The following is a 57,671-nucleotide window of genomic DNA, read 5'->3' as shown; positions in this document are numbered from 1 at the left end:
GCGTCAGGCGCTGCGCTCGCCAGGGGTCGGGAATGCTGTTGCCTGGCAGAACGGCGCGACCGGCCGCAGCGGACAGGTGCGTCCGGGGCCGATTTATCAGGTCAATGACACAACCTGCCGCGAGTTCGTTCACGAAATGAACTTGTCCAGCCGTCATCTTGTGTCGCGTGGAACGGCTTGCCGCCAGGACGATGGCTCCTGGAAAACCCTGGGCTAACCCCCGTCCGGAAACAGCCTTCATTTGAGCAATCGTCAGCACGGCAGGGTTTCTGCGGCCCTATTTCGATGCGTTCTTTTCCCGAAACGGGCGCGCTGACAGGCGGAGAGTGCCGGAGCAACAAGTAAGCTCTTGCGCCCAAAAGGTTTTCCGGCCCCTTTTCTGAAAGAGGAACTGTTTTCCTCAACCAATGCTTAAATATTGACGCCTTACAGTTCCGAATTGGCACGCCCTTGGAACGTTTACAGGCAATGACGAACCCTGAATTGGTTTCGAATAAAATCAGGAGCTATCTGCAAGACCTTAGCCCCAAGGCCGTGGAGGGGCTTGTCCGCAGTCTTGAGCGTGCTCGCGCCGAAGGGGCAACCGACCCTCACTATGAACTGATCCTCACAGTCTCGGCACAAATGCTCCGCCAGGTTCAGCCGGACGATCTGGGCAACCGGATATGGCGTGTCCGCCAAAGCCAGGTGCAGCGCAAGTTTTTCCAGCCTCTTGAAGAATTTCTGATCACGGAATTCCTGCCGACCAAGCAGGAGGGGCGGATCCACCGCGACATGCTCGACCGGGTCTGGACCTGGCTGGGCCGTGATCTGCTGCCTTCGGACGTGAAGAAGGTTCTGGATCTCGCCTTGCGCCCGAAGGTCAGCGACGACAAGCTAGACATGCTGGTCGCCAACCTGCGCAAGACAGCGCTGGACGCCATGAGCGATGCGCTGCATCAGATCGAGCGTTCGGACAAGGAGCGCCGGCGCCTCAGCATCGAGGTAGGTGGCGAGCGTGGTATCGCGGATCTCAAGGACATCAACAAGATCTTCGGGGCGGAAGACTGGCTGATGCCCTTGCTTCAGGTTGTGCCGGAAACCTTGAACGACAAGAAATTCAGAGCCGACACCAGCATCCTGCGGATCGTTCAAAGGTGTTCCGAACGGTTCCCTGACCATGTTCCCGTTGTGGCGGTTGCCCTTATGGAACGGGCGGATTCCCCTTCAGATCTCGCTTGTCTTGCAGGACGGCTGGCCAACTCCAACGACGCGAAGGTGATCAGCGCCTCCCGCTTTGCGCCCTTTGTCGACGTGGTGCTGAGCGAGGCGGAGCGGCTGAATGTGCTTGCGCAGGATCACCGCAAGTACAATCCGGATCCCGTCGCCTTTTCCATGGCTCTGTCCGATTACCACACGCTGGTGAAAGGCCTGGAGCAGGACCTGGAACTGTCGCACAGCAGCACCTGGCACAAGCGGCTTTCAGAGACCAAGAGAGAGATTTCCGCAGCGGTGACCGGTGAGCTGCAGAACGCCATGGGCGCCGTGCGCCGTTCGCTTCAGGTGCCGAAAGCCGATTCGGAAGGTGTTTTGCAAATCGACAATGCCTCGATTGATGAGGCTGTCCGTGCGCTCAGAACGGCAGTGATGGTCAAGAATGCCTCCGAGACCTTCGCGGTCAATGACATTGGCAAACGGACCCGGCAGGTTATCGAGCAGACGCTTGAAATCGTGACCCGTTCGCTGATTTCCGATCTGGGCAACCAGCCGGACCAGAGTCTGAAGGCCCATCTTTCCGCCGTCGACACAGCGATCATGCTGTCTGAAATCTACTTCGGCGGAGACTATGCCGCGCAACTCAGACGCAGCCGTCAGACCGCAATCGAGAAGCAGCGGACATTGCCGAAGAAGCAGGAGCACTCCTTGACGCCAGCGGCACTTCACGCTTCAGCCGGGGAATAGGTTGACCGCAAGGCTCTTTCGCCGAGGTTCTGCCGTAAATGTTCTGGACCTCTCGCGAATGTGACCGGAAAACCGTCACGCGCTTAGGGACTGAACCTTAGGGTGTGGACCCATAAATTTGCAGGTAATGGCGCGTCAACTGGCACCGAAAGGCAAGGCGAGTGGCGAAAAGCGGGCTTTATGCCCGGTTGAGACGCTCAACGCCGCCTTTCACAGCCAGTTGCGCGTCCTGTAAGGATTTGGCGAATTCGTCCGGCTACAGCGTTGCAAGACTTTGAAAGCCATAAGGCTTCCTGCAGTCTTGCGCCTTGTAGCCAAACAAATTCGCTCAAACCATTGCCTTCAAATTTATGAGTCCACACCCTAGGAAAAACCCTGCCGCGACCGCTCGTCACAGACAGCATGGCTTGCCTTCTCGCGGGGGGCAGGGTCTATATGCTTCCATGATATTCTGGATCCTGATTGCGGCCCTCACGGCTGTTGCTGCGCTTTCTGTTCTTGTGCCTTTCGCGCGTGCCAATGCCGGGCGCGCGGGGGCGTCTCTGACCGGTGCTGCTGCGGACGCGGCCGTCTACCGTCAGCAGCTGAGCGAGGTCGACAAGGATCTCGAACGGGGCATGATCGATGCGGAAGCGGCAAAGGCCGCACGCACAGAAATCGCCCGGCGCCTGCTGTCGGCTGCCGATGCCGAGACTGCGGAGCAGGGGGGCGGTTCTCTTTCAAACTGGCCCCGCAAGCTCGTGTTTGTGGTTGCGGCAGTGCTTATTCCGGCGGCAGCACTCGGCATCTACGGCCTGATCGGGCAGCCCGACCTTCCGGACCAGCCGCTTGTTGCCCGTTTGTCGGCACCCGCTGAAACTCAGTCCGTCGCGACACTGGTCGCGCGTGTGGAGCGTCACCTGGCCGACAATCCCGAGGACGGGCAGGGGTGGGAAGTGCTTGCGCCTGTTTATCTTCGCCTCGGCAATGCCCAGTCTGCCGCACAGGCGTATTTCAATACGATCCGTCTTCTCGGCCCGACGTCCAAGCGGCAGGCTGACTACGGTGAAGCCTTGACCATGGCCAACAGCGGTATTGTCAGCGCGGATGCCCGCGCTTCGTTCGAGAAAGCGGTTGAACTGGACCCGAAGAACGCGAAGGCACGCTTCTTCCTCGCTCTTGCTCTGGGACAGGAAGGGAAGACCGGCGCGGCTGTGGTTGCCTGGACATCCCTGCTGGAGGGCGCTGATCCGAAGGAGCCCTGGGTTCCGGCCGCGCGGATGCAACTTGCCGAACTGAAGGGCGAACCCGTTCCAGGTCAAGCCGGTGCTCCGGTGTCTGGCGCGCAGCTGCCGGGTCCTTCGGCAGCCGATGTATCCGCAGCCCAATCCATGAGCGCGGATGACCGCACGGCCATGATCCGGGGTATGGTGGAGAACCTCGCCGGGCGGCTCGCCGATGGCGGGGGAACGGTTGACGAATGGCTTCGCCTGATCCGGGCCTATATGGTTCTGGGTGAGAAGGGCAAAGCGGAGGAGGCGCTGACAACAGCGCGGCAAAACCTGGCTGACAACGCTGAGGCGCTGAGCCAGATCAATGCATTTGCCAGGGACGCAGGACTTTAAGGTTCCAGAGGGGCCGGAGCCTTAAAGTCGAAATATGGACGCGAGACAATGACACGTAAACAACGGCGCCTGACTATGATTGGCGCTGCCGGAGTGGTTCTGGCAGCGGCTGTCGGTCTTATTCTCTATGCGCTGAATGACCAGATCGTCTTTTTCCAAAGCCCTACGGATGTGGTGGAAAAGGGGATCGGGCCGGGACAGCGGATCCGCCTTGGCGGCCTTGTGGAGGAAGGCTCAGTCGTGCGGGCGGATGATGCGCATGTGACCTTCAGCGTGACAGATACCAGCAACAGCGTGAAGGTGACCTACACCGGAATCCTGCCGGATCTTTTCCGGGAAGGGCAGGGTGTGGTCACCGAAGGCACAGTTGGCCCGGATGGCGTATTTGTTGCCGACAACGTGCTGGCCAAGCATGATGAGAAATATATTCCGAAGGAAGTCGCCGAAGCGCTGAAGAAGCAAGGCGTCTGGAAGGGTGATAACTGACGGCAGCTGCCAAAGGTCAGGTGCGTTTCCTGCCCATCCGGCAAGCTGCCCAACAGACCTGAAAACCGGCCGGACGAGCCGGACAGCAGGAAGGCGGGAGAGCCAATGATCGTTGAACTCGGACATTTCGCGCTGGTGCTGGCCCTGGTGCTATCGCTTGTCCAGTCTGTTCTGCCGGTAACTGGCGCCCTGAAAGGCGACGCCCGGCTGATGGCCGTCGCCCCGCCGGTTTCGGTCATGCTGTTCCTGCTGGTCGGGCTGTCCTTCGTGGCCCTGACCGTGTCCTATGTGACCTCGGATTTTTCGGTGCTCAACGTCGTTGAGAACTCCCATTCCACCAAGCCGCTGATCTACAAGATCTCCGGCGTTTGGGGCAATCACGAGGGGTCCGTGCTGCTCTGGGTGCTGATCCTGGTGTTCTTTGGCGCTCTGGTGGGCACCTTCGGCAGCAACATTCCGGCGCCCCTGCGCTCTGCAACCCTCAGCGTTCAATCCTGGATCACAGCCGGTTTCCTGCTGTTCATTCTGGCGACAAGCAATCCCTTCACCCGCCTTGCCCGGCCGCCGATCGAGGGCAATGACCTCAATCCGATCCTTCAGGACATCGGTCTGGCGATCCATCCGCCGCTGCTCTATGTCGGTTATGTCGGGTTCTCGATCACATTTTCCTTCGCCGTGGCAGCCCTTCTGCTGGGCCGGATCGATGCAGCCTGGGCCCGCTGGGTCCGTCCCTGGACGCTGCTCGCCTGGGTGTTCCTGACCCTGGGCATCTCCATGGGCTCCTATTGGGCCTATTATGAGCTTGGCTGGGGCGGCTGGTGGTTCTGGGATCCGGTCGAAAACGCCTCCCTGATGCCCTGGCTCGCGGGAACGGCTCTGCTGCATTCCGCTCTGGTGATGGAAAAGCGTGAGGCCTTGAAGGTCTGGACGATCCTGCTTGCGATCTTCACCTTCTCCCTGTCGCTGCTGGGCACGTTCCTGGTCCGCTCCGGCGTTCTGACCTCCGTGCATGCCTTTGCGACAGATCCCGCCCGCGGCATCTTCATTCTCGTGCTCTTGTGCCTCTTCATTGGCGGGTCGTTGACCCTTTATGCCTGGCGTGCGCCCATGCTGAAGCAGGGCGGATTGTTCGCTCCGATCAGCCGGGAAGGCTCGCTGGTTCTGAACAACCTGTTCCTGACCGCCGCGACGGTGGCTGTGTTCGTGGGAACGCTCTATCCGCTGGCTCTGGACATTGTCACCGGTGAGAAGATTTCCGTCGGTGCGCCTTTCTTCAATCTGACCTTCGGCCCGATTCTGGTGCCGCTGCTGATCGCCATTCCCTTCGGTCCGGTTCTGGCCTGGAAGCGCGGCGACCTTCTGGCTGCCAGCCAGAGACTTTATGCCGCCTTCGGCATTTCCCTTCTGGCCTGTCTCTTCTGCTTCTGGCTCTGGGGCATGCAACGGGTTCTGGCGCCGCTCGGCGTTGGTCTTGCCGTTTGGGTGATGATCGGGGCGTCTGCCGAGATCCTGGGCCGTATCCGGGTGCGTGAAGTGGGCGCAGCCCGGGCGTTCTCCCGCTTGACCGGACTGCCGGGCTCCACCTGGGGAACGGCCATCGCGCATTTCGGCGTCGGTGTAACCCTGCTGGGGATCGTGACGGCATCGGCTTTCCAGACCGAGCAGATCCGCACGATGAAGCCGAAAGACCTTGTTTCGCTCGCCGGTTTTGAATTGACCTTCGAGGGCGCTGTCCCGCGCAAGGGACCGAATTACACCGAGGAAGTCGCCCATTTCACCGTCCGGCAAGGCGGTGTTGAGATTGCCCGGCTGGATCCGTCCAAGCGCGTCTACACAGCGCGGCAGATGCCGACCACCGAAGCGGCGATCCTGACGCTGGGTGTCTCCCAGCTCTATCTTTCTCTCGGCGAAAGCCGCGGTGACGGGGCGGTGGACGTGCGGGTTTACTACAAGCCGCTCATCACCCTGATCTGGATCGGCTGCGTGATCATGGCCTTTGGCGGCCTGGTGTCGATCGCCGACCGGCGTTTGCGGGTTGGCGCTCCCAAGCCTGCCCGCAAGTCCAAGGCAGTTGCCGCTGCCCAGCCCGCGGAGTGATCGCCATGCGTCGCCTGAGAACCCTTGCTGCTGCTTTCGGGATGTTGCTGGCCAGTCTCGCGCCCGCGCTCGCCGTTGCGCCGGATGAGGTCCTGAAAGATCCTGTGCTTGAGGCGCGCGCGCGGGATCTGTCGGCCCATCTGCGCTGCATGGTCTGCCAGAACCAGTCGATTGATGACAGCGATGCGCCTCTGGCGAAGGATCTGCGCATTCTTGTCCGCGAGCGGCTGGTCGCTGGGGACAGCGATGAAGAGGTCGTGGACTATCTCGTCTCGCGCTATGGCGAATTCGTCCTGCTCAAGCCGCGTTTTGCCTGGCATACGGCGATCTTGTGGTTCGCGCCTCTGGTGGCGCTCCTGGGCGGTCTGGCTGGGCTGTTTCTGGCGATCCGCAAGCGCTCCACCAGGTCTGGGGACGCCGTTCGTGAAGTGCCCTTGACCGAGGAAGAGGAAGCCCGGCTGATCGAGCTTCTGGACAAGGGCAAGTCTTAAGGTCTCAGCGCGGTTCTTTCCCCGTACCGCTGATCATCTGGCCAAGACCCTACCGGTCAGGCCGCCTTGAGGGCGCCCGTGAAGCGGAGCTTTGCCTTGAGCAGGGAGGTCATGCGCCTTGCATCATCCGTCGAGAGCACGTGATAGTTTGTCAGCCACTTGTTTCCTGTCGAGGCCGGGAACTTCAGATGCGCACAGCGGGCCTTGCAAATGGCCGCGTATTCACTGTCGGGAATGCCAACGGCGCGGCACAGGACAGAGGTTCCCGTTGCGTCATATCGCATCATGTAATGCGCGACTTGCTGCTGGGTCATGCCGAGCACGGCTGCGAGCAGGTGGCTGATATCAAGCAGGTTCTTTTCAAAAGCCAGCTGGGAAACCGCCTTGACCAGGGAAACATGACCTTCACGGATACCTGCGATCCACTGGGCCGGTTCCATCCGGCGCGGGCGCTTGGGCAGCGGGTCGCCAACCATGGCCTCGGAAGGATCGCGATAGAGCTCCTTCACCAGATCGTCGGTGGACTTGCGCAGGTGCCTGATCTTGTCGCCCATCTTTTGAGGCAGTTCAGCGATGATGCGTTCCAGATCTTCAGGGGAAAGCTCAGCGCCGATGTTCATGGCAACCGTGCCTTTGACATCGCGGCTGCCGCGTTCAACGAGCTTCTTCGTCAGCCGGGCGCTGAGATAGTTGCGCTTTGCCAGAGCCTGGAGGTGCCCCTGATCCATCGTCGAGGCGACTTCGAGAAGGTGGGGCTCCTTGAGCGCGTAAGACTTCTCCAGGATCGGGCGGGCGATTTCCAGATCATCCATCGCCAGTTTCATGGCAAGGCCGGGGGAGGTGCTGTCGATGGAAGACAGCCGCTCGGAAATGGTCTTCCGGTCTTCAACGCTCAGACGGTCATAAACGCCTTCAAGCAGGCCGTTGTAGACGGTCAGCTCTTCTTCGCGCTGTGTGTGAGCGCGGGACGAGTAAAGGTCCGTGACGTGATCAACCAGTTGATGCCGCTTGGCATCGGAACTGTCTCTCGCGAGCTCAACCAAAGAATCCAGCATGCAGGCACTTCCAATTAGAGACCAAAATCTTAACGCAGAAAGTCTTCACAATTGGATAAAGCCATCAGTCGATTTCCATTCATTTTGGTGTCTGGCAGCGGGAAGTGGCGGGTCATCCACAGGCTTGGACCTGTCTCCGGCGCTTGACGGTCTGCCGGGAATGGCGGACACGGAAGGGATGTCAGATCTTCCCGTTCTTTACTCCTTCCGGCGCTGTCCCTATGCGATGCGTGCCCGGCTCGCGATCCGCTCTTCAGCCACGTGTGTGGAAATTCGCGAGATCCTCCTGCGCGACAAGGCGCCCGAGTTCCTGAAGACCTCGCCGAGCGGCACGGTGCCCTGTCTGATCACACCGCAGGGGGCGGTGATCGATGAGAGTCTTGATGTGATGCTCTGGGCTCTTCGCGGGAATGATCCTGAGGGCTGGCTGTCGCCTGAAACAGGCGGGATCGAGGATATGCTGGAGCTGATTGGCCTGATTGACGGGGACTTCAAGCGGCATCTCGACCGGTACAAATATGATACCCGGTTTCCCGATGCGGACAGGGCACAGGAGCGCTCTGCCTGCGCAGCGTTTCTGATGGAGCTTGACGGGCGTCTTACAAGGTCCGCCTGGCTTTACGGGGAACAGGCATGCCTTGCGGATTTTGCGATCCTGCCCTTTGTGCGGCAGTTCGCGAACGTGGACCGGGACTGGTTTGATGCCCAGCCTTGGGGCGCACTGGCGCGGTGGCTGGCGGGTTTTGAAGACAGCGCCGCATTTGCCGGTGTCATGACCAAGCTGAAGGTGTGGCAAACTGGAGATGAACCGGTTTTCTTCGGCCGGTAGTCCGCCGGTCCCGGCGAAACTTGCGAAGATTACAAAAGCTTAATCCTCCCGACAGGCAGCTGTAAGGCTGCCGGTCCCATGATCAGCCTCGACACAGCGGCAAGGGATCATCCCCGCGATCCGAAAGCCGCCTCCAGACAAACAGTCATTGAGGTTGACGAATATGAGCGCATCTGACGTTTCTTCCCGCAACACGGCCAAGAAGGGTTTCTTCCGCAGCCGTAAGACCCAGCTTCTGGCCGGTGTGATGGCTCTGGGCATGGCAGGTGCCTTGTCCGTCCAGACCATTGTTCCGAACCAGCTTGCCTTTGCTGATGCGGTTCAGGTTCAGACGGCCGGTCCGGCTGACTTCTCCCCGGTCGTGAAGGCCGTGCAGCCGGCGGTCGTCAGCGTCAAGGTCAAGCAGGAATTGGAACCCAAGGCGATGGCCTTTGGTGATGACGTTCCGGACTTTTTCAATGATCTGCCGGACGGTCATCCGCTGAAGCGGTTCTTCCGCCGGTTTGGTGAAGATGGCCAGGGTCAGAACAATGGCAATAGCTGGGGTGGCAAGAAGCAGCCGCACCGCTATGGCATGGCGCAGGGCTCCGGTTTCTTCATCACCGATGACGGTTATCTGGTGACCAACCAGCATGTGGTCGACAAGGGCACCCAGTTCACCGTCGTAACCGACGATGGCACCGAATATGACGCGAAGCTGGTGGGGGCTGACAAGCGCACCGATCTGGCTTTGCTCAAGGTCGATGCCAAGAAGAAGTTCACCTATGTGAAATTCGCGGAAGATGCGCCGGTGGTCGGCGAATGGGTGCTGGCGATCGGGAACCCCTTCGGTCTCGGTGGCTCGGTGACAGCGGGCATCGTCTCCGCCCGCGGCCGTGACATCGGTGCCGGACCTTACGATGATTTCATCCAGATCGATGCGCCGATCAACCACGGCAACTCGGGTGGTCCTGCCTTCAACATGAAGGGTGAGGTTATCGGCATCAACGCGGCGATCTACTCGCCTTCCGGCGGCAATGTGGGCATCGCCTTCGCAATTCCGGCCTCGACCGCTGAGGGCGTGGTGAAGGATCTGAAGGATGACGGGTCGGTGGTTCGTGGCTGGCTGGGCGTCCAGATCCAGGCCGTCGGCAAGGACATCGCCGAAAGCCTTGGCCTTGCAGAACCGAAGGGCGCTATCGTTGCGGAAGCGCAGGATGGCAGCCCGGCAGCAAAGGCTGGCCTGAAGGCAGGTGACACCATCCTTGCCGTTGATGGCTCAAAGATCGACGGACCCCGTGAGCTGTCCAAGCTGATCGCCGGTTATGCACCGGACTCCAAGGTCGACGTGACGGTCTGGCGTGACGGCAAGACCAAGGACATCGAAGTGACCCTCGGCAAGCTGGTCGACAATGACAAGGTCGCCTCCGCAGACAGCGGTGACCAGAAGACCAGCCTCGACGACCTGGGTCTGGCTCTCGTCCCGGCGGATCAGGCCGGCGAGGATGGTGACGGCGTGGTTGTTGCCGATATCGATCCGGATGGTCCGGCAGCTGAAAAGGGTCTGCGTCAAGGTGACCGCATTGTGGAAGCCAACGGGGTCGCCGTCCATCAGCCGTCCGATGTTTCCAAGGCGCTGACCACGGCTGAAAAGGACGGCCGCAAGGCAGTCCTGTTCCGGATCGAAAGCGAAAACGGCTCCCGCTTCGTGGCTCTGCCGGTCAAGGCTGGCTGATCCACTTCAAATCCGGCGGGCCGGACGCATCGCCCCCCATCCCCTCCCGGCCTGTCGTGACGTCTGGCGGCGGAACCTCCCCGGTTCCGCCGCCAGCGGTTTATTCCCATCGAAGTCGGTCCTTCTTCTCTGACGCCTTCTTCTGTAAAAGGAGAGCATGTTGCGGATTCTCATTATCGAAGACGACGCCGAGGCTTCGGCCTATCTGGCAAAAGGGCTCAAGGAGCTGGGTCATCTGGCCGATCAGGCTGCAGACGGTGACACCGGCCTGCATATGGCGCAGTCTGCCTCCTATGACGTGCTGATTGTCGACCGGATGCTGCCCAAGCGGGACGGCCTGTCGGTGATCGAAGCCTTGCGCAAGTCCGGTGATCAGACGCCAGTGCTGATCCTTTCGGCTCTGGGGCAAGTGGATGACCGGGTCATGGGCCTGAAGGCTGGCGGCGACGACTATCTGCCCAAGCCCTATGCCTTTACCGAACTGCTCGCCCGTATCGAGGCCCTTGCCCGGCGCCCGAAGGCGGGCGGCGAAGTGGTGACCTCCTACCGGGTCGGCGATCTGGAGCTCGACCGTCTGACACACACCTGCCGGCGCGGGGATCAGGACATTCCGCTGCAGCCGCGCGAGTTCCGCCTGCTGGAATATCTCATGCAGCATGCCGGTCAGGTTGTGACCCGGACGATGCTTCTGGAAAACGTCTGGGAATATCACTTTGACCCGCAGACCAATGTGATCGATGTGCATATCTCCCGGCTGCGGTCGAAGATCGACAAGGATTTCGACAAGCCGCTGCTGCACACCATCCGCGGCGCGGGGTACACGGTCCGTGACACGTCTGACTAGGATCCTGCGCACCACGGCTTTCAAGCTGGCGCTGCTCTATATTGCGGTCTTCACCGGCCTCTCCGGCTTCCTTCTGCTCTACATTTCGCAGTCCACGCGCCAGCTGATGGACACGCAGGTGAGCCAGACGGTGGATGCGGAGATTTCCGGGCTGGTGGAGGAATATGTGCGGGGCGGCATCAGGGCTGTTGCGGAAAGCATCGACCGGCGCTCCCGCCGCCCGGATGCCAGCCTCTATTTGCTGATGGATTTCTCCGGTAACACCATCGTTGGTAACATCTCGCGCTTGCCGACCGTTGTGCTGGACGAGACCGGCGGCGGCCTGCGGCGCATGCGCTATGCCCGCGTGGATGCGAGCGGGGAAGTCGAGCGCGAGGCGCTGGTGCGGATCTTTGATCTGCGCGGCGGGTTCCGCCTGCTGGTTGGGCGTGACCTTGGCGAGCAATCCCGCTTCTCGACCATTCTTGCCGGGGCGCTGCGTCTTTGGCTTGCCGCTGTCATCATCATGGCCGCTGCAACTTGGTTCTTCGTCAGCCGACGCGTGATGAAGCGGATCGACGCGATTGCCGCCACCAGCCAGACCATCATGCACGGCAATCTATCGGGCCGTCTGCCGGTCGCCGGTAACGGGGATGAGTTCGACCGCCTTGCCACCAATCTCAACGAGATGCTGGAGCGGATCGAGCTCCTGATGCAGGGCATGAAGGATGTGACCGACAACATCGCCCACGACCTCAAGACCCCGCTCACGCGCTTGCGCACACGGGTCGAGAACGCCTTGCGCGAAGCCAAGACCACGGACGACTACCGCGACGCGCTGATGGCGACCATCGACGAGTCCGAGCAGCTGATCCGGATCTTCGATGCTCTTCTCAGGATCGCGCGTGTCGAGGCCATGGCCCCGGATGCGGATATGCAACCGGTTGACGTCGCCCGTCTTGCCGAAGAAATGGCGGATCTTTATGGCCCGGTGCTCGAGGACGAAGGAGGAAGTCTCGCCACTGATCTGGGCGCGGGGCCAATCATGGCACTCGGCAATCGGGACCTGATCGCTCAAGGGCTGGTCAACCTGATCGAGAACAGCCTGAAATACGGCCGCCCGGCGGAAGGCCCGCTGGTGATCACGGTCAGGGCCGGGACGGAAAACGGCCGGGTCATCCTGTCGGTTGCCGACAATGGGCCGGGGATTGCGGAGGAAGACAGGGACCGGGTCGCCGGCCGGTTTGTGAGGCTTGATGCAAGCCGCACAAGGCCCGGCTATGGACTTGGGCTCAGCCTTGTGAAAGCAATTGCCCGGTTGCATGGGGGGAATCTTGTCTTGAAGGATGCGGCCCCCGGACTGATGTCCTGTTTTGATTTGAAATGGGCGGAAACAAGTGGGGGAAAATCAGATGACGCAGCTGCCAGCGAGCGAAAGCCCGGCTGATACAGGCAAGGGCTGCCTGCTGGACCGGTTATCGGTCTGCCCGAAGCCCGTCGATGCGGGCCGGGGGCAGCTGTTCCTGAAGGATGCGCTGGAGGCTGAGGGTGGAGCTGATCTCAAGGCCCTGATCGCGCAACAGCCGCGTCTTGAAGATTTTCTCACCGGTTTTCTGAGCAACAGCGCCTATCTGCGGGATCTGGCTCTGAGGGACGTGCCGCGTCTTGCTGGCGCCTTGACGGCGGTGCCTGAAGAGCGGATCGCGGCCTTGATAGCGGCGGCCCGGACGGCCAGGGCTGCCGATGAGGCTGGGATCATGAAGGACCTGCGGGTTCTGAAGCAGGATCTTGCCCTGACCCTCGGGCTGGGGGATGTCGCCGGAGCCTTGAGTCTCGATCAGGTCACCGGCGCACTGGCGGATTTCGCGGATGCTGCTCTGACCGCGACCGTGCGCTTTTGCCTTGCGGACATGACAGCCAAGGGCAAGTTCGAGCCGCAGGACCCGGAGCGCCCGGAAATAGGATCGGGTCTCATCCTGCTGGCCATGGGCAAACATGGCGCGCGGGAGCTGAATTATTCCTCCGATATCGATCTGATCATCCTCTACGATGGCGAAAAGGCCCCGATGGCAGGCAAGGCCGAGGCGCCTGTCGAGTTCGTCCGGCTCACCCGCCGTCTGGTCAAGATCATGCAGGACCGCACGGCGGATGGCTATGTGTTCCGCACGGACCTGCGTCTGCGTCCGGATCCGGGCGCGACACCGCTTGCCATGTCCGTGTCGGGCGCCTTGTCCTACTACGAGGCGCTCGGCCAGAACTGGGAGCGGGCGGCGCTGATCAAGGCGCGGCCTTGCGCGGGCGACATTCCGGCAGGCGAAGCCTTTCTGAAGGAAATCGTTCCCTTCATCTGGCGCAAGTATCTGGACTTTGCGGCCATTGCCGACGTGCAATCGATCAAGCGCCAGATCCACATGCACAAGGGCCACGCCAAGATTGCCGTCGCCGGGCACAATGTGAAGCTTGGCCGGGGCGGCATTCGCGAGGTCGAGTTCTTCGTCCAGACCCAGCAGCTGATTGCAGGCGGACGGAACCCCGCGCTGCGCGGACGGCGGACGCTGGACATGCTGGATGGCTTGCTGGAGGCTGGCTGGATTGCCGAAGAAGCAAGGGATGAGCTGAACGAAGCCTATGTCTTCCTCCGGGGCGTTGAGCACCGGATCCAGATGCTCAACGACGAGCAGACCCAGCTTCTGCCCAAGGAGGAAGAGGGCCTGTGCCGGGTTGCCTATCTGATGGGGTTCGACACGCTGGAAGCCTTTGAAGAGGCCTTCCTCAGCCGCCTGAAGCGGGTGCAGAAGCATTATGCCGGTCTCTTCGAGGATGAGCCGGAACTGGCCTCCGAGCTGGGCAATCTGGTCTTTACCGGTGATGACCATGACCCGGACACATTGGAAACCCTGACACGGCTTGGCTACAAGCAGCCGTCGGACGCGGCCAATATCATCAAGTCCTGGCACTTTGGCCGCTATGCGGCGACACGCTCGACCAAGGCGCGGGAGCGCCTGACCGAGTTGCATCCGGTCCTGCTGACGGCGCTGGCGTCGACCGACAATGCGGATGCGGCTCTGAGGAGCTTCGACAGTTTCCTCGCCAAGCTGCCTGCCGGGGTTCAGCTGTTTTCGCTTCTGCGCTCCAATCCGGAACTGCTCAACCTGCTGGCAACAGTGATGGGGGCAGCGCCCCGGATGGCGGAGACCGTTTCCCGCCGCATTCACGTTCTGGATTCCGTGCTGGATCCGGCTTTCTTCGGCGCCATGCCGAGCGCGGCTGAATTCCGCACCGGTCTCGACCGGACCCTGGCGCAGGCGCGCTTTTACGAGGAAGCGCTGGACCGGGCCCGGATCTTTGCCCAGGAGCAGCAGTTCCTGATCGGCCTGCGGCTCATCTCCGATACGCTGAGTGCCGACCGGGTTGGCCATGCGCTGGCGCGGCTGGCGGAAGTGGTGGTCGAGCGGCTTCTGCCCTGGGTGGAAGCGCATGTTGCCGAGAGCCATGGCCGGGTCGAGGGCGGTCAATATGCGCTGCTGGCCATGGGCAAGCTGGGCGGGCGGGAGATGACGGCTGCCTCCGACCTCGATTTGATCCTGCTTTATGATGCGCCTGAAGATGCCGTTCAGTCTGATGGCAAGCGGCCCTTGTCCGTTGCCCAATATTACGCCCGCCTGACCCAGCGGCTGGTGACAGCCCTTTCCGCGCCAACCGCCGAGGGGGCGCTCTATGAGGTGGATTTCCGTCTGCGCCCCTCCGGAAACGCAGGGCCGCTGGCGACGAACCTTGCCGGGTTCATCGACTATCAGAAGAAGCAGGCCTGGACCTGGGAGCATATGGCGCTGACCCGCGCCCGGGTGATCGCGTCATCGTCGGAAGGCTTTGAGCAGACCATTCAGGCCCACCTGTGCGAAACCCTGTCCGCACCGCGCGAGCGGGCGAAGCTGGCCGATGACGTGCGCAGCATGCGGGCCAGGATCGAGAAGGAAAAGGGCACCAAGGACGTCTGGGACCTGAAACAGGTCGCAGGCGGTCTGGTGGATATCGAGTTCCTCGCCCAGTTCCTGCAGCTCGTTCATGCCAGCCAGACCACGGATGTCTTGTCCCAAGGGACGGAAGGGGCGCTGGTCAACCTGCGCGATGCCGGTGCTCTGGACCCGGGCAAGGCCGATCAGCTGCTTCACGCCCTGCGGCTCTATCACCGCCTGACCCAGGTTCTGCGTATGGCGGTGCCGGGCAAGTTCAAGGCCTCTGAGGCGCCGCGCGGCGTGATCGATCTGCTGCTCCATGCTGCAGGCAGCCCGGAGTTCTCCCGGCTGGAAGCGGAGCTTGCGGAAATCCAGGCTGGTGTCCGCGAACAGTTTGAAGAGATCGTCGGCAAGGTCGAGGTGGTGGAGGCGTAAGCCGCGCCGGATGCGCCAGGATGCCGGGAAAATGAGCTTGTTTATTTCGAAATATCTAGTAATCTAGAATTATGGATATTGAAGAAGCCGTTTCTGTGTTTTCCGCTCTGAGTCAAAGGACCCGTCTGGAGGTTCTGCGTCTGCTGTTACAGGCAGGTCCTGAAGGCATGGGGGCAGGTGAGATCGCCGGGGCGCTTGGCGTCCGGCAAAACACCATGTCGACCAACCTGAACATTCTTCAGCGGTCGGCCTTGATCAGGAGCGAGCGTTTCGGACGATCCATCCGTTACTACGCCGATATGGCAGGTCTCCGCGGCTTGCTGTCATTCCTGATGGAAGACTGCTGCGGGGGAGAACGCGAATTATGCGCACCACTACTGGATGTGCTGGTGTGCGACTGTCTGGAGAAAGCAGATGACCAATCGAGTTTATAACGTTCTCTTCCTGTGTACCGGCAACTCTGCCCGTTCGATCATTGCCGAGGCACTGATGAACAGGCTGGGGCAAGGGCGCTTCAAGGCATTCTCTGCCGGTTCCCACCCCAAGGGCGTGGTTCACCCTCACACGCTGGCGCTTCTGGAGAGATCCAATTTCAAGACGGATTTTGCCCGCTCGAAAAGCTGGGAGGAATTTGCAGAGCCGGGCGCTCCTGCGCTCGATTTCGTCTTCACGGTTTGTGACGATGCTGCGGGAGAGGCTTGCCCGGTCTGGCCGGGACAGCCGATGACAGCGCATTGGGGTGTGCCTGATCCTGCCGCCGCAGAAGGCTCCGAAGCTGAACGGAGGCTCGCCTTTGCGGAAGCCTTCCGTATGCTGAGTGCCCGTATTTCGATCTTCGTGAACCTGCCGCTCGGCAGCATCGACAAGCTTTCGCTGCAAAAGCGGCTGGACCAAATCGGAAAGACCGAGGCGCTGGACGGCGCTGCCTGATGAGTGAGGGCGTCCAGTCAAAGACCTGAACTGGTGAGGCTGGAACGGCTGATCCTTGGGCTGCCTGAGAAAGACGCTGCCTCTGCTGTTCAGGACAAGAGCAGAGGTGCCGCTTTGAAGCTGGCAAGGCAGAAAGCCATGGGGCCTATGTGCGTGAATAGAGGCGTTTCGGCGTCCTGGATATCAACTCTTTGCCCGCCTGTTGCGCAAGCGTTCGACCAGGATGGAGACGATCAGGATGGCGATGCAGAAAATTCCGATGCCGAAGCGATTTAGGGATCTGTCCCAATAGGCTCCGGGAAAGGCCTCTGCCCAGCGTGGATCGGAGGGTAGAAAACGGACCGGAACCCTTTCACCGGCCTCGTGGCTTTCATAGACTTCGATTGAGACCAGCTGGCTGTTGAAAAAGCGCGCGGCTCCGTCCTTGTAAGGGGCGGTGAACTGAAAGCTGACTTCATAGCTGACGGAGTTGCGTTCCTTGATGACCCGCTTTGCAGTCAGCGTTCCCGGTGCGATTTTCCCCTCAGTTGCCAGTTTGGAGGCGTAGTAGCGCTCATAGCCGCCCATTCCGATCGTATAGACCGCCAGTATCGCGAGAACGGCGAGAATCCAGGGGCGGAGCTTGTTGTAGAGCAGCAGTCCGTTCATCGGGGTCCACGGAGGTTCAATGGCCTGGGCACGCTCGTCATCTGCGCTGGTGGGTTGAGGGCTGATACCGGCCTCAGATAGTCCAATCTCCAGGACCTGACCACCTGGCCCGCAGCGCCGTTTCAGGCGGTTGGGTTTGCAGCGATGCTGCAGAGGGGGGGGCGCTCAGGCGTCCTGTGACGCCTCTTCAGTGTTCTTGCCCTTGGGCAACAGGAAGCTGACAGTTGTGCCCTGGCCGACTTCCGAGCTGATGGTGAGTTTGCTGCCATGCAGTTCCACCAGGGAGCGGGCGATGGCAAGGCCAAGGCCGGAGCCCTTGTGGCTCTTGGTGAACTGGTTCTCGACCTGAATGAAGGGCTTTGCCAGGCGCTCGATGTCTGCGGCGGCAATACCGATGCCGGTATCGGTGATGTCGAAGCGGACCATGTCCTCTTCCGGGCGGGCCTTGAGCCGGACTTCGCCGCCATCGGGCGTGAACTTCACGGCATTGGCGAGAAGGTTCAGGAGAACCTGCTTGAGGGCGCGGCGGTCTGCCAGGACCGGCAGATCTTCCGGCTCCACGTCGCACAGCACGGAGATGCGCTTTTCCGCAGCTGCCGCCGAGATGATCCGGCTCGCGTCACGGGCAGCCTCGCCCGCGTCGACGGTTTCCGTCTCGATGGTCAGGCGGCCAGCCTCGATCTTCGACATGTCGAGAATGTCGTTGATGACGTTGAGCAGATAGGTGCCGGAGGAATGGATGTCCTTGCAGTATTCGGCGTAGCGGTCTGTGCCGACCGGGCCGAACATTTCCTGGGTCATGATATCGGAGAAGCCGATGATCGCGTTCAGGGGCGTGCGCAGCTCGTGGGAGATGTTGGCAAGGAATTCGGACTTTGCGGTATTGGCTTCTTCCGCCTTGGTCTTTTCCTGGCTGTATTTCTCGGCCAGTTCCACCAGCTGCTGAGCCTGCATTTCCAGCGTCTGGCGGGACTTGCGCAGATCGGAAATGGTCTGGCGCAGCCGCTTTTCGCTGTCCATCAGCTTTTCTTCGTGCTGCTTCAGCGCGGTGATGTCGGTGCCGACGGACACGAAGCCGCCGTCCTTGGTCCGGCGCTCGGAAATCTGCAGCCAGCGGCCATCTTCCAGCTGGGCTTCATAGGCATCGTTCGCGCCACCGCCGCTGATCTTCACCGGGCGGGAGGTGATCTGCGAGTTGGAGGCTGCTGCCATGACATCCTGATAGGGCGTGCCCGGCTTGATGACGCGGCCCGGCAGGTTGTGCAGGGCCTGGTAGTTTGAATTGCAGATGACCAGTTCGTTGCGCGCATTCCAGAGAACGAAAGCCTCGGAAATCGTCTCGATGGCATCGCGCAGGCGCAGGTCTGCGGTGCGGCTTTGCTCGGCCAGCTCATGCTGCTCGGTCACATCGATGCAGATGCCGATCAGGTGCGGTTCGGAGCGGCCCGGCTCCAGCTGGATTTCTCCACGGGCGCGCAGCCAGACCCAATTGCCATCCGAATGGCGCATGCGGAAGGTCTTGTCGACGGTCTTCTCGCCGGTGGTCAGCAGATCTTCGGCAAGCTGAAAGAGGTCCACATCCTCCGGATGGGTGATCTCGGTCACCTCGGAGAAGGACAGGATGTCGTCCTGGGGCGTACGGCCCAGAAGCTCGTAGAGCGAGGAGGACCAGAACATCCGGCCACGGGCCAGATCCCAGTCGAACAACCCGCAGCGGCCATGGGTGAGGGCGGCATCGATCCGTCCGCGGGTGGCCGCATACATCTCGTCTGCCTGCTCGGCGCGGGTGGCCTGGGCGAAGAAGGCGTAGATCAGCACCAGCATGACCGAGGCGGTGCCGACGAAAAGCGTGACGTTGGCGGAGACATCCGTGCGCCAGTTGCCGAAGATATCGGCTTCCGGCTGCAGCACGGCGACCATGCCCAGCGGGCCGTCCAGATGATGGACGGTGGCATAGACGTCTTCCTTGCTGCCAATGCTGTCCAGTTCGACGGACAGGGGCAGGACACCGGCGCGGGCGCCAAAGATGGTCAGAGGCTGGGACGGGCCGAGGATCACATTGATCGGCATGCCTTCCAGGGTGGGGCGCAGCGGGGCGCTGGCGACGACCATGCCGTCCTTGTCGGCCAGAAGGATCACGCGGCCATTGCTGGTCGCCCCAGCGGGCAGGTTGTCCGCCAGAACCCGCTGCAGGGCCGTGCGGTAGCCCTCTTCCGGCAGGTTGGCTTCTTCTCCGCTGAGGCGGGAGGCAAGAACCGTTGCGGTCAAGGTGATTTCGTTGCGGGCCTGCTGCTCGACATCCTGATGGTCATAGCTGAGCTCAAGCACGCGGTAGGCGGCGAGCGCGGCGATGAAGAAAAGGCTGAGAGCAGGAATGATCCGCCGCATCAGCGGCTCGGATCTCAGCAGGCGCGAATAGGTTGGCTGCGCCAGCAGGCGAAGGTGGCCTGAGAGGGATTTGCCTGACTTCGATCCTGGAATTCGGGCAAAGCGTCGCAAGGACGCGCTGCCGGCAGATGCCCGCGCCATCGGTTACTTTCCCGACTTTTAGGTGTACTTGAGGCGGGCGTTCTGTCCGCCGAATCACCTTCATTTGAATCCAAGGTCGGGTATTTGTAAAGGCCTCAAAAGAACAAAATGGTTAACGCCGGAAGGTGAATCCGCTCCCGGCGTTAACAGGTTCAATTGCATGCTTTATTGTAAGCAGCGATCGACAATGTCCCGGCAGTCACGGGACAGTTTTTCCATGGCAGAAATACGTAATAGTGCCTTTTCTGCATGCTTGCTTCTTTCGCTCTCAAGAGAGCGCCAAGATCTGAAGCAAGTGAGCAGTCTTGCCGCCACTTGCGGGTTTCTTGGGTCAATCGCCATCACGCAGTCGGCAACGAACGCGAATCCCTCACCATCCTTGCGGGCAAACTGGACATGATTGCCGGTCGCGAAAGCCTGGATGAGCGAGCGCATCCGGTTGGGGTTTGTCATGTCGAACAGCGGATGCGCGGTCAGCGCTTTCACCCGTTCCAGACCGTCCTGCGCCGGAGCGGTTGCCTGAACGGTGAACCATTTGTCCATGGCAAGAGAATTGCAGGAATGCCGGCTGCGGAAATCGGCCAGAGCCTGTCCGGCCTTCGGCAGATCCTGGTGTACGAGGATAGTCAGCGCCGCAATCCGGTCGCTCATGTTGTTGGCCCGCTGAAAAGCGTGCCAGACCCGTTCCGGTGCCGCTTTCGTGCCGGAGGCTGTGAAATAGCCGAGAGCCTGAGCGGCGAGGGCCCGTTTCCCTGCAGAAGCGGCATCCGGATTGAAATCTTCATCCTGAGTGGCTTCCGGGAGCAGGGCATGGAAAGCGGCAAGATGCGCTGCGCCAATGGCGGCGCGGAACGCGGTGCGGGCGGCGTGAATGGCGTCCGGGTCCACGTCCTTGCCAATCTCGCGTGCGATATCGGCCTCGCCCGGCAGTTCAAGCGCCAGTGCCTGGAAGGCGGGGTCAAGGTCGCGGTCGGCGAGGATGGCGCCGAAGATCTCGACGAGCCGGTCATCGGCTTCCAGCGAGCCTTCCTTCCGCGCCTCATGGGTGAGCCGGATGAGTTCCTGTGTTGCCAGGGTCTGCACGGCCTGCCAGCGGTTGAAGGGATCGCTGTCATGGCGGGCAAGGAAGGTGAGGTCGGCCAGGCTCTGATGAGCTTCCATGCGCACGGGAGCGGAGAAGCCGCGCAAGAGCGATGGGACGGGCCGCTGGCCGATGCCGTGAAACGTGACTTTCTGCTTTGCTTCCGTCAGGAGCAGCACATCTCCGCGGACCTCCGCCCCCGTGATGCGGCTGGCCGTGATGTCTTCACCATTTTGACCGATCAATCCGAAGCGGATCGGGATAACCGCAGGGAGGCTTTCCGGCTGGCCGGGCAAGGGCGCGATGGACTGGCTGAGATCCAGAGTGAACTCATTGGCTGCCGCATCATAATGCCCCTTGGCCGTCACCAGGGGCGTGCCTGCCTGCTCGTACCAGCGGGCGAATTGGCCGAGATCCGTCGAGGCCGCTTCCGAGAAGCAGGTCAGAAAGGCTTCGATCGTGGTGGCCTCGCCGTCATGGCGCTGGAAATAAAGGTCCATGCCTTTCCGGAAGCCGCTGTCCCCGAGCAGGGTCTTGAGCATACGCACCACTTCGGCGCCTTTTTCATAGACCGTCGCCGTATAGAAGTTGTTGATCTCCGTATACTTGCGCGGGCGCACCGGATGGGCGAGCGGGCCGGCATCCTCGGGGAATTGATGGGCGCGCAGCAGCCGCACGTCGGAAATGCGCTTGACGGCGCGTGAGCGCATGTCCGAGGAGAATTCCTGATCGCGGAACACGGTCAGGCCTTCCTTCAGGCACAGCTGGAACCAGTCGCGGCAGGTGATGCGGTTGCCGGTCCAGTTGTGGAAATACTCGTGCGCGATCACCGCTTCGATGTTGGCATAGTCCTGGTCGGTCGCGGTTTCCGGATCGGCCAGAACATACTTGTCGTTGAAGATGTTGAGGCCCTTGTTCTCCATCGCGCCCATGTTGAAATCCGAAACGGCGACGATGTTGAAGACATCGAGATCGTATTCGCAGCCGAAAACGTCTTCGTCCCACTTCATGGAGCGCTTCAGGCTGTCCATCGCCCAGCCGCAGCGGTCTTCCTTGCCCGGCTCCACGTAGATCTTCAGATCGACTTTGCGCCCGGACGAGGTGACAAAGCTGTCGGAGATATGGGCGAGGTTTCCCGCCACCATCGCGAACAGATAGGACGGCTTGGGGTGCGGGTCATGCCAGATGGCGTAATGGTGGTCGGTTCCCGGGATGTCGCCGCTTTCCACCGGGTTACCGTTGCCAAGAAGAACCGGTGTTTCTTCTTTCCTGCCCTCGATCCGCGTGGTGTAGACGGACAGGACGTCCGGACGGTCCAGGAAATAGGTGATCCGACGGAAGCCCTCAGCCTCGCACTGGGTGCAATAATTGCCTGAGGAACGGTAGAGGCCGGACAGCTGGGTGTTGGCATCCGGATTCACCCAGGTGCGGATTTCCAGCGTGAAGGGGTCTGCGGGAGGCGCATGAAGGACCAGCTCCCGCTCATTGGCGGTATAGGCGCTTTCATCCAGAGCCTCGCCGTTGAGGGCAAGACCGGTGAAGGCGGTCTCGTCGCCGTTCAGCCAGAGCGGGGTGCCGGGGTCGACGCCCTCTCTCCGCCGGATGGCGAGGGTTGCCTTCACCTGCGTCGCGGTCGGGTCAAGGTGGATGTCCAGATCGACCGTGTCGATGTGATAGGGCGCAGGCTGGTAGTCTTCCAGATGAATGGCGGCGGCAGTATCGGTGCGCATGTAAAGGTCCGGTTGCGTGTCGGTCAGTGATCACTGGCGATCCCGGCCAGGCTGGAAACCAGCGTGCTGGACGGGTCTGCGAGAGGAAGGATGACAGTAAAATGGTTCGCGCCTTCCAGAATGTCCAGCTCACCACTTAAGGCTGGGCCTTGCCAAAGGCTGGTAAGAAGGCGGCTCTGGCGCAGATACTCGGAGCTTTCCGCCCCGCCAACGACGGCAATGTAGCGTCCGCTCGTGGGCTTTGGAGCCGAAATCGGGGACGCAGCCCGTGCGCTGTCCTCATCCAGTCCCAGCGCGGCATTGACACTTGTGGAGACAAGCGGCACCAGATCAAACAGGCCGGAGATGGGCATGGCGGCCGCGACGAGACCGGCGGGCAACCCCTGCACCTCCCAGTCCGCCGCCATCAGGGCTGCGGTCAGATGTCCGCCGGCAGAATGGCCGTAAACGGCAAGCCTCCGGCCCGTGAGCCGGTGGATGTGACCTGCGAGGGCTTGCATCTCCCCGGTTATGCCGCCGACAGAAATGGCGGGGCAAAGCGAGTAATTGGCGACCACCACATCAAATCCGCGCGCATTCAAGCCCCGCGCCATGTGTGAGAAGTAGCTCTTGTCCAAAGCCTGCCAGTAACCGCCATGAATGAAGAGAGCGGTCAGGCGTTGCGCCGGGCTACCTTGCTCCGCCGGAAAGAAGTCGTAGATATTGCGCGGGGAAGGGCCATAGACCTGGTCCAGCTTGGCGTCTGGACGGGCCTTGCGGTACGCCTCTGCGTCCTGTGCCCATCCAGCGATGATCGCCGGATGCTCCGGAACCCGTTCCCGATTGTTGTATTCGGCTTCCAGATCGAGCTCGGGCATCTTCGCTTCCTTCCTCGTGCAGCGGCTTCCTGCGTTATCTTCCCCTTGAACCACGGGGCTTGTGGGTTCCGCAAGCCGGGAAGATCCCTCCTGCCGATCTCGCGCAAGATCACAAGAGGGTGTGGTTCCGTTTGCTTCCTTTGACCTTGCCGGTTCAGCGAGCTAAGGAGAAGCCGCATTTAATCACGGGATTTTGGTATGAGTCGCCTCGACAGTTTCATTCGCCGCCTCACGGCCCAGAAGATTTTGCTGGAAGACGTCACGGCGCGCCTTGCAGGGGTAGAGGGGCCGGTGCTTGAGCTTGGACTCGGCAATGGCCGGACCTATGACCATATCCGTGAGATCCTGCCTGACCGGGACATCTATGTCTTCGACCGGGATCTGGCCTGTCATCCGAGCTGCATTCCGGATGCCGAGCATATGATCTTCGGGGAAATCCGGGACACGCTCGCCTATTGCGGGCCGCGCATCAAGGGACCAGCCGCCTTCATCCATTGCGACCTCGGCTCCGGTGATCCGACGATGGACCTGGCGACGTCTTCCTGGCTGTCGCCGCTGATCGACCTGCACACGGCGCCGGGTGGCTACGTTCTGTCCGGCTTGCCGCTGGATCTGCCGAACTTCGAAACGCTGCCCAAGCCTGAAGGCATCCGCCCGGGCCGCTATCATCTCTACCGGAAGCAAGGCTGACCGCTGCGGCGGTTTGCCAGGGAGGCACTCATGGCTGCTCCTCTTGAGGGTGTGAAGGTCGTGGAACTCGCGCGGATTCTGGCAGGTCCCTGGATCGGCCAGACCCTGTCCGATCTCGGGGCCGACGTGATCAAGGTCGAATCTCCTGCGGGCGATGACACGCGCGGCTGGGGACCTCCCTTCGTCGAGGATGGCGAAGGCAACCGGCTGGATGCCGCCTATTTCCATGCCTGCAACCGGGGAAAGCGGTCCATTGCGGCTGATTTCCGTACCGAGCAGGGGCAGGAGATCGTCCGCCGTCTGGTCGCGGATGCGGACGTCCTGATCGAGAACTTCAAAGTTGGCGGGCTGGAGAAATACGGTCTCGACTATGACAGCCTGAAGGCCTTGAATCCGCGTCTGATCTATTGCTCTGTCACTGGCTTCGGCCAGGACGGGCCCTATGCGCACCGGGCCGGCTATGACTTCATGATCCAGGGCATGGGCGGCTTGATGGACCTGACCGGATCGCCGGACGGCGAGCCGCAGAAGGTGGGCGTCGCGGTAGCCGATATCTTCACCGGCCTCTACGGAGTGGTTGGCGTGCTGGCAGCGCTCCGCCGCCGGGATCAGACCGGCAGGGGGGAGCGTGTCGATCTGGCGCTTCTGGATTCTGTTGCAGCCATTCTCGCCAATCAGGCGATGAATTATCTGGTCTCCGGGACAGCGCCCCGCCGTCTCGGCAATGCGCATCCGAACATCGTTCCCTATCAGGTGTTTCCGGCAAGCGACGGCCATCTGATCATTGCCGTGGGCAATGATAGCCAGTTCGTGAAGCTGTGCGAGATCCTGGACCGGCGGGATCTTCTGGAAAATCCGGATTACGCCACCAATGCGCGACGTGTTGCCAACCGGGAGCAGCTCATACCGGTCCTGCTTGAGGAGACCATCAGGTTCACCCGTGACGGGCTCTTGTCCGAACTGGAGAAAAAGGGCGTTCCGGCAGGGCCGATCAACACGGTCGCGGATGTGTTTGACGATCCTCAACTGGCCCACCGGCAGATGAAGGTGGACCTGCCTTTACCATCAGCTGCTTCCGGAACGATTCCCTCCGTACGGACACCAATACGGTTCTCGGAGAGTAATCTGGTGCTGGAGCGGGCTTCTCCCGGGCTGGGAGAGCACACGGAAGAGATTCTTGCCGAGCTAGGGTTAACTGCGGCAAAGGATTGATCCGCCGGGACAAATCGTTACCATTTTCCGGTGGCGGACGCGAAGAAACCCAGCTAGCGCCTGTGCTACGCCATAGTTTTGGTTAGGATGCAGGTGTCAGCAAGGCATATATGAAAGTTCTGGAAACTGGCCGTAACCAAGAGGGCCATCCAGGGAAGAAGGACGCAGACTTGAACAAGGTCGTGGTTCCAAAGCGTAAGCGGCGGCGTCTGAACATACCGCTCACCCGTATCATTTCCTTCGGTTTCGGTGGTTTTGTCGCGGTTGCGCTGGCGCTCGTCCTGTTTCTTTCAATCAAGGCGAACTTCCGCAACACCTTCTCGCTTTTAAACGACAAGGCGATCCTGATCACCCAAAGCATGGAGCGCGAGCTTCGCGGGCATTTCAGCTCCGTGGAGCAGGCCGTGACCGATCTGAAGCCGTTTTTTGACAACGGAATTATCAGCCTGGAGGACACTTCGGCGGCACTCGGGCAGCTGCAAGTCGCCCTTGCCGCAAATGATCAGATCACTGTTCTCGTGGTGACCGATCTCAACGGTGACAATTTCGGCGTCTACCGGGCGCCGAATGGACGGCTGTGGCCTTTCCGGCGCCAGATCCCCTCTGGAGGCGAGAAGACATACGTTCTTCCCAAACTGACAGCAGAAAGCCCGCCGACCTGGGGCCCGTTGATGCTGAACGACATCGGCCAGTTCGCCAATATCTCCGTGCCGCTGGTGCGGGGCGGCAAGAAGGTGGCGACGTTGACGGCGGCCAGTTCCCTGACCGAACTGGGGACGGCGATCCGCAGCATTGAAGAGGGCGACGACGCCACGATCTTCATCATCGCCAATGGGGATGACGTGATCCTCCACTCGGATATGGAAGAGCTGCAGACCGGCGGGAAACCTGCAAAAAGCTTGCCTGCACGCCGGACCGAGCTCGGAGATCCTGTTCTGGCGGCCATTAATAAAGGCGAGAAACTGTCCGGTTTCGACAAGGCGGCAGCCTCCGGGATCGACGTGTCCCAGATAGACGTTGGGGAAGACGATTTCATCATGATGCGGATCGTCGTGCCGGGTTACAGCGACCAGCCCTGGGTGATCGGCCAGTATTTCCGCGGGGTTTCCATTTCCCGTGAGATCCGCCGGCTGACCGGTTCGGCGATCGTCGGCGTCGGTGCGCTCATGATTGCGGTGATGATTGCCATCTGGATGGGACGCCGCGTGGCAATGCCGTTGAAGGTGCTTGCGATCCAGTCCCGCAAGGTTGGCAGCCTCGCGCTTGAAGATGTGCAGCCGCTGCCGCGCAGCCGGGTTGCCGAGCTTGATCAGGTGGCGCTTGCCTTCAATTCGATGGTTGAAGGCCTGAAGGCCATGAACACCTACGTGCCGAGATCGCTGTTTTCCAAGCTGATGCGGCTGGGTGGTGAACGTGCGGCCCAGGCAAGGGAAGCCGAACTGACGGTGGTCTTTACCGATATCGTCGGCTTTACGGCCCTGTCCGAAGACATGACCGCCAGTGAAACCGCCCGCCATCTCAACGAGCATTTCTCGATCCTTGTTGCTGCCGTTGAAGCCGAAGGCGGCACCGTCGACAAGTTTATCGGCGACGGCATGCTGGCCTTCTGGGGCGCGCCGGACGCGCGGCCGGACCATGCCGCTGCCGCAGTGCGCAGTGCAAGGCGTATCGCACGTTCGCTCCACGCCGCAAATCTTGTGGCCGCAAACACCGGCGCTCCAGTAATCCATCTGCGTATCGGCATTCACACCGGGCCAGCGGTTGTCGGCAACGTCGGGGCGCTTGACCGCTGGAACTATACTGTCGTTGGAGACACGGTGAACGTTACGGAACGTCTGCAGTCTCTGGGGAGAGATCTAGGTATCGGTGAAGAGGTTGTGATCCTGGCCAGTGCGGATACGGTGTCCCAGCTGCCGGGCGAGACCTGCGAACAGGCTGCCGGAGACTTCGCTCTGAGGGGCAGGGCCGGGGCACTTCAGGTCTGGAAACTGGATCCTTTCGCCAAGCCGGAAACTGCTGATTACAGTCTTCCTGCGATCACCGCCGCTGAATAACGGCATGGCCTGACAGATCTCTGTTTGTGATCTGGATCACACTTCAATCATTTCCCCCTTACCCATTGCTAAGTTGCTGGTAATTGTGGTTGTCTTTCGACCCGGCACTGGCTTTTAGTGTCAGTGGAGACACGCTTTACCGCGCGGGAGGAAGTGGCAGTGGATGTTTTGACAATCGATGGCCTGACTGTCGATTTTCATACGGCTGAGGGGCGTACCCGTGCGGTGGACAATGTGTCCTTCACGGTTCCTCAGAACAAGACCGTGGCTCTGGTCGGCGAGTCCGGTTCCGGAAAAACTGTCATTTCCCAAACCATCATGGGTCTTTTGCCTACGGCCGCAACGGTCACATCTGGCCGGGTGCTTCTGGCCGACCCGCGCGGCAGCAGCGAGCCTGTGGACATTGCCGGTCTGGACCGCAAGGGCGCCGTCATGCGCGACCTTCGCGGCAACCGCGTCGCCATCATCTTTCAGGAGCCGATGACCTCGCTGTCGCCGCTGCACACCATCGGCGACCAGATCGGGGAGGCGGCTCTGCTGCACCGGAACGTGAGCAGGACGGAAGCGCGGGAGCTAACCCGCGGCATGCTCCAGCTGGTGCAATTCCCCGATCCTGCCCGTGCGCTCGATGCCTATCCCTTCGAATTGTCCGGCGGTTTGCGCCAGCGTGCCATGATCGCCATGGCCATGATCTGTAATCCGGCCCTGCTGATCGCCGACGAGCCGACAACAGCCCTCGATGTTACGATCCAGGCGGAGATCCTGAAACTGATCAAGGATGTGCAGGCTGAGCTGGAAATGTCGGTCCTGATGATCACCCATGATTTCGGGGTCGTGGCCAACATGGCCGACGATGTGGTGGTGATCTATCACGGCAAGATCATGGAAAAGGGGACTGCGCAGCAGCTCTTTTCCAATCCTCAGCACGCTTATCTCAAGGCTCTGCTCAACGCCGTTCCAAGCTTCAACATGGACAAGAGCGAGCGGCTGGTTCCGATCCGCCCGATCGTCGTCAATGCAGCAGATCTGAAGAGCAACAGGGTGGAGTGCTCTGTTGCTCCGGGCGAGCCATTGGTGGAGGTTCAGGACGCCCGCAAGTGCTTCGCCTTGCGCAAGAGCGGTCTTTTCTCGCCCAAACCGGCCGTCTTGAAGGCACTCGACGGCGTCAATCTGACCATCAAACGCGGTGAGTGCCTGGGGCTTGTCGGAGAATCCGGGTCAGGCAAGACCACGGTGGCCAACGCCGTTTTGCGGGCCCTGGACCTCAATGGCGGCAAGGTTCTCTATAACCGGGGCAACGGTCTTCAGGACATCGCCAAGCTGTCCGGCGATGATCTGATGGACTACCGCCGCCGCGTCCAGCTGATCTTCCAGGATCCCTTCTCCTCTTTGAATCCGCGCATGACGGTCAATGACATCCTGACCGAGCCGCTGCAGATCCATAATATCGGAACGCCAGACGAGCAGGCAGAGCGCGCCCGCTCGCTGATGAGCCTGGTGGGCCTGGATGCGCGCTACCTGCGGCGCTATCCCCATTCCTTCTCCGGCGGCCAGCGCCAGCGTATCGGCATTGCCCGCGCGCTGGCCCTCAATCCGGAGTTCATCCTGTGCGACGAGCCGACCTCGGCGCTGGATGTCTCCGTTCAGGCGCAGATCCTCAACCTGCTTCAGGATCTCAAGCGCGACCTCAATCTCACCTACCTGTTCGTCAGCCATAACCTCGCGGTGGTTGACTATATCGCCGACCGGATCGCCGTGATGTGCCGTGGCCGGGTGGTGGAAGTTGGAGAAACCCGGGAAGTGGTCGGCAATCCGCTGCATCCCTACACCAAGGCGCTTCTGGCAGCGGTTCCCGCGCCGGATCTGAATGCGCCGCTCGACTTCTCAGCAATTGGCGCCCAAAGGGCGTCCGATCCGGCAAACTGGCCGGAACCTTACCGCTTGACCGATCAGATGGCGCCGGTGCTGGTTGAACAAGAAGAAAATCATTTTGTCTGTGCGCCGGGGCTTGCTTCCTCCGGCGCCGCGAGGGGGACTGCAGCATGAAGTTTTGGAAGGGAATTGGCGCGTTTGCGCTGGTTTTCACGGCTTTGTCGTCATGGCCGGCGCTGGCGCTGGACCTGAAGGAAACACCTGGAATTGACGGCAGTCTGCCGCCGGTGAGCGAGCGTGTGCCTGCCGAACCGCTGATCGTGGACATGGACGCCAAAGGCCGCAAGGTGGGAACACCCGGCGGCACATTGGATACGCTGATCGGCCGGGCCAAGGATGTGCGCCTGATCAATGTCTGGGGCTATGCCCGTCTCGTGGGCTACAATGAGAAGCTCGATCTTGTTCCGGACATTCTGGAAGCTTACGAGGTCGAGGAGGGCCGTACCTTCACCCTGCACACGCGCAAGGGCCACAAGTGGTCGGATGGACAGCCTTTCGGTGCGGAAGATCTGCGTTATTATTTCGAAGACGTGGCATCGAACACGGAACTGAACCCGTCCGGCCTGCCGCCGTTCCTGCTCGTGGATGGCAAAGGCCCGAAGTTCGAGGTGCTGGACGACACCACGGTCCGCTACACCTGGGACAAGCCGAACCCGCTGTTTCTGCCGGAACTGGCCAAGTCCAGCCCGCCGTTCATCTACCGTCCTGCCCATTATCTGAAGCAGTTCCACGTCAAATACGGCAAGCCCGAGTTTATCGAGGAAAAGGCCGAGGCAATGAAAGCCCGCGGCTGGGCACCGCTGCACAACAAGCTGGACGACATGTATAACGCGCAGAACCCCAATCTGCCGTCGCTTCAGCCCTGGGTGCGCACAGATGGGGACAGCGACCGCCGTTTTGTGCTGAACCGCAATCCCTATTACCACCGGGTCGACAGCACAGGGCAGCAGCTGCCCTATATCGACAAGGTCATCATGACCGTTGCGGACGGCAAGCTGATCGCCGCCAAGACCCAGGCAGGCGAAAGCGACCTTCAGGCGCGCAATCTCTCCTTCTCCGATATCACGGTTCTGAAGCAGGGCGAGGCCCAGAGCGGTTATACGACGGCGCTTTGGACCAACACCAAGGGGTCGGAAATTTCCATTCTGCCGAACCTGACGGTGAAGGACCCGGTCTGGCGTGAGCTGTTGCGGGACAAGCGGTTCCGTCATGCCCTGTCTGTCGGCATCGACCGCGACATGATCAACCGCACCCTGTTCTTCGGCCTGGGCAAGGCTGGGAACGATACGGTTCTGGATATGAGCCCGCTTTACAAGGCCAGCTTCCGCAGTGAGTGGGCGGAGTATGATCCGGCCAAAGCCAACGCGCTTCTGGATGAGCTGGGCATGACCGAGCGCCGGGGCGATGGTGTGCGGCTGATGAAGGACGGCCGTCCGCTGGAAATCATCATCGAGACCTTCGGCGAGCATCAGTCCCACGACGATGCGCTGGAGCTCGTAGCCGAAACCTGGAAGGAAATCGGCATTAAGCTGTTCATCAAGCCGAGCCAGCGTGACATCGTCCGCGACCGGGCTGTGACCGGCGATCTGGTCATGTCGGTCTGGTCCGGCTTCGAGAACGGTATTCCGACCTCCGAGATGCCGCCCAACGACTATGCGCCCACAAGCGGTGATTTCTTGTCCTGGCATGCCTGGGGCGACTATTATGAGACGCAAGGAGCTGGCGGTGAGAAGCCTGATTGGGAACCGGCTATCCGCCTGATGGACCTTTACAAGTCCTGGCTTGGATCGGCATCCTCTGAGGAACGCGGCAAGATCTGGGAGGAGATGCTGCAAATCCATGCGGATGAGACCATCCACATTGGTCTTGTGTCCGAGGTACCGCAACCGGTTGTCATAAACGGCGTGCAGAATGTGCCCCTGACGGCCATCTACGGCTGGGATCCGGGCGCACAGTTCGGTATTCACCGCATGGATGAGTTCTTCCTCGACGAGAAGCACCGCCGCTAAACCCGGGTATGGTCATGCGCGTCCGGGTCTGCCCGGGCGCGTTTCATTTGATAGATAAGAAAAACAGTCCCTCAAGAATGCAGAAAAGAGGGAGAGGGGAAATTTGATGATCTACTATATCGTGCGCCGGATCTTCGCGATGATCCCGACGCTTCTTATCATCAGCTTCCTGACGTTTTTCATTATCGAACTGCCTGCCGGGGATTATATTTCCAACCAGATCTCGGCACTCAAGTCGACCGGCGAAACCGCGTCTATTGCCAAGCTCGAATTCCTGCGCAAGGAATTCGCTCTCGACCGGCCCTTCTTCGAGCGTTACCTGATCTGGGTGGGCCTGTGGTCCGGCCCGCATGGCTTCGATGGCTTGCTGCAGGGGAACTGGGGCTGGTCCTTCGAGTTCGACAAACCCGTTGAAACAGTGATCGGCCCGACACTGCCGCTGACGGTGATCCTGAACTTTACCACCATCCTGTTCGTCTACATCGTCTCTTTCCCGATCGGCATCTACTCGGCCACCCGGCAGTATTCCTGGGGCGACTACGGCTTCACCTTCCTGGGCTATCTCGGCCTGGCGGTGCCGAACTTCCTGCTCGGTCTGATCCTGCTTTATTTCTTCAACCGCTGGTTCGGCCTGTCTGTGGGCGGGCTTATGGCGCCGGAATACATTGATCAGGATTGGAGCATGGGCAAGGTGCTGTCGGTTCTGGCCCATCTTGTCGTGCCCACCATCGTCATTGGCACGGCAGGCACGGCGGCGATGATCCGCCGCCTGCGCGCCAATCTTCTGGACGAGCTGCACAAGCAATATGTGACGACTGCCAGAGCCAAGGGCCTGTCGGAAAAGAAGCTGCTCGCCAAATATCCGCTGCGGATGGCCCTCAACCCGTTCATCGCCGACATTGGCAACCTGATCCCGTCGCTGGTTTCCGGCTCCGTTATCGTGTCCGTGGTCTTGAACCTGCCGACCGTCGGGCCGGTGCTTTTGTCCGCGCTGCAGAGCCAGGATCAGTATCTGGCGGGCTTCATTCTTCTTTTCGTTGCTGTTCTGACCCTGATCGGAATGCTGGTGTCCGACCTGCTGCTGGCCGTGCTTGATCCGCGAATCCGGCTTGGCGGGAGGGCCGCGTCATGACCGGGACAAAGGAAACCACGGCCGTGAGCACCCATTACGTTCATCCAGATCCTTTTAATCCGGCGGTTGCCGAGGATTTGACGCCCGAGCAGGAGCGCTTCTATCAAGCCTCCCAATGGCAGATCATGTGGTGGAAGTTCCGCCGCCACAAGCTGGCGGTCTGGTCCGGTGTCATTCTGCTGCTATTTTATCTCTGCGTCCCGTTCGCGGAGCTGATCGCGCCCTATACGCCCAACACCCGCGACAGCCAGCATCTTTATGCCCCGCCGCAGCCGCTGCATCTCTTTCATGAGGGAAAGCTCGTCGGCCCGTTCGTCTACGGCATGAAGTCCGAACTGGACATGGTCAATCTGAAGTGGGTCTTTACAGACGACACGACGAAGGTTCAGAAGCTGCGGTTCCTCTGTTCGGGCGATCCTTACGACTTCTGGGGGCTGTTCAAGGCGGACTTCCATCTGGTTTGTCCGGCTGAAGGCGGCACGCTTTTCCTTCTGGGAACGGACCGGCTGGGCCGTGACCAGTTCTCCGGTCTCGTTTATGGCGCGCGCCTGTCGCTCACCGTTGGTCTGGTCGGGGTGACAATTGCCATCGTGCTCGGGCTGTTCTTCGGCGGCATCGCCGGTTATTTCGGTGGCCTTGCCGACAATCTGATCCAGCGGCTGATCGAGATCATGCGGTCCCTGCCGGAGCTGCCGCTCTGGATGGCACTGTCCGCGGCGCTGCCAGTGACCTGGAGCCCGGTCTGGATCTATTTTGGCCTGACGGTCATCCTGGGCCTACTGGACTGGCCGGGCCTTGCCCGTGCCGTGCGCTCCAAGCTTCTGTCCTTGCGCGAAGAAGAATATGCCAAGGCGGCGCTGCTGATGGGGGCGAAGCCCAAGCGGGTGATCACCCGGCATCTGCTGCCGGGATTCACCAGTCACATCATCGCCTCTGCGACCCTGTCCATCCCCTCGATGATCCTGGGGGAGACGGCCCTGTCGTTCCTGAACCTCGGCCTGCGCCGCCCGTCCGTGTCCTGGGGCGTGCTCTTGAACGAAGCGCAGAACATATCCGTGGTGACGGTCTATCCCTGGCTCATGGCCCCGGTTATCCCGATCATCATTGTGGTTCTGGCGTTCAATTTCCTGGGCGATGGTTTGCGCGACGCGGCAGATCCCTATAAGTGATCCTCAAACCTGAATTGAAGTGGCCCGCCGCCGGAAGGCGTGATGCGGGCGCAGTGTCTGGAGAATACATGTCCAAGAACGCCACCACCGCTGAAGGCTGGAATGAGGAATACGAAGCCGGCCGCTGGGCCTTTCTGCGCTCGCTGCCCGAAAGCGGCCGCTACGGCATCATCGGCATGTGGCTGAACCTCACCGGCTCCATGGAAGAGGTTCTGGATATCGGCTGCGGCGAAGGCCTGCTCTACGAGCGCCTGCAGCCCATGGGCATCAAGCGCTATGTCGGCATGGATCTGGCACCGTCCGCGCTCGAGATCGCCAATGTCGATCCGTCTATCGCTTCGCTCCGGGCTGGCGACATGCACACATTCGAGCCGAAAGACGGCGAAAGCTTCTCCGCCATCGTCTTCAACGAAGTCCTGCATTTCGCCGAAGACCCGGCAGCCCTCGTAGCCCGCTATGTGCCGTTCCTGAAGCAGGACGGCGTCATTGCCCTGTCCATGTATTCGCCCAAGCGCCCGGAAAGCGGTGCCAACAAGCTGATCGCCAAGCTGTGGGAAGCAACCGATGACGAAACGAAGTGGGAAGTCCTCGACGACTACCGCCTCGTCTCCGACAAGAAGGGCGTTACCTGGCGCATGCGTCTGGTTAAGCCGGTTGTGGCTTGACCTAGGCTGGTAAGCTCACCTTTCCATGGAGCCTTCCCGGACGAAGCGAAGCGTAGATCCGGGATCTCCCATTTGTTTATTCTATTGAGAATAATATAGATTTAAGGCAGGTCCCGGCTCAAGGCCGGGACGGCGCGGAGACAATTTTGGAGTCCTGGGTTGGTATGAGGTCACGGGTGGGGCAGGGGAAACCCGTGCCGCTCGCTCAAGGCGCTGAGGATCGCGTCCTTGTCATTGATGGACCCGCCTTCCGCCAGAACCAGAACCGGCAATGATTGGTTCTCTTCTCCAAGCAACTCCACGATTTCCGCGCGCGGCCTCGGCCAGGCAATCCGCCTGACATCGATCCTTGCCGCCAGCTCTGGAAACGAGGCCAATACCCCCTCCATCAGCGCGCAGTGCCAGCAATAGAACGTGTCACCCGGATAGGCCGGATCGGAAAAGCCCGGCTGAAGCAGATAGAGCGTGTCGGTCACTGGGGAAACTCGATGTCAGGAGAAGGAAACGGACTGCCAGATCCTACCTCGCCAGTTCCTGCTGGGAAAGAACTCGTGTGAGACAGCGACTGTTGGCGGGAATGGATTGCGCAGCCTGCCCGTTGCCAAGTTGATCAGGGATGGCGTCACAAAGGAGCTGCTTGCAGCGTCCTTCGAACAAGCCCGGTGACTGGGGCCGGTTCTGAGAGAGGCAGCCTGCTATGACTTTGGTGAATGTGTTGAAAGAACGCTCGGTGTGGACTTATGACGTCATGGCTGCATCGTCAAACATGGGGGAGATGATCCGCGAGGATGCAATTACCAGCGTCAATCTGGCTTTCATACAGCAACAGTCTAATGACAACGGTTTCGGACTTGGCACCACCAGTTTGCAGGGCGCCAAGCTGGAATCTGAATTCGGCGGCGACTGGATCTGGAATTACGCTTGATACACGATGTTGGTCCAGGCGAAGAAACTGGATGCCATCAAGGGGCAGGATTTCTACTCCTACAAGATCGACATCGATCAGTTGAAGTTGGCCATCACCTCCTGCTCTACCGGTTATTTCTCTGAGGAAAAGGCCGGAGCGTACTATGTTTTCTACAATAGCTTTCTTGAAGGAGAGAAAGAGAACATAGGTTGTCTTATGCTCAAGGCTGAGGTTTTGTGGAAAATTATTTGCGGCAGCCAGCAACAGGAACAGAAATCGGCCCTGGTCTCTCCGAAGCAAATCGAGACTGCCGGTGCTGAACCTTGGTGGAAGATATTCTCGACGTGAGACACTCGTGGATCCCGGGCCAGCTTCGTCCAGGATCAGTCTGCGGGTATCTCCCTCACCGCACCAGGTCGGCAACCTGACAGTTCAGGACCTTGATCAGGTCTTCCGGATCAACGCGGATCTGGAGGCCGCGCTGGCCGCCGTTGAGGAAGATCTCGTCGTAAAGCGTCGCCAGTTCGTCCAGGGCGGTTGGTACGCTCTTTCGCTGGCCGAGGGGGCTGATGCCGCCGACCTTGTAGCCGGTCAGCCGTTCGGCGTTCACCGGTTTCATCATCTGTGCCGACTTGCCGCCAAGGGCTGCCGCCAGCTTCTTCATGTTGACCTCCTCGTCGGAGGGAACAATCGCACAGACCGGCTTGCCGTCCAGTTCCAGCATCAGGGTCTTGAACACTTCCGATGGCGGCACGCCGATCGCCTCAGCTGCCTGCAGGCCGACCCGTTCCGCATTCGGGTCATAGTCATAGGTCACGAGTGTGAAGGCAATTCCGGCCTTGGAAAGGACCTGGGTCGCGGGCGTGCTTTTGGACATGACGTCAACTCATTCTGCCGCAAACAGATCTTTCACCCGGGGCCATTCCGCGCCCGGATGGTGGGCGGCGATGGCCAGGAACCTGTCCAGAAACGCGTAGCAGCCTTCGTCATGGGCCAGATGATGGGAGAGGATGCCGAGCGGCTCGGACGGATTGGTCCGGCGGCGGCAGAGCTGCAGGTCCAGGCGCAGACGGGCGGAATTCCAGCCGATGAAACGGCGGTCCTTCTTCCACTTGATGATGTCCACGTGGGACTGCACCTGATGGGCCCGCGGAAAATTCAGGAAGGTGAAGGTCGACAGTCCCGGCAGGCCGATCTTGGGCAGAGCGCGGGAGACCTCCGGCGCGATCCGATTCCAGGGTGGCACAATGGCGGGCACAAAGCGCGGGCCGAACAGCTGTTCCAGCCGCGCCTTGCCCTCCGCCAGCTGTCCGGTCAGCTCTTCCACGTCCCGGCGGGTGCCAAGTTCCGCGGCTTTCTCGCCAAGGTCCTTGCGCTGAAAGTTCTTGTGCTGCCAGCCATGCTGCAGCACGATCGCATGGGGCTCGTCCTTGAGGCGCTCCGCCAGAGCCCCGGTCGCATCCTTAGGGATGACCGCCAGTGCCACATCCACCTGATGCCGGTTGGCAATCGCCAGCAGCCGGTCCAGATCCGCGGTCGGCTCGATCGCATCATCATCGCGCCACCAGAAGCGGACCTTGCGGCCCCGTTCGGCAAACCAGTCGAGATGTGCGGTCAGTTCCTCTTGAAAACGGTCGAATTCGGCAGTCATGCAGCTCTGGCTTTCAGGTCTTCCAGCAGGATGCGGGCGCTTTCCTCGGCCCCGCCCAGGCGGACATGGGTCTCCTTGCGCGGCAGGGCAAGGGCATCGTCCACGGCGGTAGCCAGACGCTCCGGCGTCAGGTTCTGTTCCGGGGTGACGATCGCTCTGCCATGGGCGGAAAGGGCTTCGGCGCGCTGGGTTTGCTCGGTTTCCTTCACCTGCGCGAAAGGCACGAAGACGGCGGCCACACCTGCAATCAGGATGTCGAGCACCGTGTTGTATCCGGCCTGGGAGACGGAGAGACGGGCGCGCTGAAGAAGGCCCGGGAAATCCCGTCTTGCCCGTTCCACGATGACACCTTCCGAGGCGCGGGCGCAGTAGGCCGCAAAATCCGCTTCCGGAATGTCATGGCCAACAAGCAGACGCCAAGTAGTGTCGTCGGCTCTTCGGGACAGGGGACGGGCATCAAGGGCGGCCGCAAGCAGGTTTTCCGCAACGGCTCCGCCGCCGCAGGAGACGATCACCTCATCCTCTCCGTCGCCTTCCGGCGGCACCGGACGCGGCCCGCCGCCGACAAAGCCGGTGTAGCGCACCAGATGTTCGACCCTTTCGGCAAAGGGGAAGCTGTCGGCAAGGCGGACGAACTCGGGATCGGAATGAACGAGGATGCGGTCGTAATTAGCCCGCGCCTGATCGGCCATCCACTCCTCTTTCCAGAGCTCCTGCTTGCGCACGAGAATGTCGCGGATGGAGGTGGCGATCAGTGGCTTCCGGGATGAGGATTTCGCAAGCTGCAAAAGCCCGGACAATTCGAATTCGAACTGGCGCCGTCCGAAGGGATAGGTCTCGGTCAGGAGCAGGTCATAGGGGCGGGCGGAAAAGGCCTTGAGCGTTTCTGCAACGCGGGCCTTTTGCCAGGCGTCGTCAATGGGGGTGCCGTCCGGGGTCACCAGCCGGTTGAAGACCGCATCCGGGCTTTTGACCGGCGGCAGCTGGACCACCTCAAGACCGGATGTGTCGAGGGTCGGTGGCAGCAGGTTGCCGGTGGCGAGCGTCACATGAACACCGCCTGCGGCCAGGGCCTTGCCGATGGCAGCTGTGCGCACGGCATGGCCGGTGCCCAGAAGGTGCTGGACGTGGAGGAAGGCGGAAAGGGTCATAGAGCAGGGATCATAGAGGCTGGCCGGAGGATTGGTGCGGACGGCGGGGCGCGGTGCTGCGCTGCCAGCGGTTGTCGAGAGCCGTTTCAAGGAAGGCATTCAGCCGCGCGCATCCCATCTCCAGCGTGTGCCGGAAGCGGATATGGCGCGCAGCCTCCTCTCCAAGCTGCTCTATGCGCGCCGGGTCGGGGATCAGGGCGCGCAGATGGGCGGCAAAGGCCTCCGCATCGCCTTCAGGCGCCAGCAGACCGGTCTTGCCGTCCTGAACGATGTCCGGCACGCCGAAGGTGCTGCCTGCAACAACGCCGAGGCCGGACGCCTGGGCTTCGAGAAACACAAAGCCGAAGGCCTCGCGGATGGCCGGCCAGACGAAAAGATCGTGCGCGGCATAATGCTGTGGCATCTGTTCCGGCGGCAGGGCGCCGAGAAAGCTGGTGCGCTCGGGCGGGAACAGGCTTTCCACATAGGCCCGGTTAGGCCCGTCGCCGATGACGGTCAGGGACCAGTCGAGATCCATGCAGCGGGAAAGGGCGTCCGCCAGAACCTCATAGGAGCGGGTCTTGTCGCCCTCGCGCATCATGCCGGCGGCCAGCAGTTTGGGAGCCTTGTGATGCTTGATCACGAGGTCTGCTGCGGTCTCGAACGGCAGGGTGTCCAGAAACGGTAACAGGATCTTCAGCCGGTCCCGCTGAAGCACAGCGCCAAGACATTCCGCATCCGCATGGTGAAGCGCGCCGACCACATCGGCGCGGGCCAGGGCGTCATCGGCTGCCCTGAATCCCAGTGCCCAGGGGCCTGTCTGACGCTTTGGGGCACGGCTTGCCTCGATGATCGCGTAGGGCAGGTTGAACCGGTCGGCAAGCGCCGGGCCGATCCAGTCCGGCGCCTTGTGATAGAGGTGATAGGTCAGGAACACGTCGGGCCGGTAGCCCTCTGCCTCCCACTCCCGGGTGATCCGGTCGGCCTCACTCAGGCCTTCGGTCTCGCGGGTCAGGATCGCGGCGTCGCCGCCTTCCTTCACCCAGGTACGGAACCGGCTCGCGACGCGCACCTCATGGCCGCCCAGCTCCAGCGCCTGAACGATCAGGCGGCCCATGGTCCGGTCTCCGGAGGGAACCGGATCGTCCAGCGGTTTCATCGGCGCGGTGAATGCGATCTTCAAGGCGGTGTCCCGCTTTCTGCTTAAAGAACCTTGCGGAACTTGTCCGCCAGCCGGTCGAGCCCCGGTGCGCTGGCAAAGGTGGAGCGCACATGCGCGGACGCGGCACGGCCCAGCCTATCACGGCTTTGCGGCTGCGCAATCAGATCGGCCAGCGCCCCCGCAAGGGCTTCCGCATCCGCAGGCGGCACCAAGACGCCGGTCTCGCCGTTCCGGATCAGTTCGGGGATGGCGGAGACGCTGGTGGACAGGCAGCACAGGCCCATGGACTGAGCTTCCATCAGCACGTTCGGCAGCCCGTCCCGGTCGCCGGATTTGGCAAGCTTGGAGGGCAGGACGAAGAGATCGGATTCCGAGCAGGACTTGATGACTTCCTCGCGCGGCTGCGCGCCCCGCCAGGTGATCCGGTCCGATAGGCCATACCGGTCCGCCAGGACCTTCAGCTCGTCGGACAGTTCGCCCCCGCCGATATGGGTGAAGTGCCAGTTGAGCGAAGACGGCAGCAGGGTCAGGGCTTTCAGAAGATCGTCATAGCCCTTCTTCTCGACGGCCCGGCCAACGGAAACGATGCGCACGGGATCACCCGTTCCGTCCCGCTCCGCAGGTTCTGCCTTGGGTTCCGGAAAGCCGGTGAAATCCAGTCCGTGATAGACCAGCTCGACCTTGTCCGGGTTCGCGGAGAGGCCCCTGAGATGGTCCACATTGACGCCGGTGCAGGTCACGCCCCAGGCCGCGTCATCCAGCTTGGTGCGCAGGTCCCATTCCGCGCTGGTCCAGATGTCCTTGGCATGGGCCGAGAACGACCAGCCCTTGCCCGACAGATGCGCCGCATAGCGGGCAACGGAGCAGGGGGTGTGCAGATAGTGGGTGTGGATCCAGGTCACGTCTTCCGGCAGTTCATGGGCAAAGACGCAGCCCTGCGCCCAGCGGCGCTGGCGCCCGGCGTTGTGCTCCTTCGCGTAGTCCGCATCAAACAGCGCCTTGGCATCTGCATAAGTCGGCTGTTGTTCTGCCCAGCGTTTGGCCCGCGCCACACGGGCAGGGTCGTCCTTCACATATTCCGGCAGGTAAAGCACTTCGGCGGAGATCTGCCGGTGCAGCTCGTGAATGAAGGGATCGTAAGGCTTGCGCAGGGCAACGATCAGGATCGGTATGCCGCGCCGCTCAAGCCCGAGAATTTCCTGAGCGATAAAGGTTTCCGAAAGGCGCGGATAGCCTTTCACCACAACGGCAATGCGGGACATGTTGGTCTCTTTAAAACGGGCTTCAGGCGGTCTGAGGACAGGCAGCCTTAATAATTGACGAGGTGGGGCGCCCGGCGGGCGGCGCGAGCCTCTTCGAAGATCTCTCCGACACGCGAGCCGATGACCTCGAGACCGCCAAGCAGGTTGTCGACACCTGCGTGGGAGGGACGCGGCACCTTGGGCAGGCTGGCAAGAGCATCGGCCATCAGGTCCGGGTCCGGATAAGCATCGATGGGCAGAACCTGCAGCAGACCACTGTTTTCTGCGCGGGCAGCGCGGATCGCCTGTTCGCGGCGCGGGATGATCCGCGGCACCATCAGAGTCGGCTTGTTGAAGGACAGGATTTCGCAGAAAGTGTTGTAGCCGCCCATGCCGACGATGGCCGTGGCGTTGGCGAGATACGGTTCGATCTGCGGCGTGAACCGGATGATTTCCACATCGCGCAGATGCTCGGCGCGTTCGACGAACTGGGCAACCGCGGCCGCAGGCATGAAGGGGCCGAGGATGATCAGCGCCGGATAGAGCGGGTTCTTGCGTGCCTCGTAGGCCCGCATGACCCAGTCCACCATCTCGACGCCGTCGCCTCCACCGCCGGGCGTCACGAGAATATAGGGCTCCGCGCCGAAGGGAGCCGGCTTCGGCAGGCTCTCCATGCCCTCGGGCAGAGACCGGCGCAGATAGCCGGTGTAAAGCATCTTGTCCTCGACGCCCGCCGGCAGCTCGATCCCCTCAACCGGATTGCAAATGCCCTCCGGGCCGTAAACCCAGATTTCGTCGTAAAGCTTTTCCAGCGCGGGGTAGACGTTCTTGCGTTCCCATTCCTGGCGCAGGATCTCCGGATCGTCCATGACGTCACGCAGGCCCAGAACCAGGCGCGTGTCGGTGTCCTTCAGCGCTTCCAGCGTCGGCAGCACTTCACCGCGCAGGCCCAGCGGCTCCTTGTCCACAATGAAGACATCCGGATTGAAGACCTTGGCGGTGTGCTCGATGATCGAGGAGCGGATCGCCAGCGTGTGATCGATGTTCAGATGCAGCGACAGGGGCGTGTATTCGCCGTCGCGCAGCTTGATGACACCCGGAATGCGGACAAAATCCACACGGGAGCGGAACTCGAAACTGCCGATGATCGGCGAACCGGACAGAATCAGAACCGACAGGTCGTCAAACTTGCCGACCAGCGAATGAGCAATTGCCCGGCAGCGTCTGAGATGCCCCAGCCCGAAGGAATCGTGGCTGTAGATAAGGATCTTCGGAGAATTGGAACGCATGCTACCCCATTTTATGCGCCAAGCCGGCCATTTCTGTGCCCGCTGTTTGCGGGGTTTTCGTCGGTTCCCAAATGAAGCGCAACCCGTTATGTAACGGGAATGCAAACATTTCTGGCGCTTGTCCAGAGGCTGAGTAATATACCATCACTTCGTTTATTGCACGACGTTGCGCTAAATCAATTTGGAACCCGTTATGGAAAAGAGCCTGTTTCGCTTCATTTGGAAGTTCAGCGCACGCCAGCAAGTGTTTATTCTCCTCATAACGGTCCTCTCTTACCCGGTCAGTTATGTTCTACTGGAACTGCCGAAGCTGATCGTGAATGACGCCGTGCAGGGAGACGGTTTCCCGCGGGAAATCGCCGGTCTTGAGTTCGACCAGGTCTCCTATCTGTTTTTGCTTTGTATGGCGTTTCTGGGCCTTGTGATTCTGTCCAACGGCCTGAAGCTCTACATCAACGTCTACAAGGGGCGCCTTGGCGAGCGCATGCTGCGCCGCCTCCGGTTCGAGCTGTTTCAGCGGGTTCTCCGCTTCCGCCTGCCGCATTTCCGGAAAGTCAGCTCCGGTGAAATCATCCCGATGATCACCTCCGAGGTGGAAGACGTCGGCGGGTTTATCGGGGAAGCCTTTGCGCTGCCGGCCTATCAGGGCGGCATGCTGGTCGTTCAGCTCGGCTTTATCTTCATGCAGGATCCGCTGCTGGGTCTGGCTGCGGTTTCGTCCTATCCGATCCAGGGCTATGTGATTCCCAAGCTGCAGAAAAAGGTGATCCTTCTGTCCCGGCAGAGGGTGAAGAACGTCCGCCTGATCGCCGACAAGGTCGGGGAGAGCATTGCCGGCGTTCCGGAAATTCATGCCAACGATGCTTCCGCGTGGCATTCGGCGGATATCTCCGACCGGCTCTACCAGAATTTCAAGATCCGCTACGAGATCTTCAATCGCAAGTATTTCATCAAGTTTCTCAATAACTTCATGAACCAGCTGACCCCGTTCTTTTTCTACCTGATCGGGGGGTATCTGGTGATCGAGGGGAACTTGAGCATCGGTGCGCTCTTGGCCGTGATCGCGGCCTACAAGGATCTGGCCGGCCCCTGGAAGGAACTGCTTGCCTATTACCAGATGGTCGCCGACGTGGATGTGAAGTATCAGACCGTGGTCGAGAACTTCGATCCGGTGGACATCTATCCGGTCGAGCGTCTTATCTCCGACGAGAAAGTCGAGCTTCAGGGCGATCTGGTCCTCAGCGGCGTCACGTTCTCCGGCGGGGCGGCAGGGCAGGAGGTTTACGACATCTCCATGAAAGTGCCCGAAGGCGCGGATTGCATCGTGATCGGGCCGGACGGGTCCGGCCGGTCCGAAGTCCTGCAATTGGCGGCCGGTCTTGTCAGCCCATCCTCGGGAAAAGTGGAAATCGGCGGCCAGAACCTTGAAAACCTGACCGCCTCGACCCTTGGCCGCGAGATCGCCTATGTGGGCGGTTCGGTTCATATCTGGTCCGGCACCATCCGTGAGAACCTCTTCTACGGTCTGCGGCACCGGCCTCTGGTTCCCGTCGAGCGCGCGGGAGAGAGCAAGCAGGACTACAAGCGCCGCCTGCTTGAAGCCAAGGAAACCCGGAACCCGACCTATGACATCGGCGCGATCTGGGATGATTTCGAGGCCGCCGGCGTTGCCGATGTCACGGGGCTGGATAACCGTGCCCTGGACCTGCTCAAGGCAGTCGGCCTGGAGGCGGATATCTACCGGCTGGGGCTGCAGTCCCGGCTGGATCCGGCTCTCAATGACCGGTTTGCCGAGCGTATCCTGGCTGTCCGGGCTGCGCTGGGCGAGCGGATCAGCGGAGATCCCCAGCTGGAGGGATTGGTCGAGCTTTGGGACAAGGACCGGTTCAATGCCAGTGCGAGCATTGCGGAAAACTTGTTTTTTGCCGTGCCGAATGATCCGTCGATCACGGTGGATCAAGTGCCGGAACTGCCGGAAGTCCGTGCCTTCCTGACGGAAACTGGGCTTGATATCCGGCTTCAGGAAGCGGGCCTCAGGGTGGCAGAGACCATGCTGGAACTCTTCGCCAATGTCAGCGAAGACAGCGGGCTGCTGAACACCTATTCGTTCCTGACCCGGGAAGAGCTGCCTGAGTTCGACCGGATCGTGCGCATTGCAAAGTCCTCGGCTCAAAGACCCACTTTGACCCAGCGGGACAAGGACCGCCTTATCTCCCTGGCCCTGAAGCTTGTTCCTGCCCGTCATCGTCTCGGAATCATGAATGACGAGGTGAAGGGGCGGATCATCGAGGCCCGCCGCAATTTCTATGAAAAGGTGGTGCAAGGCAGCGATCTGTTCCTGCCGATCGACCCGCAAGTCTATCTGCCCCCCTTATCCGTTGAGGACAATCTGCTCTTCGGGCGCCCGCGCGTTGACCGGCGGGATGCGCGCCAGAGAATTGATGCCGTCATCCGGGCGATCGTTGAAGAAAACCATCTGCGTGAACCGATCGTCTTTGCCGGGTTCGAATACCATGTCGGTGTGTCGGGCTCCCGTCTCTCGGCTGGCCAGCGCCGGCGTCTCGCGCTCGTCCGGGCCCTGTTGAAAAACGCCAAGGTAACCATCCTGGACGATATCGGTACGGGCATGAGTGACGAGGATGTGGCCCTGCGCGCCACTTTGCGCGGGATCGTGAAGGGAAGGACGCTCCTGTTTGGGGCGCCCTCGCATGCGCCTTCCAGTGAGTTTTCAATGAAAATTACACTGGATCAGGGGCGTATCATTCAAGATGGGGATCAGGATGCTTGAGGCTGAGGTCACAAGGTGCTTTTCTGGGCTCCAGGAAGTTGAAAGCTGGATTGCGGCCATTGGCCGGTCCGGTCTAGGAGGTTCGTGTGTCTCTGGAAACTGAAGTCGAAGTCCTTCGGAAGGTGCCCTTGTTCCGGGGGATCGACGCAACCAAATTGAGACTGCTTGCGTTTATTAGTGACCGCATCGCCTTCAAGACGGGGGAGCGTTTGTGCACGCAAGGGGAGGAGGGCGACAGCGCCTTCATCATCCTGGCAGGATCCGCGTCAATTCTGGTCAACACCCCGGACGGGGAACGGCCGGTCGCGCAGATCAAGGAGAACTCCATCGTCGGCGAGATCGCCATTTTGTGCGACGTGCCCCGTACAGCTTCTGTCGTCGCAACGTCGGACATGGATGTCCTGACGGTTTCCAAGGACGATTTCCTGAAGCTGCTGAAGGAGTTTCCCGAGATGTCGCTGGAGGTCATGCGGACCCTGGCACTCCGGCTGGAGCGCACCACCCGCGATCTGGCCGCAGCGCGCACCGGACCGGCGGCGTAAGGAGAACGAGATTTGGCTTCCGACTTTTCGCTTCGCTGCTGGGGCGCCAGAGGATCGACCCCGACCCCCGGAGCGTCGACATTACGCTACGGCGGCGAAACGACCTGCTTTGAACTGCGTGCCGGCGGGGCTCTGATTCTGATCGATTGCGGTTCCGGTGCCCGCAGCCTTGGTATGGATCTTTGCAGTCAGGGGCCGCGCAAGTTCGATCTCCTGTTCACCCACACGCATCTGGACCACATTTGCGGATTGCCGTTCTTCAAGCCTGCCTACGACGACCGGTTCGAGGTGACGGCCTGGGCCGGTCACTTCGAGGACGAGACATCCCTGGTCGATATCGTCAGCCGGATCATGTCGCCTCCGATTTTCCCGGTTGCCGCCAAGACACTGAAGGCCGTCGACTTCCGCACCTTCCAGGCCGGTGATGTTCTGCCCCGGGAGGATGGGTTGAAGATTTCCACGGTGCGGCTGAACCATCCAGGTGGTGCCTGCGGCTACCGGTTCGATTTTCAGGGTAAATCGATTTGCATCATCACCGATCACGAGCATGGCGTGCCGGAAATCGATGAAAATGTTCAGGCGTTCGTCGAAGGGGCGGACATCATGATTTACGATGCCATGTTCACCGATGACGAGTATCCGGTCTACAAGGGCTGGGGCCATTCCACCTGGCAAAAGGCCATGGAACTTGCCCGGAAGGCCAATGTCCGCGTGCCTGTGATCTTCCACCATGATCCCCGCCGGTCCGATGATGCGCTCGACGAGATCGCCATTGCCGTGAACGATGCCCATCCCGGTGCGCTGGTCGCCAGCGAAGGTATGATCCTGCGCCCCTGAAACTGTAAGTATGCCGGCTTTGCCATGGTCCCGCTCTGCCTTGAGTGAGGGCCGGGGGGAGCCTTGCCGCCTGAGTGACCGGCTTGAAGCCGGTCCACTCATCTGCTTGAGGGCGATGGGGTGGTGTTCGGCCGTCCTCAAAATGCTTCTTTTCTCCCATCCTGCCTGTTTCCTGTTCTTCAATCCGGGACCTGTCTTGCCTGAATTGGGTCGTCACCCGTTCAGGGCGGGAGTCAGGGTCAGTTCATTCCAGAGAGTGGAGACTCTTGGCACCCGTTCCGGAACGGGCCAGGCGCTCGCCTGCCATGGGAAAGTCACCTCTCTGATTTCAAAAGGCTTTTCAATTGACGTTGACGTTCAAGTCAAAAGATTGAATAGATGCTTTAGAAATCCATGGCTTAAAGGCCCGTTCGAGGAGGATGAAATGCAGGTAAGGGACTTTGGCGCAGCGGTTGTCACAGGAGGCGCTTCGGGTCTGGGGGCGGCAACGGCCCGCATGCTGGCGGCTGAAGGGGTGAAGGTTACCCTGTTCGACCGGGACCGGACGCATGGCGAAGCGGTCGCCGCCGAAATCGGCGGATTGTTCATCGAAGTGGATGTGACCAGCCAGGACAGCGTTCTGGCCGGTTTCGCCGCGGCCCGTGCCGCGCATGGCCAGGAGCGTATCCTGATCAACTGCGCGGGCATTGCGCCGGTGGCCAAGACCACCTCCCGCGGAGAGCCGCATCCGATGGACATGTTCGAGAAGGTGATCTCGGTCAATCTTGTCGGCTCTTTCCGCTGCATCACCCATTCTGCGACCGGCATGTCTGCGGCAGATCCGCTGAACGGGGATGGCGCGCGGGGGGTGATCGTCTCCACGGCCTCTGTCGCCGCCTTTGACGGCCAGATCGGCCAGGTGGCCTATGCGGCGTCCAAGGCGGGGATTGCCGGTATGACCTTGCCCGTTGCCCGCGACCTGTCCAAGTCCGGCATCCGGGTCTGCACCATTGCGCCGGGGATTTTTGAAACGCCGATGCTGCTTGGCCTGTCCCAGGACGTGCAGGACAGCCTCGGCCAGCAGGTGCCGTTCCCTTCGCGCCTGGGCCGCGCTGCCGAATATGCCCAGCTGGTCAAGGCGATCTGCGAGAACGAGATGCTGAACGGCGAAACCATCCGCCTCGACGGCGCCATCCGCATGGCCCCGCGGTAACCGCGGCCAGGCTGTATTTCGACGCTAAGGCCGCCCCGGGACCCTGGGGCGGCTGAGATGGATGACCACCCTCATGAGTTCGTCATCCCGGTTTGGTGCGAAGCGCCAAGACCGGGATCCAGTACCCCGCAGGGTGAACTGCCGGAAAATAAACTATCTCAGAGGGTTACTGATCCCCGCCTTCGCGCGGATGACGGCCATTTACTCCCATGATCATAGAGGTCTCAGGGATCTGGAGTCCTTTTCAACAAACTCCGTCGTCCCGGGACCCCGGAGCGGCTTCTCCGTTTCGGCCCATGTGAATGCGGTTTCAATAGAGCCGGGCCGAGTGGCTGCTGCTATCTTCTGCCAACCGGCACGTTACGCTTTTGGGGCGGGGTCAGCCTCTTCAAGGGAATAGCTGTCCAGGGTTTTCAAGGCGATGCGGGCATTCAGACGGCGGGCCGCCTGTCCGGCCCGGAACCAGTTTCGAGCGCTGCTGACCTGAAAGCGGGGGCTGCGTTTTGCTGTCTTCTCTTCCCGGATCAGCGCTTCCTCCATCTCGTCGATGCGATAGAGACCTGCGGTCACGGGCAGGGGCATTTCTTTCTTTTGCAAGGATTGCTTTGAAATCCCGAGCTTTCCGGCAACATCCGCTTGGCTCACCAGGTCTGGCCGGACCTCTCGAAGCTCCGTGCCTGCGGGGAGGTTTTTCAGGATCGCTTTGGCTGCCGCGAGCATGGCCGTTTCGGCGTCGCCGCCCGCAGCTTCGAGTTCAACACTCAGGAGGCGCGCATTGCCTGTTCCGACGACGGCGTCTTCAAAACCGGCTTCGAAGACGGCATCCGACAGTTCAAAGGGATCGTACTTGCCCTTCGGCAAGCCGAAAACGAGTTCGAACTCATAGCGTTCCGTCATTGTCGTCTTTCCAGTTCAGTGGATTTGTACAAGCCAGAGCCTTGCTCCGAAGCTTGGCTGCGTGGCTTGCCGGATTTTGTGGCGTCGAGTTGATCGTCATCTGGCAATATTGACCGCAGCGGCAGTCTTCCGACGGTTTCGGGCATCGAAGCAGTCCCCAGGCATGGCCCTTTCCGTCCCGTTTGATGATTGTCCAGCCAAGAGCCTCCAGTTCCCTCAGGACCTTTCCGACATCTTTCTTTGGATGGGTGCTTCGCGCCATGAAGCTAGGCCTTATTCTTTAAGTTGTCAATCGACAATTTTAAAATCAAAAAGGTGTATCTGTGTAACTGCTCCTCTTTAATGCCGATGGTCGGCTTTCCGTGGCATGCCTGCTTGCGTGCCAGTCTGCTTCGAAATGACCTGCTTTACGGCCAATCAGGCCGCCGGGAGGGCAAATGGCGGCGGTGAGCATGGATATTTCGCGCAAGAGGGGCGGAAGCGGCGCCTGTTGCTGCGCTGGCGTTTGGCCGGAAGCGTGCGGAGTGCCCTCCGCCATCCTGGGATACCGGGCGTAGAGGCGAGCGTCCTCGCCCGGTATCCCCTCATGCCGTGTAACTGACAACCTCATATTCGATGCCATCGGGGTCATCGAAATAGAACCGTCGGCCCGGCTCATAGTCGCCGTGGGAATGGGTTTTGATCCCGTCGGCAATCAGGGTTCTTTCCACCGCGTCCAGGTCGCCGGCAACGACGGCAATGTGATTGAGGCCGCCCAGGGTGGTGTGGGTGATGCCGCCTTTTGTGGTGGGGCCTGGCGCAGAGTAGAGCGCCACATAGGACTGGTCCGTGCCCACATGATAGGTGGTGCCGCCATCCTTGGCCGGTCCGTGCCAGCGGATGTGCCAGCCGAACCAGTTGCAGAGCCGCCGGGCGGTGGCCTCCGGATCGCTGACCGTAACGTTGACGTGTTCGAGTTCTACTTTGGCCATGATCTGTCCCTGCCTTTTTGCGCTTTCGAGGGCCTTCCCTCAGACAGCCTTCCCTCTGGCGGCTTTCCCTTTGCGGGTTTGCCCTTTGGCGGCTTTCCTTCCGGGGACTTCCGTTCTAGGATCTAAACCTAACTTGAGGTCAAGGTTTATTTGGGAAAGCTCATGAAGGCTGATGATCTGCTGTCCATCGGAGATCTGGCCCGGCGCACCGGGCTGTCGGTCTCGGCCATCCGCTTCTACGAGACCAAGGGGCTTGTCACCCCGGCACGCAATGCCGGTGGCCAGCGGCGCTATCTGAGGGCGGATATCCGCCGGCTCTCTTTCGTGATGGTCGCCCAGGAGTTCGGTTTCACGATTGCCGAGATCGCAGAGCAACTGGCGTCCCTGCCACCGGGCAGGGCGCCGGCAAAGGCCGACTGGACCCGGATCAGCCTGGCGTTCCGCAGCCATCTGGACAACAAGATTGCCACGCTGACCGCACTCAGGGGCAAGCTCGACAGTTGCATCGGCTGCGGCTGCCTGTCCTTTCAGGACTGCCATCTCTATAACGCCGGAGACGCGGCGAGCCGTTTCGGGCGCGGGCCGCGCTACCTGCGCGGAGACAAACCGCTGGCCCAGGACGGCGGCACCCCGGACCGAGATAGGGTAAATTCCGCAAAGGAAAGTTGCACAAACAATCAGTTGTAACCTTGCACCTTTTTTGCCAGCGTGTCTGACTGTAAGCACATGTCTTCTCAACGGAAGCTGGGGGTTATATGGCAGATTCGCTTTCTCACGCGGCCGCAGGGGCAGCTGCGTTAAATCCACTGGCTCCGGCTCATCTTCCGTCCTTCCTGCCCGGACCGGATGGCAGCGATCCGATGATGACCTCGGTGCTGATCGGACTGATCCTGATTGTCATTGCGGCAGGGTCCTTCTACCTGCATCTGCATTCCCTGCCGGAACGGCTGGCGCATGGCCGCAACAGCAATCACATGGAGCTGGTTGCGGTTCTCTGCCTGCTGGCCCTGTTCACCCATAACAATTTCTTCTGGGTTGCCGCGCTGGTGCTGGTGTTTCTGCCGGTACCCGATGTGGTGACGCCGCTGGTCTCGATCGCCCGCTCCTTGCGGCGCCTCTCGGCACCCGAAGGCGCAGCGGTTGCCGGAAATCGGTCGCGCACGCGGGGGCAGGAAGCCCCCCCCTTGGAAGGCCAAGGGGCTCCGGTTCATGGGGCTGCTTCTGCGGGAACGTCATCTGCATCGAGCCCGGAAAGTCTGCCGGTCGACATGCTCGCACTGGCGGCAACCGGACGCCGTGAGGCTGGTCACGCCTCCGGGGCGGGATCTGGGGAACCAGAGGCGCCCGCCGCACGGGAAAAGGGGAGGGACGGCGATGCTTGAGCTTCTCTTCTGCTCCCTTTTCACGATCTTTCCGGATTATCTTTTCCGCCGCTATGTCCAGGGAAAGCGGATCGGCCAGGAAATCACGATTTATTCGGTCTGGTACGAGCTGCGCTACGGCATCGTGACCTGCGCCATGCTAACCATTTCCCTTGTCACGATGATTTTCTACTTCCACCCGGCAACCACGAGCGCGACGCTCTTCTTCCGGACGGTGCCGATCCTTCCGGAAAGCGGCGGGCGCGTGGTCGAAGTCATGATGCCGCCGGGACTGGAAACACATGTGAAAGCGGGCGATGTGATCTTCAGGCTGGACAGTTCCGAGGAAGAAGCGGCGGTCATTTCGGCGGAACGCCAGGTCAGCGAGATCGATGCGGAGATTGCCCTGGCAACTGGCGAACTGCTGGTTGCCAATGCCCAGATTGGTCAGGCCGAAGCCTCCCTGAAGCAGGCGGTGGACGAACTGAACACCAAGGTCGACTTGCAGCAGCGCAATTCGGATGTGGTAACGCGCCGCGAGGTTGAGAAACTTCAGACCGCCGTGGACGCGCGCCAGAGTGTTGTCGACGCCGCGGTTGCCCAGCAGAAGCTAACTGAGACCAAGATCAATGTAGCCTTGCCGGCAAGCCGGCAGACAGCACTTGCCAAGCTGGATCAGGCGCGGGCCGATCTGGCGAAGAAGACCGTCTATGCGGGTGTCGACGGAACCGTCACCCAGTTCTCCATCCGCAAGGGGGACATTGTCAGTCCGCTGATGCGCCCGGGCGGGATCCTGATTCCGGATGATGCGGGACGCAAGCGGATGTTCGCGGGGTTCAACCAGATCGAATCCCAGGTGATCAAGCCGGGCATGGCCGGGGAAATCACTTGTCCCTCTCTGCCGTTCACCATCATTCCGGTGGTGGTGACAGGGGTCCAGTTCTATCTGGCCTCCGGTCAGTTCTCCGCCTCGGAACGTCTGGTCGATACTGCCAATCCATCAATGACGGCGGGTTCCATCACGACGATGCTGGAACCGGTCTATGAGGGCGGGTTTGACAGGTTGCCTCCGGGCAGCCGCTGCATCGCGAACCTCTACACCGACAATCACGAACGGCTGGAGAGTGACAAGGATATGGGGCTGGGCACCTTTGTCTTCCTGCATGTGGTCGACACGGTCGGTCTGGTTCACGCGATCCTCCTGCGCAGCCAGTCGCTGCTGCTCCCAATCCGCACCCTGGTGCTGAGCGGCAGCCACTAAGCCTGTTGTCAGAACGCAAAACGGCCCGCCTGTGTAAGGGCGGGCCGTTTGAGTTTCAACCGGGTCGTGTCAAAGCCTGTTGAGCAGTTCCGCCGTCGGCCAGCCATCCGCCGGTATGCCGAGCTGTTTCTGGATGGCCTGTGTGGCAGCGCGGGTGCCGCCGCCCAGAATGCCGTCGATCTTGCCGACGTCATGCCCGAGCGCCTGCAGTTTGGTCTGAAGCTGCTTCATCTGCCCGTCGGAAAGACCCGGATCGGGATTGCCCTTGTCATAGACGGGAGCCCCGCCAAGGCGCGTTGCGAAATAGGCGGCGGTTGTCGTGTAGACGAAGGACTGGTTCCACTCGAGATAGATATTGAAGTTCCGGTAGGCGAGGAATGCGGGGCCCTTGCGGCCTTGCGGCAGGATCAGGGACGCTTTCAATCCGCCTGCCAGATTGCCGCTGCGGGCCGTCACGCCCATGGCCGCCCAATCGGAGACGGGCCGCTCCCGGCCAAGGCCGCTTAGGGAAAAGTCCAGGTTGGACGGGACGCTGACTTCCTGAAGCCACGGTTCACCGGGCTGCCAGCCCAGATGCTGGATGAAGGCGGCAGCGGTCAGGATGGCATCGGGTGAGCTGGTCTTGAGCTTCACATGGCCGTCGCCATCACCATCGCGCCCCCATCTGACGATGTCCTCCGGCAGCATCTGCACCTGGCCGATTTCACCGGCCCAGGCCCCCGTGGTTGAGGACGGGTCCAGATCGCCGTTCTGCACCATGTGGATGGCTGCGATCAGCTGCGGGCGGAACAGCTCCGGCCGGCGGCAGTCATGGGCAAGGGTTGCCAGGGCATTGACGGTGTTGAAGTCGCCCTGAACGGCGCCAAAGTCGGTTTCCAGCGCCCAGAAGGCGGTGATGACCGCGGCCGGGACGCCGTATTCCTTCTCCGCCCGGGCAAAAACCGGGGCGTATTTTTTGATGTTGGCGGCGCCGTTCTTCATCCGGTAGCCGGAGATTGCCCGCTGGGAGAAGGTCAGGAAGTCCTGCTTGAAGACGCCCTGGCCGCGGTCCATGGACAGAACCTTGCGGTCAATCTGAGCGTTGGCAAGGGTCTCGTCTGCCGCCTGGGCCGAAAGACCCATGGAGACCGCTTCCTGCTTTACGCCTGCAAGGAACTGGCGGAAGTCACCGCCGCATTGTCCCGCAGCAAGGGCGCTGGGGGCGGTTGCAGAAACGGCGAGCAAGGCGAGAGCAGGAGCAAAAAGACGGGAAGGGCGGAAGGTCATAAAAGGCCTCGTGTCTGAAAGAAGAAGGGTGCCGCAAATCACTGGCGCAGAGGGTGCCGAACCGGCTGGGCAGCGTCAACCGCACAGTGTTGAGAGGTTATGGAGCCGTTTTCCGCAAGGTCAACGGCAGCTGGAGGCGGAAATCGATCCGGAGCGGGAGGACAGGGTTTCGCGGGAGGGGCCGCTGTCGACGCTGGCGCTGGACCGGCAGCGCCCTTGTGAGGAGGCGTTTGCCCGGTTTTGCAGATCCGTCCGGCAGATCTGATAGCCCATGTCATAAAGGGCCTGCCATCCGCCGGGATAGGTGGCCAGATTATCGAGCACTGCGGCTGCGCCTCCAACCCTGGCGCCGCGCCTCGCGCCGCCGGGGCCTGCCCAGGCGCCGCCTGCGACGGCTCCCTCCATGGCACCGGAGACAATATCGCCCGTCGGGTCGCCACTGCCCAGATGATCATCGGCATAAGAACGGGCATAGGCATCGCATGGATCGGCAATGCCATCTGCCAGCGCTGCCGGACCAAGCAGTATCGGACCGGTCAGGGTCAGAGAGGCAAGAAGGAAACCGGTCGCGGCAAGGGCGCTTTGGGCCCGGAGCGGAACTCTGGATCTGGCGGACATGATCTCGATCCTTGGAGGGAGACAACAGTGTCTGCCATCCTATCCGGCATATCCTAACAGGGGCATACTGGCTTCAGCCAGCCTGGGCGGCAGCCGTGTCGATGAATTTGCGGCCAATATAGCCTGTCTTGCCGTCATGTGAGACCGCGCACCACCAGGTGTCGCACTCGCCGACAGAAAGTTTCGCTCCTGCCGGAACAACGCCAATCACATTGGTGCCCATGTCGGCGCCCTCCCGCAGGTTGACGCTGGCGTTTGCGGATCCTTCCAGAGGAGTGCCGCCGAGTTTCAGGCGCGTCGCTGCGGGCGACAGACCGGCGGCGGCTTCTGCCTCGGGCACCACGGCCGCTTCTTGCAGGAAGCTTGTCCCATGGGCTTCCGGGCTTTGGGCAAGAGACGTGGAAAGCGTCAGGTCGTCTTCAGCCGCGCTGCCGGGAGACAGAACCATCTGCTCCCCATAAAGACCTGCGGTGCGGACCGGCTGGCCTGTCTCCGCTGTCTGGCTGACCAGGGAGGCCATCGGATCCTTGGCCTGATTGGCGAGAACGGTCGGGAGCCTGTCCTGAATTTTCTGCGCCAGGGCGCCATTGCGCTCACGTTCTGCTTCCGAAAAGCTCTCGGCAAAGCGCGTCCCGGCAACCTGTGCCTTTGCAGCGGCGGTTCCATCCTGCATCTGAGGCTGAACGTGAATGGCGCCTGTGGTGACCATCCGGTCGCCGGTTCTGGAGGAGCTTGAGGGCAGGAGCAGGAAACCGGTCAGGGTGGCAAGGCTCACCCCGGCAGCAATGACCGCCACGCGCTTATGCGCAACAGACATGAGGAATGCCGGGCGGGGGAACGGCACAAATCCTTTTGCCGGGGTGCTCGCCTTGGGAGCTGCTGCCGCGTCACTGTCAACTTCAAGGTCAACGTCAATTGCGGCAGCTTCTTCCGAAGGGGGGGAGACAGGTGAATCCGGAAAGAGGGAGGGGCGGGAAAAGGGCGCGCCAAGCGCCGGGCCCGCAGCCAGCAGATCCGGAAGCTCCAGATCACTGCCATCCTCGGTCCACAGAATACGCGGGCGCTTGGGGGCACCGCCCTGGGCGGAGGCGGATCCGAACGGGCGGCGCGCAAAGGCCGGGGCGGCTGGCGATTGCGGACCCCAGGTCACCGGTCCCGAGGGGCGGCGGGCCGGCATGGGCTTGGAGGCGTCTAAGGTCTGGTACATGGGATCGCTCCGTTTTTCCGCAAAAGGAGCGCCTCGGACCAATGCCTGGCTCTCCACCCCTGCCATTAACAAGGGCATTTGTGGCATCACGCGGATCAGAATTGGGCGGACTGCGGGAATTTGAGTGACATTCCGGGCCTCATTGTCTCCCGCTAGAGCCGGGTTGAGGGGTGCTGACCTTAACCGGGTGTGCACCTTGGCTGTGAAATAGTTCAGGCTCAAAACGCCGGGAGGCGTCCTTGAGGACCGTTCCTTATTGTCTGGAGACCTCGCATGAAACGGCTTTTCTCTTCTCTGGCAGCGGTGGTGTGCCTGGGAACGGCGGCGCTTGCCGGACTGGGAGGCGCGCCGGGTACAGCGCGGGCCGAAAGCATGAAGATCGGCTTTGTCGCCACCTTGTCCGGGCCCGCATCGCTCCCCGGACAGCACATGCGCGACGGCTTTCTGCTGGCGGTCAAGCAGAAGGGTGACCGCCTTGGCGGCTTTCAGACCAAGGTCATCGTCGCCGATGACAAGCTGGACATTGAGGCAGCGCGGCAGGCGGTCGCCAATCTGATCAATGTGGAGAAGGTGGATTTCCTGGCGGGGATCACCTTCAACAACATCATGCTGGCAGTCTATCCGGAGGTGGTGAAATCGGAGACGATCTTCATCGGTGCCGGGGCCGGACCTGGTTATATCGCAGGCAAGGGCTGCAGCCCCTATTTCTTCTCCACCGCCTCCCAGTCCGACCAGAACAACGAGGCCATGGGACGGTACGCGCGCGAGCGCGGCTACAGCCGGGTGCTGCTCCTGGCTCCTGACTACCGTGGGGCCAAAGAGGCGATCGCCGCCTTCAAGCGCCACTACAGCGGCGAGATTGTCGGCGAACTCTACAGCAAACTCGGGCAGATGGATTTCAGCGCCGACATGGCGCTGATCAGCAAGATGGACCCGGATGCGGTATTCACCTTCATGCCGGGACAAATGGGCGTCAGTCTTGTCGAGCAATTCGCCAAGGCGGGGCTAAAGGCCGACATTCCGTTTCTGTCCGCCTACACCCTGGACGAGACCACGCTGCCGGTCATGAAAGACGCCGCCGAAGGCCTGCTTTCGGGCAACGACTGGGCACCGGATCTGAACACGGAAGAAAACAACCGCTTCGTCCGCGCTTTCGTTGCGGAATATGGCTATGAGCCCTCCGCCTATGCCGCGCAGGGCTATGATGCGGCCATGCTGATCAGCGGGGCCGTGGGCATGACCGGAAGCCTTGCGGAAAAGAAGGTTCTCCTGTCCTCCCTGCGCGCAGCCCCCTTCCAGAGCGTGCGCGGTGACTTCCGCTTTAACTCCAACCAGTTCCCGATCCACGACTTCTATCTGGTTGAAGCCGTCCGCCGCGGCTCCGACAAATACGTCACGGAAGTGAAGTCAAAGGTCTTCGACGACGTGGGCGACTCCTACGCTGGGTCGTGCCGGATGAATTGAGGTTTTCTCTGAACTGTGAATGTTTCTATGGAGATGAAGTATTATGAAGGAAGATAAATGGGCTAAGTTTAGACCATTTGAAGGAAATGAATATCCGGAATTTTATATTTTTGTCAATTTATACCTTTTCGGGACAATAGCTATAAACTTTGAAATATTAAGTTATTTATATTTTAATTATTACGATTATGATATTTCAAATAACTTTGCAATTGAATACATGATGAGAAATTATGAATTTTTTAGAATTAGATCTGAGGATATGGCCTGTCTTGGGGGTAGTTATCTATTCGGGTATCAATTTTCTTTTCTGTATTATATTCTTCTTCTTCCTATTAATATATTGGTCTTTTATATCGCATACTTATTGTCATGGAAACGAAATGGGGAGATGGTTTCCGCGGGGGAGGACGCGGTTATCGGTCTATGCGCATGGATGGGCATTTTAGCTTTTCTAGTTTACCCGGTTTTTGTTTGGTTGGTTGAGTTGTGTGGGGAGAAATACCCTGGTGGATCAATACAACTAGTCGGATATTCTGGTATTTTACTTGTGTCTGTAATTTTGCCTATATCGGCATATTTGTTAAATGGTCCCCTGATCTATCTGACAAAGAAAATCAGTATGATCTGTCGGAAAGAGTGAATTGAAACAACCTGCAAATATCGATCTCCAGCTGTCTTGGCGAAGCCGGCTACTGTATTGTTGAAACCGGGTTCAACTTCATCCTGAAGTCTTAAGAAGAGAGAACTGAGCTTTGCAGCGCACGCCACCTCTCCCTCCGGGTGAGGGGCTGCCTATGCCGCGCGACAGGTACAAGTTTCAAGCAATATTACCCTCACCCCACCCTCTCCCAGAAGGGCTACTAGATTCACACATCTCATTCGTTGGCTTGGGTGTGATTTTGGATGAGATTGAGGCCTTTCCTCATAGCCTGGAACTGGAGCCATCCTTCGAGCATGACAATGGGTCCCGGCTTTCCGTAATACCCGGTCCATCCGCCGAGGCGGGCGCAGACCCAGGCTGCGTAGGCGAGCGAGCCTTTGGGGTGAGGATTTTTCTGGCGCCCGGTTTTGCCTTCGAGGCTGGTGCAACAAGCTTCTATGAGAGGCTGATCCAGCGGGGTGAAGGCATCGGTCAAAGGCCGCAGCGGCCCGCAGCAGCCGTCGCGGGCATGGACGAGTTGCTGGATGGCGACGGCTGCAATCAGCGCGGCGGTCACCAGACGGTTGCGCGGCGCAGGCTCCTCAATGCGCAAGCCCTCGATGTCGAAGCCCTGGGTCTTCATCGTGCGGAACAATTGCTCGATGGCCCAGCGGCGCCGGTAAAGACCGGCAGCAGCCCAGGCCTCAGCCTCATTTGTGACGGCATGTGTCGTCACCAGCCGCCAGTGCACGCCTGCCTCGCCCGGCGGGGGATCGATCTCGCGGATGTCGACCAGATGAACTGCAACACCTTCGGGCAGATTGCCGCGGCAGCCATGGTCCGGACGGGCCAGGCTCACCGGCAGGAAGCGCGCCTCCAGCCTTGCCGTGCGCTGCTTGCGCCCGGGTTTGGCTGCCAGCTCCAGTTCCGCTTCTCCTGCCGCCGGCAGATCATCAAGGGCGGCAAACAGTGTCCCGCCATCCGCAAGGCTACGGTCATGGGCGGCCCGCACCACGAGTTCGACCCCTTCCGGGCGCAGCGCAAACAGCTCGAAGATATCGCTTTCACGGTCGGCAACCATCGTCACCGAGGCCGCTCCAGCGCATACCGAGGCTGCCTGATCGGCGCCTTCCAGCCAGCGGAAACTCTCCTTCTCCTCAATACCCAAACGCCGC

Annotated in this window: 50 protein-coding genes (1 of these 50 running past the window's edge); 32 read left to right on the top strand and 18 right to left on the bottom strand. The window is 60.8% G+C overall.

Annotation, left to right across the window (positions count from 1 at the left end; all coding sequences use genetic code 11):
* The 6 genes from IG616_RS18180 to IG616_RS18155 form a co-directional block, all read left to right on the top strand.
* A protein-coding gene (locus IG616_RS18180) for an RT0821/Lpp0805 family surface protein (RefSeq protein ID WP_192149604.1) crosses the window boundary here: on the top strand, positions 1–217 show its 3' portion. It extends 212 nt beyond the left edge of the window; only the last 217 of its 429 coding nucleotides appear in the window; the start codon falls outside the window, past its left edge; the stop codon is at positions 215–217.
* Positions 218–468: 251 nt separating this feature from the next.
* Positions 469–1,941: a hypothetical protein gene (locus IG616_RS18175; RefSeq protein ID WP_192149603.1), complete on the top strand. Its 1,473-nt coding sequence runs from the start codon at positions 469–471 to the stop codon at positions 1,939–1,941.
* Between the two features lie 443 nt (positions 1,942–2,384).
* Entirely contained in the window at positions 2,385–3,545 is a 1,161-nt protein-coding gene (gene ccmI / locus IG616_RS18170; RefSeq protein WP_192149602.1) for a c-type cytochrome biogenesis protein CcmI, read from the top strand.
* A 48-nt stretch (positions 3,546–3,593) separates the two neighbouring features.
* The gene (ccmE, locus tag IG616_RS18165; protein ID WP_192149601.1) at positions 3,594–4,031 is read left to right on the top strand and encodes a cytochrome c maturation protein CcmE; all 438 of its coding nucleotides are present in this window, start codon (positions 3,594–3,596) and stop codon (positions 4,029–4,031) included.
* Between the two features lie 105 nt (positions 4,032–4,136).
* A complete protein-coding gene (locus IG616_RS18160; protein WP_192149600.1) occupies positions 4,137–6,128 on the top strand; it encodes a heme lyase CcmF/NrfE family subunit in 1,992 nt (663 codons plus the stop codon).
* A 5-nt stretch (positions 6,129–6,133) separates the two neighbouring features.
* Complete coding sequence (locus IG616_RS18155; protein WP_192149599.1) at positions 6,134–6,619, top strand: cytochrome c-type biogenesis protein; 486 nt, start codon at positions 6,134–6,136, stop codon at positions 6,617–6,619.
* A 56-nt stretch (positions 6,620–6,675) separates the two neighbouring features.
* On the opposite strand, the gene IG616_RS18150 is transcribed toward IG616_RS18155, so the two are convergent.
* Positions 6,676–7,674: a DUF2336 domain-containing protein gene (locus IG616_RS18150; RefSeq protein ID WP_192149598.1), complete on the bottom strand. Its 999-nt coding sequence runs from the start codon at positions 7,672–7,674 to the stop codon at positions 6,676–6,678.
* 178 nt (positions 7,675–7,852) lie between these two features.
* Between IG616_RS18150 and IG616_RS18145 the strand changes: the two genes are divergently transcribed.
* The 7 genes from IG616_RS18145 (at position 7,853) to IG616_RS18115 (ending at position 16,361) form a co-directional block, all read left to right on the top strand.
* Positions 7,853–8,503, top strand: a complete 651-nt coding sequence (locus IG616_RS18145; RefSeq protein WP_192149597.1) for a glutathione S-transferase — start codon at positions 7,853–7,855, stop codon at positions 8,501–8,503.
* 163 nt (positions 8,504–8,666) lie between these two features.
* Entirely contained in the window at positions 8,667–10,217 is a 1,551-nt protein-coding gene (locus IG616_RS18140) for a Do family serine endopeptidase (RefSeq protein WP_192149596.1), read from the top strand.
* Positions 10,218–10,374: 157 nt separating this feature from the next.
* Complete coding sequence (locus IG616_RS18135) at positions 10,375–11,061, top strand: response regulator transcription factor (protein WP_281393177.1); 687 nt, start codon at positions 10,375–10,377, stop codon at positions 11,059–11,061.
* Positions 11,045–12,487 (top strand): sensor histidine kinase, encoded by a 1,443-nt coding sequence (locus IG616_RS18130; protein ID WP_343072395.1) that lies wholly within the window; start codon positions 11,045–11,047, stop codon positions 12,485–12,487. The genes IG616_RS18135 and IG616_RS18130 overlap by 17 nt, the downstream gene beginning before the upstream one ends.
* Positions 12,453–15,431: a bifunctional [glutamine synthetase] adenylyltransferase/[glutamine synthetase]-adenylyl-L-tyrosine phosphorylase gene (locus IG616_RS18125; protein WP_192149594.1), complete on the top strand. Its 2,979-nt coding sequence runs from the start codon at positions 12,453–12,455 to the stop codon at positions 15,429–15,431. The genes IG616_RS18130 and IG616_RS18125 overlap by 35 nt, the downstream gene beginning before the upstream one ends.
* Before the next feature lie 95 nt (positions 15,432–15,526).
* Complete coding sequence (locus tag IG616_RS18120; protein WP_343072394.1) at positions 15,527–15,865, top strand: ArsR/SmtB family transcription factor; 339 nt, start codon at positions 15,527–15,529, stop codon at positions 15,863–15,865.
* On the top strand, positions 15,846–16,361 hold the full coding sequence (locus IG616_RS18115; protein WP_192149592.1) for an arsenate reductase ArsC: 516 nt from the start codon (positions 15,846–15,848) through the stop codon (positions 16,359–16,361). Before IG616_RS18120 ends, IG616_RS18115 begins: the two co-directional genes overlap by 20 nt.
* A 183-nt stretch (positions 16,362–16,544) precedes the next feature.
* On the opposite strand, the gene IG616_RS18110 is transcribed toward IG616_RS18115, so the two are convergent.
* From IG616_RS18110 to IG616_RS18095, 4 genes are all read right to left on the bottom strand, one after another.
* Complete coding sequence (locus IG616_RS18110; RefSeq protein WP_192149591.1) at positions 16,545–17,009, bottom strand: DUF3592 domain-containing protein; 465 nt, start codon at positions 17,007–17,009, stop codon at positions 16,545–16,547.
* Between the two features lie 165 nt (positions 17,010–17,174).
* Positions 17,175–19,538: an ATP-binding protein gene (locus tag IG616_RS18105; RefSeq protein WP_192149590.1), complete on the bottom strand. Its 2,364-nt coding sequence runs from the start codon at positions 19,536–19,538 to the stop codon at positions 17,175–17,177.
* Between the two features lie 165 nt (positions 19,539–19,703).
* Complete coding sequence (gene pepN, locus IG616_RS18100; protein WP_192149589.1) at positions 19,704–22,349, bottom strand: aminopeptidase N; 2,646 nt, start codon at positions 22,347–22,349, stop codon at positions 19,704–19,706.
* A gap of 23 nt (positions 22,350–22,372) precedes the next feature.
* On the bottom strand, positions 22,373–23,206 hold the full coding sequence (locus tag IG616_RS18095) for an alpha/beta hydrolase (RefSeq protein ID WP_192149588.1): 834 nt from the start codon (positions 23,204–23,206) through the stop codon (positions 22,373–22,375).
* A 198-nt stretch (positions 23,207–23,404) separates the two neighbouring features.
* Here IG616_RS18095 and IG616_RS18090 point away from each other — a divergent pair, with 198 nt between their 5' ends.
* From IG616_RS18090 to IG616_RS18055, 8 genes are all read left to right on the top strand, one after another.
* Positions 23,405–23,896, top strand: coding sequence for a class I SAM-dependent methyltransferase (locus IG616_RS18090; RefSeq protein WP_192149587.1), 492 nt, complete (start codon positions 23,405–23,407; stop codon positions 23,894–23,896).
* A gap of 30 nt (positions 23,897–23,926) precedes the next feature.
* Complete coding sequence (locus IG616_RS18085) at positions 23,927–25,108, top strand: CaiB/BaiF CoA transferase family protein (protein ID WP_192149586.1); 1,182 nt, start codon at positions 23,927–23,929, stop codon at positions 25,106–25,108.
* A 170-nt stretch (positions 25,109–25,278) separates the two neighbouring features.
* Complete coding sequence (locus IG616_RS18080; protein WP_209007731.1) at positions 25,279–27,162, top strand: adenylate/guanylate cyclase domain-containing protein; 1,884 nt, start codon at positions 25,279–25,281, stop codon at positions 27,160–27,162.
* Between the two features lie 159 nt (positions 27,163–27,321).
* Positions 27,322–29,208: a dipeptide ABC transporter ATP-binding protein gene (locus IG616_RS18075; protein ID WP_192149584.1), complete on the top strand. Its 1,887-nt coding sequence runs from the start codon at positions 27,322–27,324 to the stop codon at positions 29,206–29,208.
* On the top strand, positions 29,205–31,103 hold the full coding sequence (locus IG616_RS18070) for an ABC transporter substrate-binding protein (RefSeq protein WP_192149583.1): 1,899 nt from the start codon (positions 29,205–29,207) through the stop codon (positions 31,101–31,103). The genes IG616_RS18075 and IG616_RS18070 overlap by 4 nt, the downstream gene beginning before the upstream one ends.
* Positions 31,104–31,209: 106 nt before the next feature.
* Positions 31,210–32,235 carry an ABC transporter permease gene (locus IG616_RS18065; protein ID WP_192149582.1) on the top strand — a complete coding sequence of 342 codons (1,026 nt, stop codon included), beginning with the start codon at positions 31,210–31,212 and terminating at the stop codon, positions 32,233–32,235.
* Positions 32,232–33,404: an ABC transporter permease gene (locus IG616_RS18060; protein ID WP_192149581.1), complete on the top strand. Its 1,173-nt coding sequence runs from the start codon at positions 32,232–32,234 to the stop codon at positions 33,402–33,404. The genes IG616_RS18065 and IG616_RS18060 overlap by 4 nt, the downstream gene beginning before the upstream one ends.
* 68 nt (positions 33,405–33,472) lie before the next feature.
* Complete coding sequence (locus IG616_RS18055; RefSeq protein WP_192149580.1) at positions 33,473–34,069, top strand: class I SAM-dependent methyltransferase; 597 nt, start codon at positions 33,473–33,475, stop codon at positions 34,067–34,069.
* A 170-nt stretch (positions 34,070–34,239) separates the two neighbouring features.
* On the opposite strand, the gene IG616_RS18050 is transcribed toward IG616_RS18055, so the two are convergent.
* Positions 34,240–34,545 (bottom strand): DUF3088 family protein, encoded by a 306-nt coding sequence (locus IG616_RS18050; RefSeq protein WP_192149579.1) that lies wholly within the window; start codon positions 34,543–34,545, stop codon positions 34,240–34,242.
* A gap of 221 nt (positions 34,546–34,766) precedes the next feature.
* Between IG616_RS18050 and IG616_RS18045 the strand changes: the two genes are divergently transcribed.
* Entirely contained in the window at positions 34,767–34,994 is a 228-nt protein-coding gene (locus IG616_RS18045) for a hypothetical protein (protein WP_192149578.1), read from the top strand.
* 6 nt (positions 34,995–35,000) lie between these two features.
* Entirely contained in the window at positions 35,001–35,324 is a 324-nt protein-coding gene (locus IG616_RS18040) for a hypothetical protein (protein ID WP_192149577.1), read from the top strand.
* A gap of 55 nt (positions 35,325–35,379) precedes the next feature.
* Here the strand turns inward: IG616_RS18040 and ybaK are convergent, their stop codons facing one another.
* The 6 genes from ybaK to IG616_RS18010 are packed head-to-tail and all read right to left on the bottom strand — an operon-like array spanning position 35,380 to position 41,449.
* A complete protein-coding gene (gene ybaK / locus IG616_RS18035; protein WP_192149576.1) occupies positions 35,380–35,853 on the bottom strand; it encodes a Cys-tRNA(Pro) deacylase in 474 nt (157 codons plus the stop codon).
* Positions 35,854–35,862: 9 nt separating this feature from the next.
* Positions 35,863–36,627 (bottom strand): polysaccharide deacetylase family protein, encoded by a 765-nt coding sequence (locus IG616_RS18030; RefSeq protein WP_192149575.1) that lies wholly within the window; start codon positions 36,625–36,627, stop codon positions 35,863–35,865.
* Positions 36,624–37,877: a glycosyltransferase family protein gene (locus tag IG616_RS18025; protein WP_209007729.1), complete on the bottom strand. Its 1,254-nt coding sequence runs from the start codon at positions 37,875–37,877 to the stop codon at positions 36,624–36,626. The genes IG616_RS18030 and IG616_RS18025 overlap by 4 nt, the downstream gene beginning before the upstream one ends.
* Entirely contained in the window at positions 37,789–38,940 is a 1,152-nt protein-coding gene (locus tag IG616_RS18020; protein ID WP_192149574.1) for a glycosyltransferase family 4 protein, read from the bottom strand. Before IG616_RS18020 ends, IG616_RS18025 begins: the two co-directional genes overlap by 89 nt.
* Positions 38,941–38,960: 20 nt before the next feature.
* Complete coding sequence (locus IG616_RS18015) at positions 38,961–40,181, bottom strand: glycosyltransferase family 4 protein (protein WP_192149573.1); 1,221 nt, start codon at positions 40,179–40,181, stop codon at positions 38,961–38,963.
* 47 nt (positions 40,182–40,228) lie between these two features.
* On the bottom strand, positions 40,229–41,449 hold the full coding sequence (locus tag IG616_RS18010; RefSeq protein WP_192149572.1) for a glycosyltransferase family protein: 1,221 nt from the start codon (positions 41,447–41,449) through the stop codon (positions 40,229–40,231).
* A gap of 193 nt (positions 41,450–41,642) precedes the next feature.
* Between IG616_RS18010 and IG616_RS18005 the strand changes: the two genes are divergently transcribed.
* The 4 genes from IG616_RS18005 (at position 41,643) to IG616_RS17990 (ending at position 46,808) form a co-directional block, all read left to right on the top strand.
* The gene (locus IG616_RS18005; RefSeq protein WP_192149571.1) at positions 41,643–44,237 is read left to right on the top strand and encodes an ABC transporter ATP-binding protein/permease; all 2,595 of its coding nucleotides are present in this window, start codon (positions 41,643–41,645) and stop codon (positions 44,235–44,237) included.
* 86 nt (positions 44,238–44,323) lie between these two features.
* Positions 44,324–44,779: a cyclic nucleotide-binding domain-containing protein gene (locus IG616_RS18000; RefSeq protein ID WP_192149570.1), complete on the top strand. Its 456-nt coding sequence runs from the start codon at positions 44,324–44,326 to the stop codon at positions 44,777–44,779.
* A 12-nt stretch (positions 44,780–44,791) separates the two neighbouring features.
* Positions 44,792–45,616, top strand: a complete 825-nt coding sequence (locus IG616_RS17995; protein WP_192149569.1) for an MBL fold metallo-hydrolase — start codon at positions 44,792–44,794, stop codon at positions 45,614–45,616.
* A 424-nt stretch (positions 45,617–46,040) separates the two neighbouring features.
* A complete protein-coding gene (locus IG616_RS17990; RefSeq protein WP_192149568.1) occupies positions 46,041–46,808 on the top strand; it encodes an SDR family NAD(P)-dependent oxidoreductase in 768 nt (255 codons plus the stop codon).
* A 360-nt stretch (positions 46,809–47,168) separates the two neighbouring features.
* Here IG616_RS17990 and IG616_RS17985 read toward each other — a convergent pair whose 3' ends face one another.
* Entirely contained in the window at positions 47,169–47,705 is a 537-nt protein-coding gene (locus IG616_RS17985; protein WP_192149567.1) for a hypothetical protein, read from the bottom strand.
* A gap of 584 nt (positions 47,706–48,289) precedes the next feature.
* Complete coding sequence (locus tag IG616_RS17980) at positions 48,290–48,676, bottom strand: VOC family protein (RefSeq protein WP_192149566.1); 387 nt, start codon at positions 48,674–48,676, stop codon at positions 48,290–48,292.
* Positions 48,677–48,838: 162 nt separating this feature from the next.
* Between IG616_RS17980 and soxR the strand changes: the two genes are divergently transcribed.
* The 3 genes from soxR (at position 48,839) to IG616_RS17965 (ending at position 51,298) form a co-directional block, all read left to right on the top strand.
* Positions 48,839–49,363 carry a redox-sensitive transcriptional activator SoxR gene (soxR, locus tag IG616_RS17975; protein WP_192149565.1) on the top strand — a complete coding sequence of 175 codons (525 nt, stop codon included), beginning with the start codon at positions 48,839–48,841 and terminating at the stop codon, positions 49,361–49,363.
* Between the two features lie 68 nt (positions 49,364–49,431).
* Positions 49,432–50,058 carry a hypothetical protein gene (locus IG616_RS17970; RefSeq protein WP_192149564.1) on the top strand — a complete coding sequence of 209 codons (627 nt, stop codon included), beginning with the start codon at positions 49,432–49,434 and terminating at the stop codon, positions 50,056–50,058.
* The gene (locus IG616_RS17965) at positions 50,051–51,298 is read left to right on the top strand and encodes an HlyD family secretion protein (RefSeq protein WP_192149563.1); all 1,248 of its coding nucleotides are present in this window, start codon (positions 50,051–50,053) and stop codon (positions 51,296–51,298) included. Before IG616_RS17970 ends, IG616_RS17965 begins: the two co-directional genes overlap by 8 nt.
* A 69-nt stretch (positions 51,299–51,367) precedes the next feature.
* Here the strand turns inward: IG616_RS17965 and IG616_RS17960 are convergent, their stop codons facing one another.
* The 3 genes from IG616_RS17960 to IG616_RS17950 form a co-directional block, all read right to left on the bottom strand.
* Entirely contained in the window at positions 51,368–52,564 is a 1,197-nt protein-coding gene (locus IG616_RS17960; protein WP_192149562.1) for a lytic murein transglycosylase, read from the bottom strand.
* A 120-nt stretch (positions 52,565–52,684) separates the two neighbouring features.
* Positions 52,685–53,182 (bottom strand): hypothetical protein, encoded by a 498-nt coding sequence (locus IG616_RS17955; protein WP_209007727.1) that lies wholly within the window; start codon positions 53,180–53,182, stop codon positions 52,685–52,687.
* Positions 53,183–53,255: 73 nt separating this feature from the next.
* Positions 53,256–54,389, bottom strand: coding sequence for an SH3 domain-containing protein (locus IG616_RS17950; RefSeq protein ID WP_192149561.1), 1,134 nt, complete (start codon positions 54,387–54,389; stop codon positions 53,256–53,258).
* Positions 54,390–54,662: 273 nt separating this feature from the next.
* Between IG616_RS17950 and IG616_RS17945 the strand changes: the two genes are divergently transcribed.
* Together IG616_RS17945 and IG616_RS17940 are read left to right on the top strand one after the other, a co-directional pair.
* The gene (locus IG616_RS17945) at positions 54,663–55,853 is read left to right on the top strand and encodes an ABC transporter substrate-binding protein (protein ID WP_192149560.1); all 1,191 of its coding nucleotides are present in this window, start codon (positions 54,663–54,665) and stop codon (positions 55,851–55,853) included.
* 43 nt (positions 55,854–55,896) lie between these two features.
* Positions 55,897–56,496 (top strand): hypothetical protein, encoded by a 600-nt coding sequence (locus IG616_RS17940; RefSeq protein ID WP_192149559.1) that lies wholly within the window; start codon positions 55,897–55,899, stop codon positions 56,494–56,496.
* Between the two features lie 235 nt (positions 56,497–56,731).
* Here the strand turns inward: IG616_RS17940 and IG616_RS17935 are convergent.
* A partial coding sequence (locus IG616_RS17935; RefSeq protein ID WP_192149558.1) for an IS4 family transposase occupies positions 56,732–57,671 on the bottom strand: 940 nt, incomplete at its 5' end.

It is taken from the genome of Roseibium litorale (assembly GCF_014842915.1).
GTDB lineage: Bacteria > Pseudomonadota > Alphaproteobacteria > Rhizobiales > Stappiaceae > Roseibium > Roseibium litorale.
The sequence above is the reverse complement of the archived record's forward strand: the minus strand, read 5'-3'. Positions and strand labels throughout refer to the sequence as shown.

Bases quoted from the DNA above. Each gene is read 5' to 3' on its own strand.
- IG616_RS18160 (WP_192149600.1), top strand. From the start codon at position 4,137: ATGATCGTTGAACTCGGACATTTCGCGCTGGTGCTGGCCCTGGTGCTA.
- IG616_RS17965 (WP_192149563.1), top strand. From the start codon at position 50,051: ATGCTTGAGCTTCTCTTCTGCTCCCTTTTCACGATCTTTCCGGATTAT.
- IG616_RS18030 (WP_192149575.1), bottom strand. From the start codon at position 36,627: ATGACTGCCGAATTCGACCGTTTTCAAGAGGAACTGACCGCACATCTC.
- IG616_RS18095 (WP_192149588.1), bottom strand. From the start codon at position 23,206: ATGCCCGAGCTCGATCTGGAAGCCGAATACAACAATCGGGAACGGGTT.
- IG616_RS18115 (WP_192149592.1), top strand. From the start codon at position 15,846: ATGACCAATCGAGTTTATAACGTTCTCTTCCTGTGTACCGGCAACTCT.
- IG616_RS17985 (WP_192149567.1), bottom strand. From the start codon at position 47,705: ATGACGGAACGCTATGAGTTCGAACTCGTTTTCGGCTTGCCGAAGGGC.
- IG616_RS18005 (WP_192149571.1), top strand. From the start codon at position 41,643: ATGGAAAAGAGCCTGTTTCGCTTCATTTGGAAGTTCAGCGCACGCCAG.
- IG616_RS18015 (WP_192149573.1), bottom strand. From the start codon at position 40,181: ATGTCCCGCATTGCCGTTGTGGTGAAAGGCTATCCGCGCCTTTCGGAA.
- IG616_RS18155 (WP_192149599.1), top strand. From the start codon at position 6,134: ATGCGTCGCCTGAGAACCCTTGCTGCTGCTTTCGGGATGTTGCTGGCC.
- pepN (WP_192149589.1), bottom strand. From the start codon at position 22,349: ATGCGCACCGATACTGCCGCCGCCATTCATCTGGAAGACTACCAGCCT.
- IG616_RS18025 (WP_209007729.1), bottom strand. From the start codon at position 37,877: ATGCCTTCCTTGAAACGGCTCTCGACAACCGCTGGCAGCGCAGCACCG.
- IG616_RS17955 (WP_209007727.1), bottom strand. From the start codon at position 53,182: ATGTCCGCCAGATCCAGAGTTCCGCTCCGGGCCCAAAGCGCCCTTGCC.
- IG616_RS18135 (WP_281393177.1), top strand. From the start codon at position 10,375: ATGTTGCGGATTCTCATTATCGAAGACGACGCCGAGGCTTCGGCCTAT.
- IG616_RS17970 (WP_192149564.1), top strand. From the start codon at position 49,432: ATGGCAGATTCGCTTTCTCACGCGGCCGCAGGGGCAGCTGCGTTAAAT.
- IG616_RS18150 (WP_192149598.1), bottom strand. From the start codon at position 7,674: ATGCTGGATTCTTTGGTTGAGCTCGCGAGAGACAGTTCCGATGCCAAG.
- IG616_RS18110 (WP_192149591.1), bottom strand. From the start codon at position 17,009: ATGAACGGACTGCTGCTCTACAACAAGCTCCGCCCCTGGATTCTCGCC.
- IG616_RS18125 (WP_192149594.1), top strand. From the start codon at position 12,453: ATGACGCAGCTGCCAGCGAGCGAAAGCCCGGCTGATACAGGCAAGGGC.
- IG616_RS18175 (WP_192149603.1), top strand. From the start codon at position 469: ATGACGAACCCTGAATTGGTTTCGAATAAAATCAGGAGCTATCTGCAA.
- IG616_RS18090 (WP_192149587.1), top strand. From the start codon at position 23,405: ATGAGTCGCCTCGACAGTTTCATTCGCCGCCTCACGGCCCAGAAGATT.
- IG616_RS18065 (WP_192149582.1), top strand. From the start codon at position 31,210: ATGATCTACTATATCGTGCGCCGGATCTTCGCGATGATCCCGACGCTT.
- IG616_RS17980 (WP_192149566.1), bottom strand. From the start codon at position 48,676: ATGGCCAAAGTAGAACTCGAACACGTCAACGTTACGGTCAGCGATCCG.
- ccmE (WP_192149601.1), top strand. From the start codon at position 3,594: ATGACACGTAAACAACGGCGCCTGACTATGATTGGCGCTGCCGGAGTG.
- IG616_RS17950 (WP_192149561.1), bottom strand. From the start codon at position 54,389: ATGTACCAGACCTTAGACGCCTCCAAGCCCATGCCGGCCCGCCGCCCC.
- IG616_RS18055 (WP_192149580.1), top strand. From the start codon at position 33,473: ATGTCCAAGAACGCCACCACCGCTGAAGGCTGGAATGAGGAATACGAA.
- IG616_RS18145 (WP_192149597.1), top strand. From the start codon at position 7,853: ATGTCAGATCTTCCCGTTCTTTACTCCTTCCGGCGCTGTCCCTATGCG.
- IG616_RS18010 (WP_192149572.1), bottom strand. From the start codon at position 41,449: ATGCGTTCCAATTCTCCGAAGATCCTTATCTACAGCCACGATTCCTTC.
- IG616_RS18140 (WP_192149596.1), top strand. From the start codon at position 8,667: ATGAGCGCATCTGACGTTTCTTCCCGCAACACGGCCAAGAAGGGTTTC.
- IG616_RS17960 (WP_192149562.1), bottom strand. From the start codon at position 52,564: ATGACCTTCCGCCCTTCCCGTCTTTTTGCTCCTGCTCTCGCCTTGCTC.
- IG616_RS18060 (WP_192149581.1), top strand. From the start codon at position 32,232: ATGACCGGGACAAAGGAAACCACGGCCGTGAGCACCCATTACGTTCAT.
- IG616_RS17945 (WP_192149560.1), top strand. From the start codon at position 54,663: ATGAAACGGCTTTTCTCTTCTCTGGCAGCGGTGGTGTGCCTGGGAACG.
- soxR (WP_192149565.1), top strand. From the start codon at position 48,839: ATGAAGGCTGATGATCTGCTGTCCATCGGAGATCTGGCCCGGCGCACC.
- IG616_RS18070 (WP_192149583.1), top strand. From the start codon at position 29,205: ATGAAGTTTTGGAAGGGAATTGGCGCGTTTGCGCTGGTTTTCACGGCT.
- IG616_RS18085 (WP_192149586.1), top strand. From the start codon at position 23,927: ATGGCTGCTCCTCTTGAGGGTGTGAAGGTCGTGGAACTCGCGCGGATT.
- IG616_RS17990 (WP_192149568.1), top strand. From the start codon at position 46,041: ATGCAGGTAAGGGACTTTGGCGCAGCGGTTGTCACAGGAGGCGCTTCG.
- IG616_RS18045 (WP_192149578.1), top strand. From the start codon at position 34,767: ATGACTTTGGTGAATGTGTTGAAAGAACGCTCGGTGTGGACTTATGAC.
- ybaK (WP_192149576.1), bottom strand. From the start codon at position 35,853: ATGTCCAAAAGCACGCCCGCGACCCAGGTCCTTTCCAAGGCCGGAATT.
- IG616_RS18105 (WP_192149590.1), bottom strand. From the start codon at position 19,538: ATGGCGCGGGCATCTGCCGGCAGCGCGTCCTTGCGACGCTTTGCCCGA.
- ccmI (WP_192149602.1), top strand. From the start codon at position 2,385: ATGATATTCTGGATCCTGATTGCGGCCCTCACGGCTGTTGCTGCGCTT.
- IG616_RS18040 (WP_192149577.1), top strand. From the start codon at position 35,001: ATGTTGGTCCAGGCGAAGAAACTGGATGCCATCAAGGGGCAGGATTTC.
- IG616_RS17940 (WP_192149559.1), top strand. From the start codon at position 55,897: ATGAAGGAAGATAAATGGGCTAAGTTTAGACCATTTGAAGGAAATGAA.